This window comes from Pseudomonas sp. TH49, assembly GCF_016650625.1.
Classification (GTDB): Bacteria; Pseudomonadota; Gammaproteobacteria; order Pseudomonadales; family Pseudomonadaceae; genus Aquipseudomonas; species Aquipseudomonas fluorescens_H.
Genome location: NZ_JAEKFL010000002.1, coordinates 962,564 through 1,020,234, shown reverse-complemented (window position 1 = coordinate 1,020,234; position 57,671 = coordinate 962,564). Strand labels below are relative to the sequence as shown.

Genomic DNA, 57,671 nt, shown 5'->3' with positions numbered 1-57,671 from the left:
AACAGCTTGTCCTGAGCGGCTTTCATTTGCAGCGGCGCGTACTGCGTGGCGTCTGCCGAAACGGCACGATTGACAGCGTTTTTCGCCAGGACAATCTGGTCGTCCGGTGCCGGCGCGCTGGCGCAGGCACTCAGCGCAGCGACCAGTGCCAGCAACGCTGCCCACGTACCTACCCGTTGTGTATTCGTCATCTACTGCTCCAGCCTGAAAAAGTAATCCCGGGGCAACCTCCCCCCGCGGATTGATGCTTGTGGAACTGCCTGTGCACAGTCAGTGCCGACAAACTATCCGAAGGCTGCAAGCCGCTCTGTAGGACGTTTCCCAAGCAACGGTTTGAAAAACAAAAAATTTGCGCGCAGGACAGCCCCAAACCGGCCTCAGGCATAAGGCCGGTGTTTTGGGGGGAAAGTGCTGGGGAGTACAGAGCGTGGGAGACAGGCAATGGCCCGCCGCCCTTGGCGTTAGGATCAGGCGAGATAGTCTTCGAGGTGCTCGGCCAGGCGATCCATGTGTTGATGCAAGGCATCCACGGCCTCGGTCACCTGCACGGAGTCCGCGCCGTTGCAGGCCGTTTCCAGCGCCTCGCAACTGTGGATCAGCGCGTTGGCCTTGATGATGCGTGCCCCGCCCTTGACCCGATGGGCCAGGTCGGCCAGCCCCGGCAAATCATGTTTGCTGAACAACTGCATCAGTCGCGCCATGTCTTCGCTGTTGCTGCTGGCCAGGTCGCCCAACAGACTCTTGATCGACGCCACGTCGCCACGGGTCAGTTGCTCCAGGCTGGCAAGATCCATCACCTCGGTGGATTCGGGCATCGGCTCGGCACCGACCTCGACTGTTGTTTCGGCGCCCATCACCTGGCTCAGCCGCGCAGTGAGGTTCTTCAGGCTGATGGGTTTGAACAGGCAATCATCCATCCCCGCCTCGCGGCAGCGATCCTTTTCCTCCGGCTGTGCATTAGCCGTGAAACCGAGAATCAATTTTGGCTTTAACCCTCGCGCGGCTTCATCGTCACGGATGGCCCGGGCCAGGTCGTAGCCATTCATGATCGGCATGTTGCAGTCGGTGATGACCACATCGAAGTTGCCGTTGCGCCACGCCCGAAGACCGTGAGCACCGTCTTCGGCGTCAACCACCCGATGCCCCAGATAACTCAATTGCTGTGACAGCAACAGCCGGTTGGCCGGGTAATCGTCGATCACCAGAATATTCAGGCTTTGCCCGGATCCACGGTTTTCGGTTTCTGCCGGCGGCAGTTCCGCCAGCGGTTCGAGGGTGGTCAGATCCAGCGTGACTTCGATCTGCGTGCCCTTGTGCAACACACTGGTCAGGGTCAACTGGCCGCCCATCATTTCGCACAGCGTGCGGCTGATCATCAGCCCCAGGCCGGAACCGCTGCGTGCGGACTGGTTGTGGTTGGCGGCCTGGGTGAACGGACTGAACAGGCGTTTCTGATCCTCTTCACTGATCCCGTGCCCGGTATCTTCGACCCGGATGACCACACTCAGGTGCTGATCATCGGCTTGAGGCTCGACCCGCACGCTCAGGCGCACCTGCCCTTCGGCGGTGAACTTGATGGCGTTGCTCAACAGGTTGGAAATGATCTGCTTGAAGCGCAAGGGATCGACCAGCACATCACGATTGGCCCGCGCATCCAGATCCAGTTGCAGTTGCAGATGCTTCTGCCGCGCCAGCCCTTCGAAAATGCGCACCACCGATTCGAGCAACTCGCGCAAGTTGGCGCGCTCCGGCGCCAGCGACAGGCGCCCGGATTCGATGCGGGCAATGTCGAGGATATCGCCGATCAAATCGAGCAAGCCGCGGGCCGCGCCGGAGGCGACTTCGATGGCAAAGCGATCCATCACCCCCTGATCGGCCTTTTTCAACGCCAGTTCCAACATGCCGATCACCGCATTCATTGGTGTACGGATTTCATGGCTCATGGTCGCGAGGAACGTAGTCTTGGCGCGGTTGGCGTCATCGGCCCCCTCCTTGGCTTCGCGCAACTCGGCAAGCAGACGCTGGCGCTCGCTGACGTCGATCCAGCCGGCAATCATTCCGCTGACGTCGCCATTGCTGCTGCGATACGGCAGCATCCAGTGGTAAATGGTCAGCACCCGACCGTCGACCATGCTCAGGCTGCGATCCTGAATCTGCGGCAAGCCATCCTGCATGACCTGCTGGTAATCGCGGTGATAGGTCGCCGCCTCATCAGGATTGCCCAGCACGCCTTCAAGTACCGTCTTGCCGATCACCTGCTCGCGCTCGACACCGAACACCTGCAGATAACCGGTGTTGCAGATCAACAAGCGCCCGTCACGATCACGCACGTAGATCGGATGCGGCGTGCCGTCGATCAGTACCCGCATGAACTCGACCTGATCGTTCAACGCCTGCTCGGCCTGCTTGCGCTTGCGCATCAGCATGCGCAAGTAGGCGATCCAGCCCAGCGCAATCAACAACAATGCGGCAGCCGCGACAAAGCCCTGAATGATCGCCGTGCGATTACGCAGCCAATAGCTGTCGCCCACCACCACTTCACTGCGCCAGCGGTTGGTCAATTCGTCCATTTCTTCCGGGGCGATACTCAGCAAAGCCTTGTCCAGAATCGAATACAGCTCCAGCGAGCCACGGGCGGTGGCAAATGCGATCCGGGCATTCATCACCCCCACGGTGCTGGTAATGCGCAGGCGATCACGGTATTGGCGGGAGATCATGTAACGCGCGGTAATCAGCGAATTGACGGCCGCGTCGGCCTCGCCGTTGACCACCATGGCCATCGCGTCCTGAGCGTTATCGGCATCGACCAAGTGGATGTTCGGGTATTGCTCGGTGAGCATGTCGCGCGTGGCATTACCGGTGATCACCGCCAGACGTTTGCCTGCCATATCATCCAGCGTGCTCGGGCTGTCGGCGGTTGTGCGGCTGACCAGGACAAAGGGCGTGGCGAGGTACGGCCGGGTGAAGCGCAGGACATTTTCGCGCTCGGCGCTGGGCGTCAGGGTGATCAGCAGGTCAGCCTTGTTGCTGACGATCGATTCGATCATTTCCCCAACCGAGTTCACCCGCTGCACATCGAACTTCAACCCGGTGCGCAACGAAACCTTGGACAGCACGTCGGCGCTGATCCCGCGAAACTCGCCCTCATCGGTGTAAAAGGATAACGGCAGAAAACTGTCGTCGACGACCACGCGCAGCCGTGGATGCTTGTCGAGCCAGCGCTGTTCGCTGACGCTGAAATGCAACTGATGCTGGCCCGGCATGCTTGCGCCGCCGGCGCTCCAGCGGCGCAGGATGGTCATGCGTTCGGTGACCGGAATCTCCAGCAGCGCGGCGTTGATGATGCGCAGCAGACGCGGATTGTTGCGGCTCAGGGCGAACGAGAAGTTGCTCACTTCCATCCGCGAAAAGTCGGCCAGTTGCACGTTGTTCAGGTAGTTCTTGTTGATCAGGTAATTGGCACTGATCGCATCGCCGAGGTACACATCAGCCTGCCCGAATGCCACCGCGCCAAGAGCGCTGAGCGTTGACGGATACAGCTGCAGCTTCGCTTTTGGATAAAAGGCTTCGACGGTCTCTGGCGGCAAGTAGTGATAGAGCATGGCGACACGCTTGTCGGCCAGCTCCGGATCAAGGTTCTGGCTGTCGCCCACCCGGCTGACCAGCGTCGGCTGATCTTCGGCGTAGGCCTCGGACAGCACCAGTTCGGGGTCGGCGGCTTCAAACTCGTTGGCATTGCCCAGCAGGTCGATCTCACCGGCCTTGAGCGCCGCCAATACCTCGGCCCGCGATGAGTAGCGCTGCACTCTGACTTTGACGTGCAACAGCTCGCCGAGCAAATGGGCGTAGTCGGCCGTTACGCCTTCATAATCCCGACCATTGGTGGTGATACTGAACGGCAAGTAATCCGGTGCCGCAGACCCGAGCACCAACGTGCCTTTGCTGCGCAGCCAGCTCCAGTCGGCCTCATCCAGGCCGACGCTGTAATCGCCCACGCTGGAGCGCCCGAGCAGGTGCAGGCTCTGTGGCGGAGCCGCCCACGCCAAGCCGCTGGCCAGTGAGCAGAGCAAGACTGCGCCTGCCAGGCATCGTTGAAGAAGTCTGTTCATTCAGATGAGGTTGTTACGCTTGGCGAAGTCAGCCAGGTACACCACCGACTTGACGTTGAGCTTTTCGATCAGGCGGGTTTTGTAAGTGCTCACGGTCTTGTTGCTGATCAGCATCGCGTCACCGATTTCCTTGTTGGTCAGCCCCATGGAGAGTTGCTGCAGAATCACCAGCTCGCGGTCCGACAGACTCTGGATCAACTCCAGATCGGTCGCTTCGACATCGCTGCGGCGCACCGAGCTGTTGGCCAGATTGGGGAAGAAGGTGTAGCCGTCCATCACAGTCTTGATCGCCTTGACCAACTCATCCAGCTCATTGGTCTTGGAAATGAAACCGGCGGCGCCGGCCTTCATGCAGCGCATCGAATAGAACAGCGCTGACTGCGAGGTCAGCACCAGAATCTTGCTGGGCAGGCGCAATGCGGCGATACGGCTGAGCACTTCAAGCCCATCGAGCCTCGGGATGGCGATGTCGAGAATGATCAGATCCGGCAAGTGTTCGCGGGCCAGTTGCACGGCGTCGGCACCGTTGTCAGCCTCGGCGACCACTTCGAACTGTTCGTGCTGCAACAGCATCTTGACCGAAGAGCGAATGAACGGATGGTCATCCACAATCAAAGCTTTATACATGTAAACCCCTGTAAGACACGCCGGATGACTCCGGTGACAAGACGTCCATGGTGCAACGATGAACCCGTCGGCCAGTCGATAGCTCAACAAAAGTACACGAACCCGACTGAATTGTAGGAAATTTCTGGAAGGCATCCGCCTAATCTGAGGGCACGTTCTGCGCCTCGAATGCTGCCTGGTGCAACCATTGCAGCAGGTCGTGGCCGGACATCGGCCTGTCCAGGTAAAAACCCTGGCCAATCTGGCAGCCCATGGCGACCAGTGCATCACGAATTTGCCGGCTGCTGACACCTTCGATCACCAGGGTCATGTCCAGCGACCGGGCCAGTGCCAGTGTGCTGGCCACCATGGCGCGATTTCGCGGTTCACTCAAGTTATGCACGAACTGGCCATCGAGCTTGATCTGGTTGAATGGCAGTTGGCACAACAGCTTCAGTGACGAGAAACCCGAGCCGAAATCATCGATCGACAGACCACACCCCAGCATGCGCATGTGCAGCAGGTTTTCCTGAACCTGGGCATGCAGATCCAGCAGACCGTTCTCCGCCAGCTCGAACATCAGGGCCGACCCGCAAATGCCATGACGCTGCAAGGTGCGCTGAATGTGCTCGATCAGACTCGGGCTGGACAATTGCGAAGCGTGCAGGTTGAACGCCAGTTCCAGGGCAATTCCCTGTCGGCGCAAAATACCGAGAATGTTCAGCCCCTGCTCGAACAACTGCTTGAACATCTCGTCAATCAAGTCGTAGGCGAGCACCGCAGCGAGAAAGTCCTTGGGTAACAACAGTCCTTTTTCAGGATGTTCCCAGCGCACCAATGCCTCGGCACCGGCCAGCCGGCCGTCCCTCATCACACGCTTGGGCTGGAACCAGCCACGGAACTCGCCCATGGCCAGGCCCCGGCGCACCTCTTCCTCGCTGGGCAACTCGGTGACGGCCAACGCCTGCAATAGAGGTGGCGGCGGACAACGGTAACGCTTGAGCAGCCGGCTCAGCGCACCCAATTGCAACGGCACATCGAGAACACCGAGCAATTGCAGGCCCGACAGACTCGCCATCTGCCCCACCGCACGACGCAATTCCGGCTGGTGTTCGCTGAACAGGGCCACGGCTTTGACCAGTCCGATCGGACTGGCATAACGCAACAGCTCCAGGCAGTCGAGCCCCTTGCCCCCGAGGTCACACAGAACGATATCGACGCCGCCGCTGCGTTGCATGGCGATCATCGCCTGCTCGGCATCTTCGGCTTGCAGCACGTCATGTATGCCGAGTTGGCGCAACATCCTGCCCAGAATATTGCGCTCGAACCCATGTTTTTCCATCACCAGAACACGTGGGGTGGTCATCGTCACCTCCATTATTTTGCAAACCTGAAGGCACAATGATGGCGGTTAGGCGGGCCTTTCGAGGAAGGATTTATCCCTGCGTCATGTAGGAAATTTCCCAAGACTTGTTCCGGCGTCCTCTGTGCCCAAGCCGTCGCGATCAGTGATAAACGACCTGCACCACCACGATGGCATTGAACGGCCCGACCTGCGGGTCACCCAGCGACACCATGGACGCGCTCAATGGCACGTCGATATGGCTCACGTCCGCGGCAAAACTGGCCAGGTCGAACGGTTCGTTGATCGGCAGCAAGTTGTTTTTCGCATCACGAATCTGGATCGCGAACTGGCTGTCCGCCGCCGGCAGAATGTTGTATTCGCCCTGCTGGTTGGCCGTCACGAACGTCGCACCGATATTGACCGGCGTGCTGCAATGCTTGTCCAGCGCCAGGCTGAACGGCTTGGTCGGGTTGGGCGGGGAGAAACCGGTGCTGGTTTTCTGCACCACGCCGAAGTCGACGATGCCCGGCTCCGGCGTCACGGTGACATCAACCGTGCAGGCAGTGCCGACGATGTTCTGCAAACCGCTGAGCTGATAACGGAAGTTGCCGGACGGGTTGGACGGCCCGCCGTTCAGACCGTATAGACCGTCGAACTGGAACACGTCGTAGGTATCCTGCGTCGGACGCTGCAACGGTAGCAGTCCGCGTTTGCGGATCACCACCTGAAACGCGATGTTGGGGTAGACCATCGAACAGGCTTTAACCTCATCGGCGGTGCCCGCCGTCGGACATCCCGGAGAAACGAACCCGGTGTTGACGCCCATCGCCGGGTTGGAACTCCAGTCGCCATCCCACGCCGTGACGCCTCGGTACACCAGACCGAACTCGATGCCCCATGGCGTGGCGTCCAGGCGTGCCGGGTTGCCGTAGAAATAGATCGGATCATTTTCGGCAAAGTGTATATCGTACGGCTTCCAGCACTGGGCCGGCACCACCTGGGTTCTTGAACGCCAGATGATCGTACCGTCGGGCACACTGTCCGGCACCGATACTGGGCCGATGTATTCGCTCAGATAGTCGCCATTGGTCATCGACTTGCAGAACAGCGCCATCGACGCCTGGGAAAACCCCAACAGCAACGACGCGACGCACACTTGCAGCGCCTTGCGTCGATGCCGGCGCAACCAGCCCGTCATTTCTGCACGCCCTTGCACACGTTGGCGGCGCACTGGAACAGCGAATCAGTCTGACCACCGAAGTCGTTCATGTTCAGCACCCGCAAGGTGTTGAACCCGGTTTGGCTCAACGCAAAACGGGTATTGCTCATCGGTTTGAGCATCACCGTGTCGATCGGCATCGCGGTCTTCTCGGGGCCTGCCTGCAATCCGACGATGGTGATGTGAAACGGCGTCGGATTATCCACCAGCAACGCCTTGGCAGCCGGGTCGATCCTGATGTTCAGCCCCAACGCCAGATCGGCGCCCCGCTCTCTCTTCACCCCGCTGGGACGGTAGAACAGTTTGATTTTCGATTGCAGCGCAATCTGCATCGCGTTGACCGCCTGAGTCTTGGGCGGAATCTCGCGGATGTTCAGGTAGAACACCGATTCGCGATCCGTGGGCAACACGGTATCGGGCAGTTTGACGATGCGCAGAATGGTGCTTTCCTTGGCCTCGATCCGTTGCAGCGGCGGCAGCACCATGAATGGCGAGCTGATTTTCTTGCCGCTTTCATCCTCGATCCATGACTGAATGACGAAGGGCAGTTCCGGGCTGCGATTACCGACGGTGACACTCACCGACGGCGCGCCTTCTTCGAAAATCACCCGGGTCCGATCCGGCACCACGGCGGCGTTGGCCAGTAGCGGCAGACTCATGGACAGCGTCAGGAGCAGCGATTTACAGCGCTGCAAGTTGGGTTTGCAATTCATAGGAAATCTCCAGAAAAGTCAGGGCGCCGCCCTACAGGCAGCGCAAGGGATGCGAGACATTGGTCACGATGTCTTCGACGGGCAGTTCGGCCAGGGCGCAGCTTTTGCTGTCGTCCCAACGCGCCACAAGGCGAGCGTCGGTTTTCACGCCCAAGAGGTACGTCACTCCGTCCTCGCCGACGATGCCCACTTCCTTGTTGGTATTGCTGTCCTGAATAGAGGCCCCGAACGGCACCGCACTGCCATCTGCCAACAGCAGCGTGACGAACGCGTTGTGCCCCTGCCCCGCGGGGAAATTCACGTAGCCGATCGCGCCTTCGGTCAGCGCCAGACGTTGAATCGGGTTGCTGACTTCAGTGTTGAGCGGCAGCTTTTCCATGTTGACCCGTGCCTCGTAGGCCTGAAACGACGGCAGGCCATCCATGACGGCGTAACCGTCCTGGTTGGTTCGGGCACGACCGGCAAACGCCACGTCCGGCACGCCGTCGGTGGACACCAGCAATCGGGTGTCGCCGTTCGAGCCGTTGCCGTGGGCCGCCACGCCATAGCGGGTCACCACTAGCGAGCTATCAATTTCACCGGTGGCCGAGCTGTAGGTGCTGCCATCGGTCGTAACCGAGGCATTGGCGCGATACGTCGAGGTGCGTTTGCCGACGTAGGCATTGACGTAGCGGTTGTCGCCGACGCCGCCGTAAACCTGATAATTCACGCCCTCGCCAGTGTCGTGGCTGTAACCGACATTGCCGGCATAGCCGCCGGAACCGCTGTGCTGGATGTTGCTCGACATCGTCGAATTGCCGCCCAGCGGGATGGTCACTCCGAGGTAGATCTGCGAGTCGTTCTGCAAGGCATTGCGCGTCTGGTACGCCGACAGGTTGACGTTGATGTTCTTGACGTTGCCCAGGGAAAAACTGCGCGCCAGCGACACGCCGACCCGATCGGCATCCGGCGCATCCCAATAGGTGGAATGGTCGAAGGACAGGCTGGTGGACAGCCACGGGAAACTCTTGGCGAGGATCACCGAATAGCGCTGCTTGCCGGCGTTCATCGAGTAGGAGTCGGGGTCACCGATAAACTGCGAAAAGTTGGTGAAGGTCTTGTCGGAAAAGCGATAACCGAGGAAGCGCAGATCGGTGCCAATGCCATCGAAGTGCTTGGAATAGTTGATGCGGTAAGAGTTACCGGTGACTTGCTCACCGTTCCAGCGCAACTTGGCGCGGGAGGTGGTGACGTCGGCCGACAAGGCGCCGAACGCGCCCAGATCCTTGCCCAGCCCGACGGCATGAGCCAGATAACCCGAGGAAGCGAGGACGCCGCCATACGCGGTCCAGTCATGGGGCAAGCCGTACGCCAGTTCCGAGGCGACAAAACCCGGTTCGATCCCGCGCGCGCCGTCCAGCCGTGGCTGGCCGCCGGACAGCTTGTAGCGCAACTCGCCTTCACGGGCGAGGAACGGCACCGCTGCGGTGGATACGGTAAATTTCTGCTCGGTACCGTCTTCTTCGCGCACAGTGACATCCAGCGTGCCCTGGGCGCTGCTGTTCAAGTCCTGAATGCTGAACGCGCCCGGAGTCACGGTGGTGGAATACAGCACGCGCCCCTGCTGGGAAACCGTGACGGTGGCATTGGTGCGTGCCAGACCACTGATCAACGGCGCATAGCCGCGCAGATTGGGCGGCAACATACGGTCGTCACTGCTCAGGGTCGCGCCACGCAGGGCGAAGGTATCGAACACGTCCGAGTTCAGGTAATCCTCGCCCACCGACAGTTTCGAGCGAATCGAGGGCAGCGCGCGATAGGCGTACAAGCGGTTCAGCTGAAACGGTTTGTCGCCGATGTCATCACCCTGGCTGTCGTTGCGCACCTGAGCCTGATAGTCCGCACGCACGCGCCAGGTATCGAAGTTCAGACCGGCCGTGCCGTAGCTCTGCACCGAATTCGAACGAGTGGAATTGCCAGACGCCGATGACTGACGCGAGTTGGCGATCACCCGGTAATCGAGCAGCGCGCCATTCAAGCCATTGCTCCAGGCTGCCGGCGGAATGTAGTTGGGGTCGTCGTACTCGAACGACGCCTGGGGAATGCTGATTGCCAGGCGTGCCAGGTTCTTCAGGTATTTGATGCTCACGCCGGGCACGCTGGCCAGATCCACGCACTGCCCGTTCGCCGTACGCGGCAGGCTTTCCAGCAGTGGCGGCTTGAGGCCGAAGGTCTGCACCAGATCCAGCGTCAGACAGGCATAACTCTGCTGTGGGTCAGCGCCGGGTTTGAATTCAATCGAGCGCGTGCCGAAGTACCGTTGGTTGACAGCAATGTCGAGCAAGTAAGTGCCGGGCACGGTGTAGTCGGCATGCACAAACTGCCCGAGGCTGACATTCTTGTCGTTATCAATATTCAGAAAGTCCGAATTGAACTCGACAGCCTGTGCCTGGCTGATTGCCAACCAAAGAGAGGACAGAATGAAAGTGCGACGATACAAGGGAGAAACCCTATCGAATGATTCAAGCGCAATAAAAAAAGGGGTTTGCACCCCTTTCTCTTACCTCACTGATACGGGCGTATCAGTTGTAAGCCACGGTGAAGTTGGCAACGCTGTCGGCTTCACCGGTAGTGACGGTGGCCGCAGTGGCTTCGTACATGGCAGCAAACGAAACGGTGTTGTTACCGTTCTGCAGAACTACCGGAGCCACTTGTTCTTTACCGTTGTCGAGCATTTCGCCGGCGCTGGCCTGCAGACGGATGCCGACGTTCTGCGCCAGACCGGTGGTGGCGAACAGCTCTGGAACGGTTGGATCCTGTACACCGGTGAAGGTGAAACGGGCGTTTTTCTGGGTCGAGGTGTCGCACTCGGTGAGGACGATGTCGAACTTCTCAGGGCTCGAACGATCGCCGATTGCCTTGAAGGTGTTGGCAGGTACCTGACCCAGTGGAACGGTCTGGTCCAGGGAGTTGGCATCGATACCGCACGCGCCGGAAACGATCTCACCGGTGAAGCGAATAGTGCCCGGGTTGCCAGTAGGCGGTGTGGCGGCGTTCGCCAGGGAAGCCAGACCCATTACAACGGTAGCGGCAGTAACAACGACAATCTTTTTCATGACTGAATCTCGATGGGATAGTTATTTTTGAAACAACTACTCGCCCTTCTGAGTTCGCACCTGAAATACATTGAAAACACACCGTCGATTGTTTGACTTGTAACGGTCGATGCTGACAGCGGATCTTTCAGGGCGTAGAAAATGACGAGCACTTTGTTCCGCTGAAAATCATCGCTGACGGCCACTGGCGAACATGTAGGATTCGTCACTGTAAACTGTAGGAAATTTCCCGCTTAACCTGCCCGGGCCGGTGCACGTCCGGGTATGCGTCTATAGTCAAACCCGTGGCAACGCCTCTTCAGGCGTTTCTGAATCCTGTTGAAAAAAACATCATTCAAAACAGGTGTGGCAGTCCTTCTCCCTGAGAAAAAAATGAACAATAAAACGCCCATCGAGAAGCCTGCGGTTGTCAGCCACGGTTCATGGGTAAAAAAACTCGGGCCTGGCCTGATCACGGGCGCGGCGGATGATGATCCCAGCGGGATCGCCACCTACTCGCAAGCCGGCGCACAATTCGGCTTGAATACCCTCTGGACCCTGTTTTTGACGTTTCCGTTGATGGTCGGCATTCAGATCATCAGTGCCAGGATCGGTCGCGTCAGCGGGCATGGGCTGGCGACCAATATTCGAAGGCATTACCCTCGCCCGTTGTTGTTCGGGATCGTCACGCTGTTGATGTTTGCCAATACCATCAATATTGCAGCGGACATCGCCGCCATGGGGGCGGCACTGAAGCTGTTGATCGGCGGATCGCCGCACTTCTATGCCGTTGGCTTCGGCATCGTGTCCCTGCTGCTGCAGGTGTTCATTCCCTATAAGCGTTACGTGCGCGTACTCAAGTGGCTGACCCTGGTGCTGCTGGCCTATGTGGGGATCGTGTTTGCCGTGCACATTCCCTGGGGCCAGGTCGTTGAGCACACCGCCTGGCCTCAGCTGTCGTGGAAACCGGCGTACATCACCATCGTGGTGGCCATTTTTGGCACGACCATCAGCCCTTATCTGTTTTTCTGGCAGGCATCCCAGGAAGTCGAAGAACTGGAGGCTGATCCGCAGGCGCAGTCACTGATCGATGCGCCAAACCAGGCAAAAGCCAACTTCACCCGCATCAATACCGACACCCTGATCGGCATGGGGATCTCGAATATCGTCGCGTTTTTCATCATGCTGACCACCGCTGTCACCCTGCACCTGCATGGCCTCACGGACATCCAGACGTCCGAGCAGGCCGCGAGTGCCTTGCGACCGATTGCCGGCGAGTTCGCCTTCTGGTTGTTCAGCGCCGGCATCATTGGCACAGGACTACTGGCGGTTCCCGTCCTGGCAGGTTCTGCGGCGTACGCCGTCGCCGGAACATTTCACTGGCGCAACAGCCTGTCGGCCAAACCCCTGGCCAACAAAGCGTTTTACAGCATCATCGCGGCGTCGACCTTATTGGGTGTGTTGATCTGCTTTGCGCCGATTGACCCGATCAAGGCGTTGCTGTGGAGCGCTGTCGTCAACGGGGTGATTGCAGTGCCGATCATGTTCATCATGATGTTGATGGCATCGCACCCGAAGATCATGGGCTCCTTTGTCATTGCGCCCGGGCTTAAAGTTCTGGGCTGGAGTTGCACAGCGGCGATGGCGGTCGTGGTCATCGGCATGTTCTGGGGCCTGTTTGCAGCGTAGCGCCTGGGTATCCGCGTTATTCGCACTGGGGATGGCGAAGCTGATCGGCATTGATGCGCATCCATTCAGCCAGCGAGTCCAGCGTCCCTTGCAGAGTGCTCCCAAGAGCCGTGATCCGGTATTCCACCCGGGGCGGTACCTGCGCGAAAACCGTGCGCGTCACCAGCCCGCGTTGTTCAAACAGGCGCAACTGGCGCGTCAGTTCCTTCTGGGTGATGGGCGCCACCGCACGCTGCAGATCACTGAAGCGCACAGGGCAGTCCAGCACGATCAGCCGGTACAGGATCGGAATGGCCCACTTGCCGGAAATCAGATTGACGAAATCGACCATCGGGCAACCCGCGAGCGGTTTCAGCGGCAAATCCGTGGTGTCTGGCAGCGGTTGTTGAGTGTTCATGAGGATCAAGTCCGTCCCTTGGTATGCAAAAGGTGCCTACTGGTCAAAGGATACTAATGCTCTGAGAATGGCTATCCAACCCGTTGCAGAGGCGAAAGACATGTCGAGGCTGAAAAACAAATTCGCGTTGATCACTGGCGGGACCTCCGGCATCGGCCTGGAAACCGCACGCCAGTTTGTGCTGGAAGGCGCGACAGTCGCAGTCACTGGACGCAGCGAAAGTGCCTTGCAGGCTGTCAGGCACGAACTGGGCGGTGCTGTGCTGGCGATCCAGAGCGATGCTGGCGACAGCGTTGGCCAACAGGCGTTGGCACTCCAACTGGCCGGGGTCTGGCCGCGGCTGGACGTGCTGTTCGTCAACGCCGGTGACGTCACTCACCGCTCTATCGAAGATTGGGACGAAGCGGCATGGGATCAGCTCATGCAGACCAATCTCAAAGGCCCGTTCTTCCTGATCCAGGCGCTGATGCCGCTGCTGGCCAATCCGTCGTCGGTGATCCTCTGCGGTTCCGTCAGTGCCAGGATTGGTCTCGCGCAAAGCAGTGCGTATGCCGCCAGCAAGGCCGGGCTGCTGTCGCTGGCGCGCACGCTTTCCGGCGAACTGATCCAGCGAGGCATTCGCGTCAATGGCCTCAGCCCCGGCCCTACTGAAACGGCGGCGCTGGACAAACTCGGCTTGCCTGCCGCCGAGCAGCAGGCGTTGCGCGAGCGGATTCGCCAACTGGTGCCGATCGGCCGTATGGGAACCCCGTGGGAACTGGCAAAAGCTGCCGTTTACCTGGCCTCTGATGAATCGGCTTACGTGGTCGGAACCGAATTGCTGGTAGACGGCGGCGTCGGCAATTTGTGATTTAAACCAGCGCCAGCAGACGTCATTCAGAAATCATAACGCGCGGTCATCCCCAGGGTTCGCGGCGTACCCAGCACGCCGGTGTACGCACCGTTGGGTGAGTTCCACAGCGTCGTGTAGTACGTCTTGTCGAAGGCGTTTTTCAGCCACAGCGAAACGTCCCACTGCCCCCTGCCCCAGTCGCCACGCACACCGGTGGCGACGTTCACCAGGCCGTATCCCGGCAACTGACCTTGCGCTGAGTCATCCACTGTACCGACTGCATGGGAACGCCACGCGTAGCTACCGCTGACGTAGGGCTGCAAGCCGTCGTCCAGATTCCACTGGTACGCGGCGTTGCTGTTGAAGATCCATTTCGACGCGCCCACCACGGCATGCCCGCTCAGATCGCAGGCCGCCGGAGCCCCCGGACGCAAGGCGATCTCGGCCGGGCATGGGGCATCCTCGTAAGACAGATAACGCACATCGTTCCATGAACCATTGAGGTTGATCGTCAGGCCCCGCAGCGGGCGCCAACTGCTGTCGAGTTCCAACCCGCGACTGCGTACCGAGCCGGCATTGGTCAGATAGCTGGTCAGATTGACGTCGTCGTAGGCATTGGTCTGATAGCCATGCACCACCGTCCAGAACAGGTTGGCGTTGAGCAACAGGCGTTGATCGAGCAACGTGGTTTTGATGCCCAGCTCGGCGTCGTTGGCCCTTTCGCTGCCGATCAACAATGAGTCGGCACCGGCGACCGGGGCACTGGCGACGCTGAGGTTCACACCACCCGACTTTTCGCCGTGGGACAGCGACGCATAGCCCAGCACCTGATCGTTCACATGCCACGCGAGGCTTGCCAGTGCCGATGGGCTGAAACTGTACAGGCTCAAGTCACCGGAATCGTAAGCACCAACCCTTCCCGCCCGAGCGCCCGCTGCGGCGCCGCTGACCGGACTGCCGCCCAAAGGCGCGTTGCGGGTGACCTCTGCCAGCTTGCGCTCATAGGTGCCGCGCAGGCCCAAAGTGAAATCCAGGCGAGGGGTCAAATGCCAGGTGCCCTGAGCAAATGTGGCGAAGCTGTCGGTATCGACATAGCCATGCCCTACGCTGGTGACGTTGTTCAATGCACCTTGCGGGGTGCCGTTCCAGGTATCTGCCAGAGGGCCGTAGTCGGTGAAGACGCTGTTGTTCATTTCCTGGCGGAAGTAGTAAGCACCGAGCACATAGTCGAAATGTTCCCCCGCCGGGGAGGCCAGTCGCAGCTCCTGCGAGTACTGTTTATCGCGAGCGGACTGCCCGACGTTGTGCATCACATCAACGTTGAGTTCGTCATCATTGCGCGGGGTGAAATCCCACCACCGATAAGCGCTGATCGACGTCAGCGTGTAGCCATCAGGCAGATTCCAGTTCGCCTCCAGCGAAGTCCCGCCCTGAAACACCTTGACGCTCTGATCGGCGTCCAGATTGACCCGACGACCGCTGACCAGCGTGGCCCTGACCGCCGCTGCACGCCGTTCGTAGCGGTTGACGCCATTGATGGTCGGCCCGGTGCTGAACAACGAACGTGTGCCGGCGCTGGAATCCTCTTCGTGATAATCAGCCAGCCAGCGCAGATTGAAGTCCTCGTTGGGCTGGAACAGCAACTGCCCGCGCGAGCCCTGACGAACGCCGCCGCCCAGCGTGTGCCCGTCGTACTCGTTGTTCACGTAGCCGTTTTCATGAGTGCGATAAACCGCAAGGCGCCCCGCCAACGTGTCATTGAGCGGCCCGGAAAAACTCGCCTGATTTTGCGTGTAGCCATGCTCGCCCACCGAGGTGGAGAGGCTGCCTTGCGGCGTAAACGATGGGCGGCGCGTGGTGATGTTCAACACCCCCGCCGTGGTGTTCTTGCCAAACAAGGTGCCCTGCGGGCCACGCAGCAATTCGATCTGCTCGACATCCAGCAGATCGAACACCGCCATGCCGGGACGGCCGAGATAGACGTTGTCCAGGTAGATGCCGGCGCTGCCCTCCAGGCCGTCGCTGGCCGGGTTGTTGCCCAAGCCGCGAATCGACAGGCTCGATTGCCGCGCGTGCATGAACGCGACGTTGACGCTGGGCATCGCCTGCTGCAAATCCTGCAAGCGATACAAGCGCTGTTCCTCGAGGGTTTGTGCGCCGAGCACGCTCATCGCCGTGGGCACTTGCTGGGCATCTTCGCTGCGGCGTCGGGTCTCAACCGTGACCGTCTGCAGCACATCGGAATTGGCCGGCAGGTCATTGGCCGTTGCCGGCAAAAACGGCATCAGCGAGAACAGGCTCAGTGCGCCAGCGTTAAAGGTGCGCGAATAAAGAAGATTCATCGGTGGTTCCTGGAGCGGCCTCAAGCCGCTCTTCGAGAGGAGTCGATACTTCGCTGCGCGTGGCTTGCGTGAGCGTGATCGTTGCGGTGGGTTGAGTGGGTGTTCAGTCACGCAGCCATGGAAGGTCCTGGCGCTGATAACGGTGCGCACGGAATATCGCGTTGTTCTCGCCCGGCAAGTAGCGTCGCGATGGCGCGTCGGGGTAGCTGGCGAAGTGCGGATTGACGTATTCCCACACCACTTCGCCGGCCTGGGTGACTTCGAACAACCGACCGAAGTTGGCCTCGGTCACCAGCGTGTTGCCGTTGTGCAGACGTTGCGCGCCGCCCATGAACGGCGTGAAGAACGCGTAGCCCGGCGTGTCGGCGTATTGCCATTCGATGCGTTGGGTGGCCGGGTTGATTTCAACAATGCGCGAGTGCGGCATGCTGACGTGGGGGCGGAAGATGCCGTTGTCGAACACCAGAACATTGCCGTTTTCCAGTTCGCTCGGGCAATGCTGTTGCGCGACCAGATCGTGCCCCAGACGCCACAGCACTTCACCGCTGCCACGTTGCACGGCAATCACTGAGGAAACGCTGCGCAGGCTGAGAATCACCTTGCCGTCGCGCCCCGGCGTCACGGCGTTGGTCATCGGCCAGTGATGACGCTCGAAGCATTCGTGCAACGGGTAATCCTCGGGGCGCAGGTGCTCCCAACTGCGCCACTCCCAGACCACGTTGCCCTGGCGGTCGACCTCCTTGACCACATCGGCATAGATCACCCCGCCCGGCGCCTCGCTGCCAGGAATGCCGCCAAGCACACGCCGGGCCAGATCCGCACTCAAGGGCTCGGCAGTGGTGTACAGCAGGTGGCCGTTGTCCAGCCATTGCGCGTCGTGGTGATGCAGCAGATCGGTGTGCTCCCAGACCACCTCGCCTTCGGGGGTGACTTCGCTGAACGCACCGCCGTGCCACACCGACCAGCCCGGGAACAGGTCTGGCGAATCGGGATGGTTGCCGTTGTAGCCAAGGTTGCCGTTGCGCAGGATCACTGCGTCGCGCCCCGGGCGCTGAGGCAGTTTCCAGCGATGGACGATCTCGCCGTCAAGGTCGATCAAAAACACTTGGCCGTCCGCCGTTTGCGGGGCGAACAAGGTGTAGCCGCCGGCACTGCGGGCATGATCGACAGCGATCAGACCGGTCTTCTGGCGTTTCAGCGTAGTGGTTTGCACAGTAGGCATAGCTTTTCTCCAGACGTGTAAGCCCCGGCCGCCAGCGCAGCAGCACGGTGAACGGGGCATGAAAAAAGGGATTCAGGGCGTGGGCAGCACGGGGTTGAAGCGGTCGTCGAACATTTGCTCGACCTGCAGCGGATGGGGGATCAGGCGTTCGGTGGCAAACATGTCCGCCAGACGCTGCTGCGAGGCAATGACTGAAGGCTCAATTCGCACGTACCGCAAGTTCTGATGAGCGAGCATTTCACGCACCAGTTCGACGGGAAGCCGCGTGGTTTGCGCGAACACCCGGGCCCAGTCTTCGGGGTGGGCCGTGGCCCAGTTCTGAGCACGGGCCAGCCTGGCCAGCAGATCACTCACCTGCCCTGCGCGCTCGGGATCATCCAGTGCAGGCTGGCTGGCAACGGTGAAGTTCAGACCGGTTTCCGGCCAGGCGCTGCCATCGAGCAGAATTCGCGCTCCCCGCCAAGTCGCCTGACCGACGAAGGGATACCACACCGACCAGGCATCGAGTTTGCCGCCGGCAAAAGCGTTCTGCGCGTCCACGGGGCTGACATAGGCAATGCTCACCTCACGCGGTGTGAGGCCGGCCTGATGCAGCGCGGCCAACAACAGATAATGACCGCTGGTGCCTTTGGCGACTGCGATTCGCTTGCCTCTGAGGTCAGCCACGCTGCGCACCTCGGAGCCTTCGGGCACCAGCAGCGCGTTGTTGTTTTGCGCACCGCTGGCCACGCCGATGATCCTCACCGCGTAGCCGCCGGCCTGGGCAAACACTGGCGGCGCGTTGCCCACCACACCGACGTCGATCGCCCCGGCGCTCAGCGCTTCGAGCAGCGTGGTCCCGGCGAGAAACGGATGCCACGACAACCCGTAGGCCAGATCCTGATCCTCGCCCGCCGCGTGCAGCAATGCCTGTATCAAACCGCTCTGATCGCCCATCTTCAAAGGCCCGGCGATGGCAGAAACTGCCGGGGTCAGGAACAACGCGGCGCAGCACAGCAGCGCTTTCAGGCGCGCGGTAAGCGGATGCTTGGCAGCAGCAGTTTTTATCGGCATTGTCGCGCTCTCACTTGTGCATTGATTTCAGTATGTCGAGGCCCGCCGTGCCGCTCCATGCCAAACACCCCTCCTTTGCTGCCATGTCGGACATCCCGCGCACCGTCGTGGTATTGGCGTTCGATGATCTGCTGTTGCTCAATGCGGCGGGGCCGCTTGAGGTGTTTGCCGCGATACCGCGAGTGCTGGCCGGAGACTTCACGGCAAATCCGCCCTATCGGTTGCTGGTCGCTTCACCGCAGGGTGGCCAGGTCATGTCGATCTCGGGCATTACCGTGACGACCTGTTCACTTGAGCAGATCGACCAGATGGCTGCGTTGATCGACACGTTGATCGTCGCGGGCGGCCCGGGCATGGCCGCGCTGGAAGCCGACCAGCAAGCCTGCGACTGGTTGCGCCGTCGCGCTCCAGACATCCGCCGCCTCTGTTCGATCGGTACCGGCAGCTTTGCCCTCGCCGCCGCGGGACTGCTGGATGGCCGCAAGGTCGTGACCCACTGGAAGTTCGCTGACGAGTTGCAGGCGCGTTATCCGTCAGTGCAATGCCAGACCGATGCGCTTTACCTGCATGACGGCAACCTCTGGACCTGCGGCGGCGCCACGGCGGGTATCGACCTGGCGCTCGGCCTGGTCGAACAGGATCTGGGCGCCCACGCGGCGTTGGCGCTGGCGCGCTACTTCACGGTGTTTTTGTGGCGCAGCGCCGAGCAACCGCAACTCAGTGCTTCACTCAACGCCCAGTCCAAGGCGCTGCGCACCGATCCGGATGTACGTCTGGCACGTTTGCATGGCTGGATTGCGGCGAATCTGAATGGAGATTTGCGCGTGGAGCGGCTGGCCGAGCAGTTCGGCATGAGCCCGAGGCACTTTGCTCGCGCCTATGTCGCCGCGACCGGCGAGACACCGGCGCAAGCCGTGGAGAACCTGCGCTTGGAGGCGGCGACCTGGTTGCTCAAGACCACCCGCGAGCCAATCAAGCGAATCGCCGAAACCGTTGGCTTCGGCCGGGAAGAACGCATGCGCCGAGCCTTTCAGAAGCATTTGGGCTGCAGCCCTAACGCTTATCGCAGTCAGACCAATGCCCCACTGGCCGGGCCTCGGCAAACGAACACCGTGACAATCGCCCTGGAAGGGCTGGCCCGTTAGGTTTTCAGTGGGTCTGGTCAGTGCTGCAACGCATAACGCCGGCAATGCTCCAGATAGCCTTTTTCATGATTGCCGACCAACTGCACGACACTGGTCCACAACCACGACGGCGCATCCAGGGTCTTCGAGCGACACGCTTGCAGTTCACGCATCCACGAAGCCCGTGTGCTCATGTCCATCTGCCGGGCATGGGCCAGCCCCACAACTCGGGCGAGATACCCGGCGGCGAGCATCGCGTCGGTCTGGCTCAACTGGTCGAGTTCCAGTTTCATGTCCTGAGGCAGCAGTTCGCGGATGAAGAAGCCATGGTCGAGCACCCGGGTGGCGATCATCCGGTTGCCCAAGCCTGGCGAGAGAAAGCGCGCACCTTCGACCACGCGTTTGCCGTTGTCGCGAGGCATCGCGGCGCGGGCGACCCGAGGTGCGGCGGCGGCAACTGCCTCCTTGATATCCAGCAGGCAATATTCCTGATCGTCGCCCTCGCCCACACCCAGCAACACCGCATAACGCTTGAGCCCCAGCGAGCTGCAGCCTTTGACCCAATAGGCCGAATCGAGCATTTTCACGCTGTCATCCTTGGAGCGGCCCTTCAATGACGTCACCAGCGTGTGCAGGTCCGGGGTGGCGCTAAGGGTCTTCAGCGCGCTGCGCTCTTCGCGTGACAGCGACCAGAAATGCTTGCCCAGCGGAATGGTCGGATTGGTGTTCTCGATGCGTTCCTGCGCCAGATGCTTCCACGTGCGCTGCACGGCGCTGCGCATCCCGGCCTTCACTTGCGCGGGTCTTGGCGGCTCTTTGTCGACATCGTCTTCGAACGCCTGCTCGTAGCCGCGCATCATCTCTTCCAGCATGCGCGCGGTGGCCACGCCGGGCAGATCCGAGCCACGGGCGGCAGTGGCGAGTGACAGCGCCAGGCGTACCAGATCATGCGCCGGGTTGCCGATAACCGTTTGATCAAGGTCGCGGATGTGGATGTCGATGCGTCCCTTCAAATCCCCCGTCGGCCCCAGATTTCCGGCGTGACAATCGCCGCAGATCCACACCGCCGGGCCCTGCGGCAGGCTGCGCCCAGGCTGGCTGTGCAGCCACTGGTAAAACTGCACCGTGCTGCCGCGAACGTAAGCGTGGGCGGAGCGGGCCATTTTCAAATTGCGCAGTTGCGACAGCGGTTCAAGACGTGCGGAGGGCCGTGGGGTTTTCATGGACGCTTCTTGCAGTGAATGTGTCCTGTTGACCGCTCGTCACGGCCAAATGTTTCAACATATTACAAAGGCAATTCAACTCGAGCCCGCAAGCCACCGCTGCTGCGATTGCTCAACGTCAGTTCGCCGCCCTGCTCGCGCACGATTGCCCGCGCCGCCGACAACCCGAGCCCGACACCACCGGTTTCACGGTTGCGCGAAGTTTCCAGGCGGAAAAACGGATCGAACACCCGCTGCAACGACGCTTCGGGAATCCCCGGCCCATCGTCGCTGACGTCGATGCAGACGCTGTAGCCGTCGCTGCTCAGAGCGATGGCGGGCTGCTGCGCATACTTCTCGGCGTTTTCCAGCAGATTGACGATCACCCGTTTGATCCCCAGCGGCCGGCCCTCGTAGACCAGATGCGCCGGGCCGTTGAAATCGATCGCGATGTTCTGGTCGCGGTAGTCGTCGATGATGGTCTGCAACAATTCCGAGAGGTCGAACGCGGTACTTTGCTCCGGCTGAGTGTCCTCTCGAAAGAACGCCAGTGCCGCGTTGATCATCGACTGCATTTCTTCGATATCGCGGATCAGTTTGCTCTGGTGATCAAGATCCTCCATGAACTCGCTGCGCAGGCGCATGCGGGTCAACGGTGCGCGCAAATCGTGGGAAATCGAGGCCAGCATGTGCGTGCGTTCGCTGATGTAGTGCTGAATCTGCGCCTGCATGGTGTTGAACGCGATGATCGCCTGGCGGATCTCGTCCGGGCCTTCGACGTTGATCGGCGGCGCGCGCAGATCACCGCCAAAGCGGCGGGCGGCGCTGGCGAAACGCTGCAGAGGTTTGGCCAGTTGCTGCGTGGCAAGCCAGGCCACCAGCACGGTGGCGATCAGGCCCAGAGCGATGATGATCGCGATGCGCGTGCCGATGTCCAGGCCCCAGGAGCGCTCGGGCGAGGAGAACAGCAGCCAGCTGGCATCCGGCAGTTGAATCAGCGCCGCGTACCGGGCCAGCGGACTGCCGCTCGGCCAGTCAGCGGGATTGAACACCCGAATGTCTCGCTCATCGCCCAACAGCTGATGCAACCCGGACGTCTTGTCGGCGATGAGCGGCGTACCACCTGTTGGCAAACCGAGGTCGGCGCGTTGCGCACTCCACCGCACACCCTGCGTCGGGCCGCTGGCCGCTTGCGCCAGTTGCGCGCGCAAAGGCGCCGGGGCTGCCTCGATCACCTTGACGGTTGCGGCAATCTGCTCCAGTAACCCGGTGCGTTCAATCGGTGGTCGCGCCCAGGTCCCGGCAACCTCCACGAACAGAAAATTGAGTGCCAGCGAAGCGAGCATGGCCGCGACGATGGTCAGCGCGATCCGCCGACTCAGCGGATCACGGCGCAAGAACCGGCGGATCATGCGCGAGTAACCTTGGCCGTGAACATATAACCGCCGTTGCGCACCGTGCGAATCAGATCCGGGCGCTTGCTGTCCGGTTCGATCTTGCGGCGCAGGCGGCTGACCTGCACGTCGATGCTGCGATCAAAGGCGTCGTGGCCCTGACCGCGAGACAAGTCGATCAGTTGCTCGCGGGTGAGGATGCGCTGCGGGTGTTCGAGAAACACCACCAGCAGATCGAACTCGCCACCGGACAGCGGAATCATCACGTTTTCCGGGGAGCGCAGCTCGCGACAGGTGATATCCAGATGCCAACCGGCGAAGGCGATCACCGGCCGTGACGGCTCGCTCGCGGGGCTGACCTGCTCACCGGCGCGACGCTGCACGGCGCGCAGGCGAGCCAGCAATTCACGCGGGGCGAACGGTTTGGTGACGTAGTCATCGGCGCCCAGTTCGAGGCCGACAATCCGGTCGCTCAACTCGCCCATGGCGGTCAGCATGATGATCGGAATGCCCATCTGCGCGCGCACTTTCTGGCACAGACTCAGGCCACCTTCGCCGGGCAGCATCAGGTCGAGAATGATCGTGTCCGGGCGCTGCTGCGCAATCGCCGCCCACATCGCTGCGCCGTCAGCGGCGACATCGACCTCGTAGGCGTGCTGGACGAAGAACTTCTTCAGCAGGGCGAGAATTTCCACGTCATCGTCGACGATCAGCAGTCTGCTCACGGGCACAGGATCCTCAGGCCAAAAAAGAACGCATCTAAAACTATTCTGGCGGGCGGGTCATATATTTCAATCGAGCAACATTCCGTCGCCCCGGACATCAAGCGGACATTCTGCGGCAAAACCCCTCAGGCACCCTGCACGCCATCGACAACCGGGGGCATTCAATGAGCGCATTGCACAACCGTTATACCGCCGAGGGCCACGACGCCCGCTATCCGTTGATTCTCAGCCAGCGCACCACCGCGCCTGAACACGATACGCCGCTGCTGTTTCAGGAGTTCTGCCTGGGGCTGGCGAACGACCAGAGCCGGGTTGTCCTGCGCCGCTATTTCGAACAGTACGGCCCGGCTGATTCGCAATGGGTGGAGTACGTGCATTCGATTCCGACCGCCGACCTGATCCACTGGATCATGAGCCACGGCAAACTGCACATCGAATGCTCGGACAATACCCCGTCGGCCGTGCAAGGATTGGCCCGATGAGAAGTCATTGCTTGATGACCTTGCTCTGCACCGCGTCCTTGAGCATGTCGGCCTGCAGCAATAAAAAGGTCGAACCCGAGAAGCCTCGCGGTTTTCTGCGTGACTACAGCGTGCTGAGCGAACGCCAGTCGCCTTCAGGGCAGCCTGTTCTGAGCTGGGTCAGCCCGGCATTGGCCCGGGGGCGTTACACTCAGGTGTACCTGGCGCCCAGCCAGATTTACCCCAAGACCGAGCCGACTCAACGGATTCCGCTCAGCACTCTTTCCGGTGTGACCGATTACTACGACGCGGCCCTGCGGCTCGAACTGGGCAAGGTGGCACAACTGGTATCCAGGCCAGGCCCGAATACGCTGACCGTCAGACCGGCGATCACCCGGGTGGCCGCCAGCACCCAGGGCCTGCGCTTTTATGAATGGCTACCGGTGACGCTGGTCGCTGCGGGTGTGAGCACCGCCACCGGCATTCGTGACCAGGACAGCGAAATCGCCACGGAAATCTCCTTCGAAGACGGCTCGACCGGCGAAGTGGTCGCCGAAGTCGTGGGCAAAGGCACCGGAATGCCACTGGAAAACGACAAGCAGGTGCTGACTGCCGATGACGTCAAGGCTGTTCTCGATGGTTGGGCCGGCGACCTGGGCCAGGCATACCTGGCGATCCGCCGCTAGACATTTTGTGGCGAGGGAGCTTGCTCCCGCTGGACTGCATAGCAGTCCTCCTCAACAGCGGGGCCGCTTCGCGCCCCAGCGGGAGCAAGCTCCCTCGCCACAGTTCATTCGTTGGGTCGGGAGTATTTTTCAGTCGTTTGCAATCGTTGAATCCACTCATGCTCGGGATGCAACCGAGCCAGATGTTGCACCAGCCATTGCCGGTCTTCGCGAGATAAATTCGGCAATGCCTGACTGAAATCGGTTTGATCCTTGGGACGCGTGTATTTGGCCTTGAACAGCAGAATCGCCGCAGGCCTGAGATAGGGAGTTCCCGTATCACTCATTGCCACCATCGCCGCGCGTGGATAGACAATCGACGGATCTCTTTTATAGACCCACGTATCGGTCGTGCCAGATTCAAGCATCAGATCTACTCGCCAGACATGGGCAACGGCATCAAATCCCCACACCTGAAAAATCTCCGCGCCTGGCGTCTGCTCCACCGGTAAAAACGCCAGCTCACCGTCCCGGACGGTATAGAAGTCCAGCTCGGCCAGCGCTTGCCGGAAGCGCTGAAAGTCGTCCCGCAGGAGGGTGAACTCCAGATCGCTGTGCGCACGGGTTGGCCGGCCCAGCCATAAATCCAGCGCCCATCCGCCCACCACGCACCACGGGCGCGAGACGTGTTTCAGGCGTTGCGCCAATTGCTCGGGCGTCCACGGCTGCCATGCTTGTTGATCCGGTACGCTCATGCACCCTGCTCCTTGTTCGCCGCCAGTCGGCCTCGGCATTTTAATCAGCTAGCCTTGGTTTCTGTGACTGAAGAAATTCAGCAAGGAGCTGCCATGTTCAAGTTCATCAAAACCACCGTGATTGGCGGGTTGCTGTTCATTCTGCCTCTGGTGCTGATTTTCGTCCTGCTGGAAAAAGCCATTCACCTGTTGCGTGGTCCCGTGGAAAAACTGCTGCCGATGTTTGCCGGGCACGACATTGCCGGCGTGACCCTGATCACGCTGGCTACGTTATTCGGCTTGATTGTGCTGTGTTTTCTCGCCGGGCTGCTGGCCCGGACTTCGACGGCGGCACGAGCGATTGAAGCCACCGGCGACAAGGTGTTGAGCAACCTGCCCGGCTACCAGTTGCTCAAGGACACCACTGCGCGGTTTGCGGGGATGGAGACTCCCGACGGTGCGAAGGTCGGCATGATTGCCGAAGAACAAGGCTGGCGCCTGTGTCTGGTGGTGGAGAGCGTCGGCGACTGGATGACGGTGTACATGCCGGATGGCGGAACGGCCGGTGGCACGGCTGGCGAAGTGCGCTTGCTGCACGCCTCTGAGGTGATCATGACCGAACTGTCGTGGCTGACCCTGGCGGCCGGACTGCGTCGTGGCGGACGCGGATTGCTGCAGCAGATGCAGCCGTGGTTGCCGAAAGGCTCGTAGAACCCTCCGTCCATTGCGCAACGTTGAGGGGAGCGCGGGATTAGCGTCTGTAGGCCTTTTCCCAAGATGCGCTCAATGCGCGAGCATGCCGTGACACAGCAGGCTGAGAACACCGCGCATGTGTTCGGCGTGTGCAGCCCGATCCGGCTCAGGCTCGGTCGCCAGACGAATGAACGCCAGGTTCGCGTACTGATTGAACAGCGTTGCCGCCACGTCGATATCGACCGACTCGCGCACTTTGCCGAGAGTCTGGAAGTGCACCAGCAGCGCCTTGGTTTCCTCGATCACCGCCGCATTCCACGGCTCCAGTGCCTGCGCCAGTTCGCCGGAAAACAGAAACGGCGCCAGTTCCCGCCAGAGTGATGCCGGCATGGCCTGCAACTGGTAACGGGTCATCAACCCTTCGAACTCGCACAACGCCTCCAGTGGATCGCTGTCGTCGTCCAGATTGGCCCGGGCATCGCGCATCGCCTGCTCGTCCGGTTGCTTGAGCAACGCCAGCAAAATCTCCTGTTTGCCGCCGAAATAGTTGACCACCGTCGGCGCGGAAACCCCGGCCTGATTGGCGATCTGCTCCAGCGTGGTGGCGCCGAAGCCGTTGCTGATGAACAGCTCCAGCGCTGCCTGCGCGATGACTTCCCTGCGCTGTTCCTTTTGCCGTTCTCTGAGCCCGCTCATGGTGCTGGTGTCCTGTGTTGCTGATGGGCGTCAGCCTACGGATTTCTTTTTTCATCGACAAATATTTTCTTTACAAAAATATTTTTAAGTGACAAATATTGGCCGTGCACCGCTGGAATGAACGCGCACCCACTTGCCCCGTTTCTCTGGAGAACCGCCATGTCCGCCGAATTCGATCCGACCCGCAGCACCCGCGATTACCAGGCCGCTGACGCCGCCCACCACATTCACGCGTTCGTCGACCAGAAGGCCCTCAACGAGGAAGGCCCGCGGGTGATGGTCAGCGGTGATCGCCTGGCGCTGTGGGACAACGACGGCAATCGCTATCTGGACGGCATGTCCGGCCTGTGGTGCACCAACCTCGGTTACGGGCGCAAGGATCTGGCCGCCGCTGCCACCGCGCAGCTGCAACAACTGCCCTACTACAACATGTTCTTCCACACCACTCACCCGCAGGTGATCGAGCTGTCGGAGCTTTTGTTCAGCCTGCTGCCCCAGCATTACAGCCACGCGATCTACACCAACTCCGGCTCCGAAGCCAACGAGGTGCTGATCCGCACCGTGCGCAAGTTCTGGCAGGTGATGGGCCAGCCCGAGAAGAAAATCATGATCGGCCGCTGGAACGGCTACCACGGCTCGACCCTGGCCGCGACGGCGCTGGGCGGCATGAAATTCATGCACGAAATGGGCGGCACCATCCCCGACGTCGCGCACATCGACGAACCGTACTGGTTCGCCCACGCAGGCAACCTCAGCCCGGAGGAGTTCGGCCTGCAAGCGGCGCGGCAACTGGAAGACAAGATCCTCGAACTGGGCGCCGACAAAGTCGCTGCGTTTGTTGCCGAACCGTTCCAGGGCGCTGGCGGCATGATTATTCCGCCCGCCACCTATTGGCCGGAAATTCAGCGCATCTGTCGTAAGTACGACGTGCTGCTGTGCGCCGACGAAGTCATCGGCGGTTTCGGCCGCACTGGCGAATGGTTCGCGCACCAGGCCTTCGGTTTTGAACCGGACACCCTGTCCATCGCCAAAGGCCTGACCTCCGGCTACATCCCCATGGGCGGGCTGATCCTGTCGCGGCGCATGGCTGAAGCACTGGTGGAAAAAGGCGGCGTGTTCGCCCACGGCCTGACCTACTCCGGCCACCCGGTGGCGGCTGCGGTGGCCATCGCCAACCTCAAGGCCTTGCGCGATGAAGGCGTGGTCACTCAGGTGAAAAACGACACCGGCCCGTACCTGCAGAACTGCCTGCGTGAGGTGTTCGGCAACCATCCGCTGGTGGGTGAGGTTCAGGGTGTCGGGCTGGTGGCGGCATTGCAGTTCGCCGAAGACAAAGCCACCCGCAAGCGCTTTGCCAACGAGAACGACATCGCCTGGCGCTGCCGCACCATTGGTTTTGAGGAAGGCTTGATCATTCGCTCAACGCTGGGGCGGATGATCATGGCTCCGGCGCTGATCGCCACGCGGGCGGAACTGGATGAACTGGTCGACAAGACGCGCATCGCGGTAGATCGCACAGCCCGCGAGTATGGCGTGCTGTAACCCGAAACCCGAAACCCATTGCCCATTGTGGGAGTCGTCGCACCGCCGCTCCCACAGGGGATTTGTGCTGCGCTAAACAGCCTTGTTTAAGCAACACTTGCAGACACTCTCGCAGCCTACACATCCTTGCGTCGTTGCCTACGGCTACGCCAGAATCCGCCGGCTTGTGCGCTTTGGAGCGGGTCTCTATCGTTTCCGGGTCGCTGACTCATTCAGCGATCGGGTTTAGCGACTCGGGTTCAAATAGGCGCACTCAGCATTTCAAGCTTCATTACAGATTCCGTGTCTGTGATTTCGCTATGGTGGCTGTATGCGGGAGACCTCCGGGTCTACCGGGTGCCTATTTCCGGTTCGCTAACCCGCGTACAGCCGCCACCCTTACCTGTTTAGCGACGGGTTATGGCGGCTCCATTGCTAATAGGAGCTTCACCATGTTCAAGGTAACGCCCAACCCGCCGATGTCAGACCCGATCTCGCCGTACGAATCCCTCGACTCGAAAAAACTCCACGAAGCCGCCGACCGCGCCCTCGACCATTACCTCAAACCGCCCACACCAGATATCACCCGCCAATCCAGCAACCTGTTCCACGTCAATCCCGCCGCCGACAACGAAACCCTGCTGGTACACGCCAGTGAATCGCTGGCCTCGGCCAGCGTCATGCTCAGTGATTTCGCCGGTTTGCTGGATGCCCCCTACCGCAACACCCTGCTGGGCATTCAGCAAGTCGTGATGCTCGGCGAACTGACCGTCAACCGCGCCCTCGACAACCTCGACCCGCCCGCCTGAAACCCCGATCCCCTGTGGGAGCGAGCCTGCTCGCGAAAGCGGCCGATCAGCCGACTTTGAGGTTAATGACACACCGGCCATCACCAGCAGGCTGGTTCCAACCAGGGGATCGAGTGACATTTTGAACATTGCGTGATGCGCGGACGGAAGCCGACCTGCGTTATTGGCTAGCCAAATGCCACTACATCACTTAGTCTGCGCGCCCCGCAAAAACGTTTGGCCAGGAAGGCTTTGATTGGCCTTCGCAACTGAACGTCATCAATCACGCAGATTCAGGGATGTTCATGTTTCATGTCTTCAAAATAGTGGCCGCCGGCCTGCTGGCCTCGCTGCTCAGTGGTTGTATCACCCAAAGCGCGTCGTGGGTCAGCGAACCATTGCAGGCCAAGGCCAACGAACCTGTGGCTTATTTGATCGGGTCCATCGGGCCGCGCTCGCTCAAACTGTCTCCGGCGGATAACCAACGCCTGTTTATTCGCAAACGTGGTTCCCAGTACGGCGCTGCCGGTATCTGGAAAATGGCCGGTGCCTATTCAACGCCGCAGGATATTCAGGACGGCAGCGGTGCCGCGAGTGTCTTCGTCCTTGCTTTGAAACCGGGCGACTACGAGTTCTACGATTTCCAGTTCTTCTCTGCGCGATACACGCCGGGGCTTGGCACCGTTTACAGTTCGATGGAAGCGCGCGAGAAATTCAACCTCCCGCTGCGTCTTGAAGCCGGAAAAGCCTATTACATGGGTGAATACCGCTCGCTCTGCCTTAACGGCATCGGCTGCACCTTCCTCTGGCGCGATCAGCGCACCCGCGACGCCGTGATCGCCCAGCGCCAGGTTCCCGGACTACCACCTCTGCAATCACTGAAGCTCGATCTGAAAAGCGCCGAACCCTATATTTTTGCCGATACCCCGCCGGGTGTTGCCGCGGACATCAAACCATGAAAAAAGTCACCACGCTTGCCACCGTCGCTCTGCTGGCCGGTTGTACCGCCACCAACACCTTGCCAGAGCGCACACTGGCCGACGGACAGGATTATCTGGCACCGATCCACGTCATGATCGACGACCCTCTGCAGTCTTCGTCGTTGCGCAATCATCTGCGCGAAACTGGCGTATTTCGTAACGTCGAAACCGGGTCCGGCGAAAACGATGCGTACAACGTCCAAGTCAAATTGAACATGCAACGCGAGTTCCCGCCGTTCCCGGTGGTGTTGTTGAGTTGTGCCACATTGTTCATGCTGCCGCTTTCGAAGGAATACGACACGCAGGCCGAGTTCTCGGTGTATCAAGGCGACAAGCGCCTCAAGCAGTACACCTATCGCAATAACACCCGGAAATACACCTGGTTGCTCGATCAGGGTGGCGAGTTGGAAGGACAGAACCTCAGCCGTATTGCCCGGGCCTTCGCCCAGGACGTTCAACATGACCGGTTGATCCCTGTCGTTGGGAGTGCCCAATGAAGCTGCCCTGGATCAAGACCGGCGCCCTGCTCAGTGCGCTAATGGCACTCGGCGGTTGCGCCAACACCCTGCCGCCCCTCGATTATCACGCCACGCAAGCCTATGTGCCGGTGACGTTGAGCCTGGGTCAGGCCAATACCCGGCACGAAGAATATCGCCAGGGCGAAACCATTTCTGCACTGAAAAACTCCGGCGCGTTTTCCATGCTCGACGGCGGTTACACCCGCAACGGCTACAGCCTGCTGATTACCCAGCCGTGGTCGGGCGAAACCCATTATCTGGCCATGTTCAATGTCCTGACCCTGTTCACCCTCCCTGTGCCTTATCACTACCAGAACAACTTGCGCGGCTCGGTCTTCAAGGACGGAAAACTGCTCAAGACCTATAACTATTCCCGCGAAGGCTGGAGCGTGTTGGCTTGGTACGTGCCGATCCCGGACAACAAGAACAAGCAGCAGATGCTGGATCAGTTTCTGGAAGAGTTGGAGAAGGACAAGCTGATTCCCTATCAGCCTTGACCGTTGGCTTTGCGCCGCCACAGCGAGCATCACGGCGGCGAGCACGAGAGTAATTGGCGGAAGGCAGCCGGAGTCGAACCTGCCCGGGAACGGATGCCGTCCCCAACCGGGTTTGAAGCCCGGCCGCGCCACCGGGCGCGATTGCCTTCCTTTGAACTCAGGGTGCGTCGGCACTGGCCAGCGCGTTGTCGTGGCGGATCACTCGCGATTCGCCGATGCGCCGGGTCAGGCCGAGGCGGTCGAAGTATTCCAGGTACTGAATACAGCGTTTGCGTCCCAAGCCTAGCGCATCGCGGAACGTTGTCACCTGAATCGACGGATTTTCCTGCTCCAGTTGCAACAGAATGTCGGCCATGCGCCGCCGTTGCCCGTCAGACAGAAACAGGTCGCGCACCACCTGGTGCATCACCCCCAACCGCGCCATTTTGCGCAGCAGCAGACGCACCACGGCATCCTCCGTACCGAGCGTTTTGGCAACGTCACGTACCCACGGCGGATCAAACCCGGTCTGCTCGAACAGCGGCTGCATGCGCTGCCACAGGGTTTCGTCTTCGGCGTTCAAGCGCACCTGATGATCGGGCAAATGCAACCACGACCCGCTGGCGTTGATCGATCCGGCGGCGCGCAGTTCTTCCAGCAGGCTGACAAAAGTCGAACGCTCCAGCGCCAGACCACTGAAGCGCCGCAAGCGGTCGCGGTCCGGGCCCATCTGGTCGGGCTCCAGCTCATGAAACTTCGCCAGTTGCTCCAGCACGGTGAATTTCAGTTGTCCCCAGCGCTGCAGATTGAACAACACCGGGCCTTGGCGGGTGTCGATCAGGCGTACGTTGGCCGGTAGCGACCAGCCCTCACGCGGGCGATTGAACTGACGCTCCAACCGTTGCGGATCGAGGCCGCCAGTACTGTGGTTGAGCAACACCGGCAGCGCCTGCTCAAGCGTGTCGCTTCGGGCCAGCGCTTGCAGTTGCGCCAGTCGTTCCGGGCTGCGGCGCTGGCGGGCCGGGGCGAACGGGTCGAGTACCTGACCTCCGCCGAGGGTGCGTTGCGCGCTCTGGTCGCGAAGGATTACGCGATCGCCCTTCACCGCGTGCACCGGAGTGTTGATCAGCAGCTGCGCGAACATGCGCTCGCCAGGTAGCAGGCGCGTGCCTTCGAGCAACGCGACGCGGGCGATGACGTCCTGGGTGCCGAGATGCACATGGACCGGGTGGAAATGTTCGAAGGTACGCTCGCCGGGCAACAGTTGAAATTCGATGTCCACGCGTTGCGTCGGTGCGAACAGCCAGTCCGCCAAAAGCCATTGGCCGCGATGGATCTGTTCCAATGTCAGTCGCTCGCCGCTGATATTCAACGCCACTCGTTGCCCGGCGAAGGCCTGTTCAGCGACTGTGTTTTGCGCATGCAAGCCACGCACTCGCAGCGCTTTACCGGATGGCCCGAGCGTCAGTTTGTCCCCGATGGAAACCGTCCCCGACAACGCCGTGCCAGTCACCACAATCCCGGCGCCCGCCACGCTGAAGGCGCGATCGATGGCCAGGCGAAAACCACCTTCGCGGCTGCGCTGATGCACATCACCCTGGGTCTGCAGCAAGGTCTGGCGCAGTTCATCGACGCCCTGCCCGGTCACGCTCGACACCGCCAGTATCGGCGCGTCGGAAAACGGCCCGGTTTCGAGCAGATCGAGAATCTGCCGCTGAACCTGCTTTACCCTGCCCGTCTCGACCCGATCGCATTTGGTAATCGCCACCAGCGCCCGGGGAATGCCCAGCAACTGAACAATTGCCAGATGCTCACGGGTCTGCGGCATCACCCCATCGTCCGCCGCCACCACCAGCAACACCAGATCGATGCCCTGCGCCCCGGCGAGCATGTTGTGGGTGAATTTCTCGTGGCCCGGCACATCGATGAACCCGGTCAGTCCGGCTCCGGGCTCCAGCTCTGCGTAGAGATAACCGAGGTCGATGGTCATTCCGCGCTCGCGCTCCTGCGGCCGGCGGTCGCCGGTTTGTCCGGTCAGGGCTTGCAGCAACGAGGTTTTGCCGTGGTCGATGTGCCCGGCGGTGCCGACGATCACGACTCGACCTGCAACTGCGGCAACTGCGCCAGCCACGCCGCTTCGTCGTCGAGTTGGCGTAGATCGAGCCACAGCGCGTCGTCGTCAATGCGCCCGAGCACAGGGATTGGCAACGCACGCAATGCCGCTTCCAGATTTAGCAGACAACGCCCGCGCATGCGTTTCGACACCTGCGGGCGCAAACACAGCGCCGCACTCGGCAACCGCGCCACCGGTTGGCTGCCGCTGCCGATCATGCCCAGCGCTTTCACTGCACTGACATTCCACGGTTCGCCGATGACCTGTACCAGTGCCGGTAGCAGGCGCTCCGCTTGTGCGAGGATCTCGGCTTGCGGGCGAGTCAACAGCCGCAGACTCGGCAGACGTTCAGCGAGGCGATCCGGATCGCGATACAAACCCAGCACCGCCTCCAGTGCGGCCAGGGTCAACTTGTCGACCCGCAAAGCACGCTTCAACGGATTTTTCTTGATCTTCGCGATCAAGTCTTTGCGCCCGACGATCAAGCCAGCCTGTGGCCCGCCGAGCAGTTTGTCGCCGCTGAAAGTGACGATGTCCGCACCCTCCAGCAACGCCTGGCGCACCGTGGGTTCCGCTGGCAGGCCCCAACGGGTCAGGTCCAACAGACTGCCGCTGCCGAGATCCTCAAGCAGCGGCAAGCCATGCCGATGAGCCAGCTCGGCCAGTTCGGCGGTGGCTACGCGAGCGGTAAAGCCTTCGATGCTGTAGTTGCTCGCATGCACCCGCATGATCAAGCCGCTGCGCGGGCTGATGGCGGCTTCATAATCGCGGGCGTGGGTGCGGTTGGTGGTGCCGACTTCGTGCAGACGCACCCCGGCGCGGGCCATGATGTCGGGGATGCGGAATGCGCCGCCGATTTCGATCAGTTCGCCGCGCGAGATGATGCCTTCCTTGCGCGCGCCCAGGCTGTTGAGCGTCAGCAGCACCGCAGCGGCATTGTTGTTGACCACAGTGACGGATTCGGCGCCAGTCAGTTCGCGGATCAGGCCTTCAATCAGATCATCGCGATCACCGCGCTTGCCGGTCGCCAGATCGAATTCCAGATTGAGCGGATAACGTGCGGCCATCTGCACCGCGTCGATGGCTTCTTCGGGCAACAAGGCGCGGCCGAGGTTGGTGTGCAGCACCGTGCCGGTCAGGTTGAACACCCGCCGCACGTTGCTGCGCTGTTGCTGGGTCAGGCGCTCGCCGACGCGGCCGGCGAGCACTTCGGGGCTGATTTCAATGGCAGACAGTTGACCTTGCAACACGCTGAGCCGCAGCTCATCAAGCAACTGCCGCAAGCCGCTCAGCAACGCCTCACGACCATAACGCTCGGCCAGCGGCAGACAGGCCGGGTGACGCAACAAACCATCAATGGAAGGCAACCGCAGGGCAACACTCGAAGACATCAGCCACTCCCGAAAACAAGACTCTCCGGCATGACCTGACGCAACGCGTCTAAATACAGCACACCGGCCCCCAATTGTGGGAGCGGGCTTGCTCGCGAATGCGGTGAGTCAGCCACAAATGATCTGACTGACACGGCCCCTTCGGGAGCAAACCCCTCTCACAAGTTTTTCAGGAGTGTAGACGCTCTGTTCATTCGTCTCCCGGCGCCAGCATCAGATTCGGTGCCAGACGCTGAAAACCGTCCTGCGCCAGACGCATGTCGAGCAGCAGGCTGCCGAGATCCGCCGACAACGCTTCGCCTTCGGCATCGTTCTCCAGATAGACCAGTTTCAGGTAGCTGTTGCAGCCCGGGCAGACCTCCGCGCGAATCGGCGCCTGATTGGCGGCGTGGCGATCGTCCTCCAGGCTCAGGTAATCGAGGCCTTTGCTCGACTCGCAATACACGCACTTGACCCGCACCACGTGCCATTCGCAGGCGCACAGCGAGCACACCAGATAGCGCAGACCGTTGTGTTTGCCGCGATGGCGGATCACCCCGGCCATCGCCGGCGAACCGCAGCCCGGGCACTGGCTGAGGCTGTCGCCGGGTTTCAGTTGCAAGTTCGCTGCGCTGAGCAGCCAGTGGCTCCACGCCGCTTGCAGGCCGGCGCCGAGAAACGGCACCAGCGCCGCCGGCACCATTGAATACTGGCCGCTGACCAGCGCCACCGCCCACGCACGCAACTGGCCGGCACTGGCCTCCCGCAGCGTGGCCAACGCGTCGAGCACCGCCGGCTGTTCCGATGGCACATAGCGTTGCAGCAAAGCATCCAGATACGCCTGCCAGCCGTCCTCGCGCACCAGCGTATCGGCGGCAAATGGCGGCAAGCCGTGGCGCTGACAGACTTCAAGGCGTTGCGCATCGATTGGTACCGTCAAGGGCGGCTCGTCCATCACCTGCTGCTGAGCCCGGCACAATCCGGCAATCAGCTGCAGATAATCGGCCAGCGGATGCCCTTCGGCCAATTGCTCCAGACGCTGGGCGCGCAAAGTAAACAGGTTGTGCGGTGGCAGGTACAGAAACGGCGGCGAGCTGGCCGCCGCTTCGATTTCCCCGGGTTCAAGAATGGTTGCCAAAGGTCAGCCCTTTTTGGTGATCGGTCGCTCCGGCACGTCCGGATTGTGTTCATCGCGGGTGATGTCGCGATACCAGAGTTCGTGGTGCTTCTTCGCCCAAGCGCGGCTGACCCAACCATGCAGCATCGCGTCCACCGAGCCCTTGATCCACAACCCGGCGTAGATATGCACGATGATGCTGAGGATCAGCACAAACCCGGCCAGCGCATGCAGGAGCATGGCCCAGCGGATCACGGTGATGCCGAAGTACGCACTGAAATACGCACGCCAGATCACCAGCCCGGTGAACAGCAAACCGAGCATGCACAGCAGTAAAGTCCAGAACAGCATCTTCTGCCCGGCGTTGTACTTGCCCACCGGCGGTACGCTTTCTTCATCGTTGACCAACACCCGATCGATGCGGCGCATCCACTTCCAGTCGTTGTCGATGAAGAAGTTCGCGCGCCAGAAGCGGAACACCAGACCGAGGAACAACACGAACATCAGCACGCCCATGAACGGGTGCAGAATCCGCGTCCACGGCCCGCCGCCGAACAGGTGGGTGAGCCAGAACATCGACGGATGAAACAACGCCAGCCCGGACAGCCCGGCCATGAAGAACAGAATCGCCACCAGCCAGTGATTGGTGCGCTGGTTGGCGGTGTAGCGCAGGATCGTCTTGTTGCTCATGGCCGGTCCTCCCCGCGTGGATCGAAGGTGTGCACCGCCGGATCGACAACATGCACCGAGGTATCGGGCGGCGTCGGATGGTCATCCTCTTCGGTACGGTTCGGCCCGATGCGCACGTAGTGGAAGAACCCGGCTAGCACCGCTGCGCCCATCGCCAGCAGGCCGAGCGGTTTGCTGATGCCTTTCCACAGGCCCACCAGCGGACTGATGGCCGGCGCATCCGGCAACCCGGCGTAGATCTTCGGCGTGTCGGCGTGGTGCAACACGTACATCACATGAGTGCCGCCGACGCCTTCCGGGTCGTACAGACCGGCGTTGACGAAGCCACGGCTTTTCAGGTCGACGATGCGTTCGGCGGCGTGTTCCTTCATGTCTTCCTTGCTGCCGAAGACGATGGCCCCGGTCGGACAGGTTTTCACACACGCCGGCTCCAGCCCTACCGCGACGCGGTCGGAACACAAGGTGCACTTATAAGCCTTGTGATCCTTCTGCGAAATCCGCGGAATATTGAACGGGCAACCGGTGATGCAGTAACCGCAACCGATGCAGTGGTCCTGATCGAAATCGACGATGCCGTTGGCGTGCTTGATGATCGCCCCGGGACTTGGGCATGCCGCGAGGCACCCCGGTTCGGCGCAATGCATGCAGCCGTCCTTGCGGATCAGCCACTCCAGGTTGCCGGCGTCGGTTTCGTGTTCGGTGAAGCGCATCAGGGTCCAGGTTTCTGCGCTCAGGTCTTGCGGGTTGTCGTAGGTGCCGTGGTTGTGGCCGACCTCGTCGCGCAGCTCGTTCCATTCCGAGCAGGCGACCTGGCAGGCCTTGCAGCCGATGCATTTGGTGGTGTCGATCAGCTTGGCGACTTCCTGCTGATTTCTCACCGAGGGCGGCACCGTGGTGGTGGCCGAGCGGGCAATGATGTCTTGGCTGGCCATTTACAGTTTCTCCACATTGACCAGGAATGACTTGGATTCCGGGGTCTGGGTGTTGCCATCGCCGAGGAACGGCACCAGGGTGTTGGTCAGGTAACCGTGGCGCGTCTGACCGGTAAATCCCCAGTGCAGCGGGATGCCGATCTGATGCACCACCTGGCCGTTGACCTGCAGCGGCCGGATGCGTTTGGTGACCACCGCCACCGCCTCGATGAACCCGCGCTTGCAGCTGACCCGCACCCGATCTCCGGCGGCGATGCCCTTCTCCTTCGCCAGCACTTCGCCGATTTCGACGAACTGCTCGGGCTGGGCAATCGCATTCAACTTGCAATGCTTGCTCCAGAAGTGGAAGTGCTCGGTCAGCCGGTAGCTGGTGCCGGCGTACGGGAAGTCCTTGGCTTCGCCGAGGCTTTCCCAGACCGAATCGAAGATCCGCGCCGCCGGGTTGCTGGTGGCTTTCTTGTTTTGCGGGTGCAGCGGGTTGATGCCGATCGGCGTTTCGAACGGCTCGTAATGCTCAGGGAATGGCCCCTCGTTCATCTTGTCGACGGCGAAGAACCGCGCGACGCCCTCGGGGTTCATGATGAACGGGTTCATCCCGGCTTCCGGCGGCACATCGGCCTTGTAGTCCGGCACATCGGTGCCACCCCAGGCCTTGCCGTTCCACCATACCAGGCGCTTTTTCGGATCCCACGGTTTGCCCGAGACATCCGCCGAAGCGCGGTTATAGAGAATCCTCCGGTTGGCCGGCCACGCCCAAGCCCAGCCCAGATGCTGGTGCATGCCATACGGGTCGGCGTTGTCGCGCCGGGCCATCTGGTTACCGGCCTCGGTCCAGCTGCCGGCGAAGATCCAGCAACCGGACGCGGTGCTGCCGTCATCCTTGAGCTGAGCGAACGCGGCCAGTTGCGAGCCGGCCTTGACCGTCGCACCGCTGGCGTCGGTGAAGTCGGCCATGGCGCTGCCGTTGATCTCCTTGGCCAGTTCCTCCGGCGAAGGCTCGTCCGGGATCTTGTACGGCCACGACAGTTTCAGCAGCGGATCGGCGAACTTGCCGCCCTCGGCCTGATAACGCTTGCGCAGGCGCAGGAACAATTCGCTCATGATGCGGATGTCGGTCTGCGCTTCGCCGGGGCCATCGGCGCCCTTCCAGTGCCATTGCAGCCAGCGGCTGCTGTTGACCAGCGAGCCGTCCTCCTCGGCAAAACAAGTGGTCGGCAGGCGAATAACTTCGGTCTGGATCTCGGCGCTTTTCACGTCGTTGTAGGGCCCGACGTTGTGCCAGAACTCCGAGGTTTCGGTGGCCAGCGGATCCATCACCACCAGCCACTTGAGCTTGGCCAGCGCGCCCATCACCCGGTTCTTGTCGGGCAACGCGGCAATCGGGTTGAAGCCTTGGCACATGTAGCCGTTGACCTTGCCCTGACTCATCAGGTCGAACATCTTCAGAACGTCGTAGTTGGGGATGTCGAGTTTCGGCAGATAGTCGTAATTCCAGTTGTTCTCCAGCGTGGCGTTGGCGCCGTACCACGACTTCATCAGGCTGACGTGGAATTTGCTGTAGTTCTGCCAATAGGACAGCTGCCCCGGACGCAGCGGCATTTGCGTGCGTTTTTTGATGAAAGCGTTGTAGTCCTGCTCGCCATCGCTGCCCAGGGTCAGATAGCCCGGCAACGAGTTGGACAGCAACCCGAGGTCGGTCAGGCCCTGAATGTTCGAGTGCCCGCGCAACGCGTTAACGCCACCGCCCGGCATGCCGACGTTGCCCAGCAGCAATTGCACCATCGCCGCGCTGCGGATGATCTGGGCGCCGATCGAATGCTGCGTCCAGCCGAGCGCATAGAGAATGGTCATGGTCTTGCCGGGCGTGGAGCACGTGGCAATCTCATCCCAGATTTTCTGCATCGCATCGACCGGCATGCCGCAGATCTGGCTCGCCAGATCAATGTTGTAGCGGCTGTAATGCTGCTTCATCAATTGATAGACGCACTGCGGATCCTGCAGGGTCGGATCGACCTTGACGAAGCCATCCTCACCCAGCTCGTAACCCCAGCCGGATTTGTCGGTGTAGCTGCGTTTGGCTGCGTCGTAGCCGCTGAAGATGCCGTCCTCAAAGCCATAGCCGGCTTTGACGATGAACGACACGTCGGTGTAGTTGCGCACGTATTCGTGCTGGATCTTGTCCTGGGTCAGCAGGTAATTGATCAACCCGCCCATGAAGGCGATGTCGGTACCGGTGCGGATCGGCGCGTAATAGTCGGCCACCGAAGCGGTCCGGGTAAAACGCGGGTCGACCACGATCAGCCGGGCAGCGTTATGCGCCTTGGCCTCGGTCACCCATTTGAAGCCGCACGGATGCGCTTCTGCTGCGTTGCCGCCCATCACCAGGATCAGATTCGCGTTGGCGATATCGGTCCAGGTATTGGTCATGGCACCACGGCCGTACGTCGGGGCAAGACTTGCCACCGTCGGGCCGTGTCAGACACGCGCCTGGTTATCGAACCCCAGCATGCCGAGACTGCGAATCACCTTCTGGGTGATGTAGCCCGCTTCGTTGGACGCTGCGGACGCGGCGAGGAATCCGGTGGTCAGCCAGCGATTGACCGTTTGCCCGCTGTCGTTCTTCTCGATGAAGTTGGCGTCGCGGTCGGCCTTCATCAGGTCGGCGATGCGATCCAGCGCTTCATCCCAGCTGATCCGGATCCATTCGCTGCTGCCGGGCTTGCGCGTTTGCGGATACAGCAAGCGGCCCGGGCTGTGAATGAAGTCCAGCAGGCCTGCGCCTTTTGGACACAGGGTGCCGCGGTTGACCGGGTGGTCGGCGTCGCCCTCGATGTGGATGATGTTTTGCGCGACGTTCTTCGCGGCATCGCCCTGGCTGTACATGATCAACCCGCAACCGACCGAGCAATACGGGCAGGTGTTGCGGGTTTCATGGGTGTGGGCAAGCTTGAAGTGACGCACCTGCTCGGCGAAGGCCAGCGTCGGGGCCATGCCCAACGCGCCCAGGCTAGAGCCTGCAAGGCCGATACCGGCGACCTTGAAGAATTGACGACGGCTGAGATCCATCGTGCACTCCTGATCAGGTGGAACCCGGTACTTGAGCCGGGCTTTTTCTGGACAAACACGGTTACGGCAGAATGCCTGCCGGTTTTTTCACTGTAGACAATGACCACACGTTCTGTGTGAAAACCGACCGTCGGCGACAATCGGTCATGCCCTGAAAAACCTGTGGGAGCGAGCCTGCTCGCGAAGAGGCCCTGTCAGTTGAGACAAATATTGACTGACACACCGCCTTCGCGAGCAGGCTCGCTCCCACAGGTTTTGTGTATCCCCCAAGTGTCATGGGTTTATCATGGCGCCCAGGACCCATCCCGCCTTCACGAGACCGCGCATGACTTTCGATTTTGATCAGGTATTCGACCGCCACAACACCGGCAGCACCAAGTGGAGCCGCTACCCGGCCGATGTGTTGCCGATGTGGGTCGCTGATATGGATTTCGCCGCGCCTCCGGTGATCATCGAGGCGTTGCAGCAGCGTCTGTTGCACCCGTTGGTGGGCTACAGCGTGGCGCAGGACAATCTGCGTGAAGCTATCGTCGCCGACCTGTGGAACAAGTTCGCCTGGCGGGTCAAACCGCAGGAGCTGATCTTCCTGCCCGGGGTTGAATCCGGTTTCAACATGGCTTTGAAAGCCCTGGTGCAGCCGCAGCAGAACGTCGTGGTGCAAGTGCCGAACTACCCGCCGCTGCGGCATGCACCGGGGCATTGGGGGCTGAACAAGGTCGAGCTGGAATTCGTCGCCCAGGCCGATGGCACTTACGCCACGCCGCTGGAGACCCTGCGCGAATCGCTGAACGGTGGCGGTGCCCTGCTCCTGAGCAACCCGCACAATCCGATCGGCAAAGTGTTTGCTCGTGAAGAGCTGCAAGCCGTGGCCGACATCTGTACGGCACAGGACGCCTGGATCATCTCCGACGAGATCCACGCCGAGCTGTGCTTCGACGGCCGCGTACATGTTCCGACCGCCTCCCTCAGTCCGGAAATCGCCAAGCGCACCATCACCCTGATGTCAGCGAGCAAGGCCTACAACATCGCCGGCCTCAAAACCTCGTTCATGATCATCCAGGACGCCGCTCTGCGCGAGCGCGTCAACCATGCACGTTGTGGCATGGTCGATAGCGTCAACCCGTTGGGCATGGAAGCCACCCGCGTCGCCTACAGCGAAGGCGCGCCGTGGCTGGCCGAACTGAAAACCTATCTGCAGGCCAACCGCGACTGGCTGGTGGACGCGGTGCGCAGCCGCTTGCCGGGCGTGACCATCAATGTGCCGCAAGGCACGTATCTGGCGTGGCTCGATTGCTCGGCGCTGGACCTGGACCTGGACAATCCTCAGCAGTTCTTCCTCGAACAGGCCAAGGTCGGCCTCAGCGCTGGTGTGGATTTCGGCGATCAGCACCAACAGTTCGTGCGCCTGAACTTCGGCTGCCCACGGTCGTTGCTTGAAGAAGGCATCGCTCGCATGGAGCGCGCCCTGAACAACCGCAATACCTGAAAACACCCTAAACCCTGTGGGAGCGAGCCTGCTCGCGAATGCGGTCTTTCATCCAATAAAGAGGGTGACTGATACACCGCATTCGCGAGCAGGCTCGCTCCCACATTGGTTTTGCATTTCCAAGTCTGAAAGACCAGCGCAAATCCGATCGAACTCACGGCAAACCGTCCGGGTCAACCACCCATACCTGCCCTGAGACCTCGGAGATTTGTGATGACCGACTACCCAAAACCGCCCTTCCCCGCACAAGCCCAAGCCGTCCCCGGTGCGCAAAGCAAAATGCAGCCCTACCCCGATTGTGGCGAACAAAGCTACGTCGGTTCCGGGCGACTGTCCGGCAAGATCGCGCTGATCACCGGTGCCGACAGCGGCATCGGTCGCGCGGTGGCGATTGCCTTCGCCCGTGAAGGCGCCGATGTGGTCGTGGCTTATCTGAATGAACATGAAGACGCCAAAGAGACCGCACGCTGGGTCGAACAGGCGGGTCGCCAATGCCTGCTGCTGTCCGGCGACCTCGCGCACAAGGCCCATTGCCAGGAACTGGTGGACAAGACGGTCGAACGCTTCGGGCGCATCGACATTCTGGTCAACAACGCTGCGTTCCAGATGACCCACGAAAGCTTCGAAGAAATCCCCGATGACGAATGGGTGATGACTTTCGACGTCAACATCACCGCGATTTTCCGCCTGTGCCAAGCGGCGATCAAACACATGCGCCCCGGCGCCTCGATCATCAACACCAGCTCGATCAACTCGGACATGCCCAAACCGACCCTGCTCGCCTATGCCACCACCAAAGGCGCGATTGCCAACTTCACCGGCGGGCTGGCGCAGATACTCGGGCCGAAAGAAATCCGCGTGAACTGCGTGGCCCCCGGACCGATCTGGACGCCGCTGATCGTCTCGACCATGCCCGAGGAAGAAGTGCAGAATTTCGGCAGCGAAACCCCGCTCGGCCGCCCCGGACAACCGGTGGAGGTGGCGCCGATCTATGTGCTGCTGGCCTCCGATGAAGCCAGTTACATCACCGGTCAGCGCTACGGCGTCACCGGCGGCAAGCCGATGTTGTAAGCCTCATGAGCTTTGTCATCTGGGTCGCGGTGCTGGGCGCCGTCTTGCTGACCCTTGCGCTGACCTCGTCCTACCTGCGCTGGATGCCGGTCACCACCTCGGCCGTGTGCCTGTTGCTGGGGATTGGCATCGGCCCGAGCGGGCTGGATCTGCTGAAACTGTCACTGGAAAACGCGTCCGTATGGATGGAACACCTTACGGAAGTGGCGGTGCTGTTTTCGCTGTTTGTCTGCGGGCTCAAGTTGCGTTTGCCACTGCGCGACAAGCGCTGGCGGATTGCTTTCGGGCTGGCCGGCCCGGTGATGGTGTTGACCATCGCCGGAGTCAGCGTATTGCTGCATTGGGGCCTGCAACTGCCTTGGGGGCCGTCACTGCTGATCGGCGCGATTCTCGCACCGACCGACCCGGTGCTGGCCGCGCTGGTGCAGGTCAACGACGCACGGGATGTCGACAGCGTGCGCTTTGGTCTTTCCGGAGAAGCCGGACTGAACGACGGGATCGCGTTCCCGTTCGTGATTCTCGGCCTGCTGCTGGTACAGGCCGATGCTCATCCCGGCGCGCTGACCGATTGGGTGCTGCACGGTTTGCTCTGGGCGGTGCCGGTCGGCTTGCTCACCGGTTACTGGATGGGCCGCGGCATCGGTCGGTTGACCCTGTCACTGCGCATCCGTAACGACGACAGCACCCTGAGCCCGAATGATTATCTGGCGCTGTCGCTGATTGCCCTGGCCTACGTCGGCGCAGATGCCATCGGCGGTTACGGCTTCCTGTCAGTGTTCGCTGCCGGCCTTGGCTTGCGCCAGGAAGAAGTCAAATCCACCGGCGCCAGCCAACCGCCCGCCGAACATCTGGTGCAACCAGTGGTGGGCCATCAGAACGTCGAGCCGCAGCACGCGGTACACGGTGATACCGAACGCCTGGAAAGCAGTCAGGTCGCTGCCGGGATCATGATGGGCGACATGCTCTCGTTCGGCAGCCTGGTGGAGCGGGCCATGGAAGTGTTTCTGGTGACCCTGCTCGGCGTGGTGCTGGTGCCGCATTGGGACTGGCGGGCGTTGATCATTGGCGCGGTGCTGTTCTGCGTGGTGCGTCCGGCCTGCGTGGTGTTGATGCCATGGGGCACCTTGCTCGACGGTGGTCAGCGCCTGTTGATCGGCTGGTTCGGCATTCGCGGGATCGGTAGCCTGTTCTATCTGTTTTATGCCTTGAACCACGGCCTGAGTCCTTCGGTCGCGACGCTGTGTACCAACATCACCCTGTCCGTGGTGGCGTTGAGCATTTTGCTGCATGGCATCAGCACTCAGCCGCTGCTGGCGCGCTATGAGCAACGGCAAAAACGAAAAAACTGATTTTTCAGGCGGCAATATCTTGGGCAATCCATCGAAGTTTTTTCTGTAAATAAATGGATCCCTCTGCAGATTCCGGCAGTCACAACCATAACCCCTCGCTGTAAGCACTCGGCGGGGTCCGGCAGGTTCGGTTCCCCTGCGGCTTGCAGCCCATGAATAGGAATCTTTGGATAACAAGGTCACGGTCATGAAAGAATGCTCGACTCCGGCACAAATCAAGGCTTGCAGGGCTTTGGCCCTGGAACGCAATCGTCAACTGTTCGAAGACGCCCACGCCCTCAACCGCGCCGCTTACGAGTTGCTGGAGGCGGACAATCTGGATCTCGAACAGTTTGAGCACTATCGAGCCATGCGCCGCAAAGCCGATGCGAAGTTCGCCGAAGCCATCGATCACTTGTGCGTCCTCAACGAGGACTTCCCGCCGATTCCGATGTCGCCGCATCACTCGCAGGAGTTGCGCCGGCAGCTTGAAACCGTCGAATAAAGCGCACAAGAAAAAGCCCGGCTGCGAGGTCCGGGCTTTTTCTTTGGGCGTGTCGCGTCCTGAATAAGGTTTACACCTTCTGACCAATCTTCAGGAGGATTCAATGGATACCGGAAAAAGGCGGAGCCAGCGCGATTACACGCTAGCTTTTAAATTGTCAGTCGTAGATCAAGTCGAAAAAGGCGAGTTGAGTTATAAAGAGGCTCAACGGCGCTTTGGCATTCAAGGCCGGTCCACGGTACTGGTTTGGTTACGCAAGCATGGCCGACAGGACTGGAGCCAAGGCGCCTCAATCCGAGCGCCGCGGAGCAGGCCGATGACCGACCCCAACCTACCGCTGACACCCGAACAGCGGATCAAAGAGCTTGAAGAACAGTTGGCGCTGAGCAATCAGAAGGCCCAGTTCTTTGAAGCTGTCGTGAACGTCTTGAAAAATGATTACGGTGTGTCCATCGTAAAAAAGCGACCCGGCAAGTCCTCTCGCAAGGGCAAATCCAAGACCTGAGCATTACCAGGGCTTGCCTGTTTATGGGCATTTCGCGCCAAGCGTATTACAAGCGCAACCGAGCCTTTGACGCGAGAGTTTGCCAAGACCAGCAGGTAGTGGAATTCGTTCTGGAAAAGCGTCGGCGCCAGCCGAGGCTTGGGACGCGCAAACTGCACCACCTGATGCTAATTGAAGCTGCAGCGACGCTACGTGTCGGTCGAGACCGCCTGTTTTCTATCTTGCGAGAGGCGCGAGAGCTGGTTCCTCGCAAACGTGCTTATCATAAAACCACGCATAGCCATCATCGCTTCCGCCGTCACCCCAACCTACTCAAAGCTGGCCCGGAACAAGTTGTAGCCAGCAGACCTGAGCAGGTTTGGGTCGCAGACATTACCTATCTCCCAACGCGGGAAAGTGTCGCTTACGTTAGCCTGATAACAGACGCGTACTCACGCAAAATCGTGGGTCATCATGTGCACAGCAGCCTGCATACGGAGTCGGTGGTCAGGGCGCTGCAGAAGGCTGTTAGTCAGCGAAAATCCGATCAACCGCTCATTCATCATTCAGATCGCGGAGCCCAGTATTGCTCCGACTTATACCAACGGATGCATACCCGGCATGGAATCAGGTGCTCAATGACTGACGGTTATGATTGCTATCAGAACGCTATGGCGGAGAGGGTAAATGGGATTTTGAAGACTGAGTTTTTGCTGCATCGCCCCAAAGACCTGGCGGATGCAGTGAAAATGGTGGATGAATCGGTGCAAATCTACAACCGGGAGCGGCCGCACTTAGCCCTGAAATACAAAACGCCCGATGCGGTGCATCGGGCGTTTGAGACTGAAACAGGTGTAAACCTATTTCAGGACTAGACAGCGGCGTTCAGCCTCCGGGATTGGTCACCTGAATAAACACCGCGTAAGCCCCGAGCAGGATCCAGAACGTGGCGAAGATCCATGGCGTGCGCACCGAAAACAACAGCGACTTGCGATAGCCCTTATGGCTGGATTCCATTTCACTGAACAGCGGCGACTCGTCGTAAGCCATGCCCATGATCGGCTCGCTGCGCAACAACTCGCTCTGCTTGTAGTGCCAGTGATCGATGATGTCGTACGCGGCACGAATTCCCGGCCACGCATTGAGCGAACTGAGCAGCCCGAGCAGTGCCAGAAACGGCGGCACCACCAGCGTAAACAGCTTGCCCCACTCGGGGTTGAGGTTGGCCATGCACGAGGCAAAGGCAATCACCAGAAATGACTGAGCCGCCAGATAGGCGTCAGTGCGGTTGGCCAGGATGCTGGTTTCGTACTGGATTTCCTTGCGATAGAAATCCAGCCGTTCCTTGGGTGAGCCGAACATCTTGGCGTCGTGTTCGGTCAGGTGCTCTTCTTCGGTGGGCTGGGTCAGTATGCGAGGCAAGGGACGCGCACTCCATGGCGGGGAAACCTTTTAGAAGGCCCTCGCCACGGACAAGTTCAGGCGGATTCATTTCATCGACTGCGCGATGATTTCCACCAGGTTCAACTGAGTAAAAGGCTTGGGCAGACGTGGCAGTTGCGCGGCGAAGCCTTCAAGACGTTCGGCGTAGCCGGTGGCCAGAATGATCGGCAGATCCGGCTTGAGCAGACGCACTGCATGCGCCAGTTGTGCGCCGCTCATCTGCGGCATGGCCATGTCAGTGATCATCAGATCGATGACTTCACCCTGCTCGAACAACTTCAGCGCCTTGGCCCCGGATGTCGCGTTGACCACACGATGGCCGAGGTCTTCGAGCAGCAGTGTGGTGCTGGTCAATACCAGCGAGTCGTCGTCCACCACCAGCACGCTGAGGCGTGGCACCAGAACCGCTTCGACCGCCGGATAAAAGGTTTTTGCCGTCACGCTGGCTACCGCCACCGGTATCCATAGTTCAGCGGTGGTGCCACGGCCCTTTTCACTCTTGAGGATGAAGCGTCCGCCGAGTTGTTCGATAAAGCCATGCACCATCGACAAGCCCAATCCGGTGCCCTTGCCCACGCCCTTGGTGGTGAAAAACGGATCTCTGGCCGAACCCAGCGTGGTTTCGTCCATGCCTTCACCCGTGTCGATCACGCTCAGGCACACATAGCGCCCAGCGGCCATTGAAGAGTGGCTTTGCTCAAGCACCACTTCCGGCTGCGCGGTAATGGTCAGGCTGCCCCCGTCCACCATCGCGTCGCGAGCGTTGGTCGCCAGATTGAGTAGCGCCAGCTCCAGTTGGTTGCTGTCCGCCAGCACCGGTTGCAGATCCTCGGGAAACCGCGTTTCGATACGAATCCCCGGTCCAATCGAACTGCGCAACAGCCCGGTGATGCCTTGCACCAGTTGCGGAATATCGACCGGTTCGGTCTTGAGTTCCTGCCGTCGGGCAAAGGCCAGCATGCGCTGGGTCAGCGACACGCCACGCAATGCACCCTGCGTGGCGTTTTCCAGCAGCCGACTGTTTTTCGGGTCTTCACCGATGCGCTTCTGAAGAATCTCCAGATTGCCGAGAATCACCGTCAGCAAATTGTTGAAGTCATGGGCGATGCCGCCACTGAGCTGACCGATGGCCTGCATCTTCTGTGCCTGGAACAGCGCTTCACGGGTTTTCTCCAGAGCCAGTTGCGACTCATGGGCTTCGGTGACATCGCGGGTGATCTTGGCAAACCCGAGCAGCGTGCCGGTTTCGCCGCGAATGGCATCGACCACCACGTGTGCCAGAAACCGCGTGCCATCCTTGCGCATGCGCCAGCTCTTGTTTTCGAAACGACCCTCGCGGGTGGCAATCTCCAGCGCTCGTTGCGGTTCGCCGGCGATGCGGTCTTCAGGGGTGTAGAAAATCGAAAAATGCTGGCCGATGATTTCTTCCGGCTTGTACCCCTTGATCCGCTGGGCGCCCTGATTCCAGTTGCTCACGCGACCTTCGGGGCTGAGCATGTAGATCGCATAATCGGTGACACCCTGCACCAACAGGCGGAACTGCTGCTCGCTTTGCCTGAGGGTTTCCTCGGCCATCTTGCGATCAGTCAGGTCGCGGGTGATCTTGGCGTAGCCGAGCAGTTTGCCGTTGGGATCGATGATCGGATCGATGACCACGTGACACCAGAAGTTGGTGCCATCCTTGCGCACCCGCCAGCCCTCGCCTTCGAATCGCCCTTCGTGCAGCGCGGTGTCGAGCGCGCGCTGCGGCAGGCCCGCCGCACGATCAACGGCGGTATAGAAGCGCGAGAAATGCTCGCCGAGAATCTCCGCCTCTTCGTAGCCCTTGAAGCGTTTGGCACCGGAGTTCCAGCTGGTGATGATGCCGTCCGGGTCGATCATGTAAATCGCATAATCGACCACCGCATCGATCAGCAGACGGAAACGCATCTCCTCGATCGCGGCAGTTTTGCTCGGGTTGTCACTCATCAGGTTCACCGCTGGTTTTCATTAGCGCAAGTATGCGGCAATCCAGCGCCATGGGAAGGTGCAAACGCGCTTCAATTCACGCTTTGATCTGAGGCCGGGTCTGTACCGAGCGCCCACCAGCGCGGCAACAGTTGCTGAATGCGCGGTTCGGCGAAGCGGTCATCGATCAGCATCACCACGCCGCGATCCTGCCGCGTGCGGATTACTCGCCCGGCGGCCTGCACCACTTTCTGCACACCCGGATACAGATAGGTGTAATCGTAACCGGCACCGAAAATCGCCGCCATACGCCGTTTCAACTGTTCGTTGACCGGGTTGAGCTGGGCCAGCCCCAGGGTCGCAATGAACGCGCCGATCAGCCGTGCGCCGGGCAGGTCGATGCCCTCGCCGAACGCACCGCCCAACACGGCGAAGCCGATGCCCTGGCTGTCGGCGGTGAACTGATCGAGAAATACCTGACGCTGCCCTTCAGCCATGCCCCGGGATTGCTGCCACAGATTGATCTGCGGATGGCGTTCGGCAAGCAGGGTCAGCACCTGTTGCAGGTAATCGAAGCTGCTGAAGAACGCCAGGTAATTGCCCGGGCGCTCGCTGAACTGGCGGGCGATCAGCTCGACGATCGGTTCCAGCGACGCCTGCCGATGATTGAAGCGCGTGGAAATGCGGCTGACGATCTGCACCTGCAACTGATCGGCGCTGAACGGCGATTCGACGTCGATGCATACCGTGTCGGCGGGCGTACCGAGCAGGTCGGCGTAATAGCGCCGCGGGCTCAGCGTTGCGGAAAACAGCACGCTGCTGCGCGCCGCTTTCAGGCGCGGGCCGATGAACGCTGCCGGCACCACATTGCGCAGGCACAGCTGCGACAGCGGCCGTTTGCGCTCGAGGTCACGTTTGCTGATGTCAAACAGGTAATGCTCGTCGAACAGCTCCGCTACCCGGCCGAACTGCAGCATGTCGAAGTAGAAGGTTTGCAGCGCGCTGTCGAGTCCCTGCGGATGGTCGTTGAGGTAATCGCCAATGGCCGCGCTGCACAGGGACACCGCTTGCAGCAGTTTTTCCGGAGCCTTGTCGTAGGCCTGATACGGCGCCAGTTGCGGCTGATGCAGCGCGTTCCATTCGCGGTTGACCCGTTGCAGGGATTTTTTCAGCACCTCGGGGGCCGTCTTGCGCACACTGGCCAGCGCGGCCTGATCGAGACTGGCGCTGTACATCGAACGTCCGCGCTCGACCAGGTTGTGCGCTTCATCCACCAGCACCGCGACTTTCCACTGATTGAGCTGGGCCAGACCGAACAGTAACGCACTGAAATCGAAGTAATAGTTGTAGTCCGCCACCACCACGTCGGCCCAACGGGCCATTTCCTGGCTCAGGTAGTACGGGCAAACCGTGTGCTGGCGAGCCACTTCGCGCATCGCCGCCTGATCCAGCAGATTGATCCGGCTGGCCGCTTCACGGGCGGCGGGCAGGCGGTCATAGAAGCCCTGGGCCAACGGGCAGGACTCGCCGTGACAGGCTTTGTCCGGGTGTTCGCAGGCCTTGTCGCGGGCGACCATCTCCAGCACCCGCAACGGCAAGCGTTCAGACTGATCGAACAACACCTGACTGGCATCCAGCGCCAGTTTGCGCCCCGGGGTCTTGGCGGTCAGGAACAACACCTTGTCCAGTTGCTGCGGCGCCAAAGCCTTGAGCATCGGGAACAGCGTGCCGAGGGTTTTACCGATCCCGGTGGGCGCCTGCGCCATCAGGCAACGGCCGGTGCTGACCGCTTTGAACACCGATTCGGCCAGATGCCGCTGGCCGGGGCGAAAGTCGGCGTGGGGAAAGCTCAATTGCTGCGCGGCCCGATTGCGCGCCTCGCGATGGGCCATTTCCTGCTCGGCCCAGTTCAGGAACAACCGGCATTGTTGTTCGAAAAAGTCTTGCAAGACTGGCGCAGTGAAGGCCTCGACCAGACAGGTTTCCTTCTCGCTGACGATGTCGAAATACACCAGCGCCAGATTGATCTGCTCAAGCTCGAGCTTGCGGCACATCAGCCAGCCGTAGACTTTCGCCTGCGCCCAATGCAACTGGCGATGGTTTGGCGGTTGTTTGCTGAGGTCGCCGCGATAGGTTTTGACTTCTTCCAGACAGTTCTGCGCCGGATCGTAGCCGTCCGCCCTGCCCCTGACTTTCAATTGCAGAAACTCGCCTTCCAGCGCCACCTCGCTCTGGTACTTGTCGCTGCGCCGCGAGGCCACGGTGCGGTGCCCGAGCATGCCTTCGAGCGCAGTCGGCGAAGGGGTAAAACGCAGGTCGAGGTCGCCGGTCTTGGCGGTGAACTCGCACAACGCGCGGACGGCAATGCTATAGCTCAAGCGCTCTGCTCCGCCCATTGCACGTAGCACACGGCGACCGGCATCTGGTGTTGGTGGCAGAACTCCAGCCAGCGCAGTTGGTTGTCCTGCAGGCGGTCACCGGGGCCTTTGACTTCGATCATCCGGTAGGTCTTGTGCTGCGGCCAGAACTGGATCAGATCGGGCATGCCAGCGCGATTGGCCTTGATGTCGAGCAGCAGGCGATTGAACCAGTGCTTGAGATGTTCGGCCGGCAAGCACGCCAGCGCCTGCTCCAGCAGTTGCTCATTCAAGGCGCCCCAGAACACGAACGGCGACTGCACACCCCATTTGGCGACGAAGCGCTCACGAATGGTCGCCGTATAACGGCCATCGTCGAGCTGGTCGAGGCAGGCCTGGAACAGTTCGGCGCGGCGTTGCTGGAAGTCTTCGTTGAGCAGATCCACCGGCCCGCGCTGAAACGGATGAAAAAACGCCCCCGGCAGCGGCGCAAAAATCGCCGGCCAGCACAGCAGGCCGAACAGCGAGTTGATCAGGCTGTTCTCGACGTAATGCACCGGGCCGCTGTCTTCGTGCAGATGCGCCTGCACATAAAACTCCACCGACAGCGACGGATCGGTGCGCGGCAATTGCAGATCGAGGCGCTCGACCGGGCGCGGCGTTGCGCGCTTGAGCGGTGGCCCGCCGAGTTTGCGTCGCAGCCGGGGCAGCATCCGCTGCAGACTCTGCTGTTCGGCGGCGCTTTCCGGCGCCTGTTCGGCGAGAGTGGCAAGCTCCAGCGCCAGTGCGTATTCGCCGCAGCGCTCCAGCACCCGAATCATTCGCTGGCGGGCGCCGGGGTAGGCGCAATCGCGGTAAATGCTCAGCGCCAGGGCGAACTCCGTGATGCGCTCGCAATATTGGCCGATCTGGAACAGCACCTTGCCGCGTCGCCGTTGCAGCCACGGGTTGGCGAACTGCAATGCGCTGACCTGCTCGACAATGGTTTGCAACGGTTCACCGGCCTCGAAGCGTTGCTGGCACTGATGCAGGAACAGGCAGGCGTCAACGTCTTCACGGCTGCGCAGGCCACGGGAATCGGCGCAGAACTCGACTTTTTCGTAGGTAAAGATGCCGAGGTCGGCGAGGACGAATTCCGACCAGTCCTGGTACAGGTTGCCGAAGAACATCAGGCGCAGGCGGTCGCACAGGTCCATGATGGTCAGGCTGAGCAAGCTGTCGCCGAGCGTCGGCGCCCAGTCGGACAGGCTGCGCGATGCGCTGAACTGCTCGGCCAGCGCCGGCAGCCAGTCGTCCTTGCGGCCCTTGGGTTGTTCGATAAAAGCACCGAACGCTTGCAGGAGTTCGGCCTTCAGCAACACGTCGAACACTTCGGCCACGCTCAACAACGCCTGATCGTCGAGCCAGCCGTGACTCAGCAACGGCTGCGCGGCGTCGCTGATGTCCCCGATTTCCGGGTAGTTGAGTTTGCCGAGGCGGAAATGCACGCCCTTGCGCATTACCATGCGCACCAGCAAACCCTGTGAGGCGCGTGGCAAAGCCTTGAAGTCGCGGATAAAGCCGTGCTCGGATTCGCTCATCACATCGGCATAGCGCAGCTCAAGCCAATCAAGCACTTGCCGGAAGTTGTTGAGGTAATAGAACGGATCGTCGAGCGGGTTGGCAGTCACGGGAATTCAGGGCCATGGCGAGCGAATACTGGTTATGCGTACAGATACCAGCTCTGCCCCGTCGCGTGCAAACGGAAAAAGATCAGTGGCAGCGGCAATCGGGATTTTTTCAGGGTGCCATCGAACTTTTCCCGGCTGGATGGCACCAACCGCGTTAGAGACCGAAGTCGGTCAATTGATATGGAATGAGGTATTTGAGGTGGGTATGAAGATCAAGACTCTGGGTATTCCCCTGGCGGTAGCGGCCCTGTTGGCATTGAGCGGCTGCTCGACGCCGACGGTGGTCACCTTGCAGAACGGCACCCAGTATTTGACCAAGGACATGCCGAAAACCAAGAACAAGGATGGCTTCTATGAATTCGAGGATATTTCCGGGACCAAGGTGAGAGTCCGCGGCGACGAGGTCGCGACGGTGCGCAAGGAAGACTGACACCCTGCTGTACGTGTAGGAGTTGCCGAAGGCTGCGATCTTTTGATTTTGATCTTGAAAAACAAAATCAAAAGATCGCAGCCTGCGGCAGCTCCTACAGGAAGAGCGTTATCCGTGTGTTACTCGAAAGCAGGCAGGCCCACAATGCTGTGATCGCAACTGAAATGCTGCTCACCACGACGCGCCAGTTCGGCTTGCAGACGCCGGCAGCGCTCCAGATCCAGCTGGGTCATGCGGTCAATGCTCAGGTTGCCAGTGGCTTGCGCTTGTTTGCCGTCACCCGGCCGAAACGTCACGAACGGCTGTTCGGGCTGAATCTGAAACAGGCTTTTCTCTTCCACCGGCTCGACCACTTCGGTCTTTTCCGGTTTCGGCAGTTGATCGGTGCTGATCCCGTAGCGGCTCAGAATCGAGGTTGGCGGCAGATCGGCCCAGGCATTGGCCGATAACAGCGCCAGTCCGACAATCCCGACATACCCCTTGAACCTTCTCACGTGTGAATCTCCTGTACTCGATGGCGGCTAGCTATAGAACGTGTGGGCACGTGCTGGCTTTAGGCCGCTTCTGCTGTTTGCAGAGCTTTTGAGTCAGGGTGTGGCTGCTGAGTCACTTTTGATGCTGGGTTGTGGCGAGGGAGCTTGCTCCCTCGCCACAGGTTACGGGTGCATCAGGCGATCACTATTCCATCGGCACTGAGGCTATTCAGCGCCACTCCAACCAGCGTCACCGAGTCAGCGCCAAACTTCAGCACCGTGTCCTGCCCCACCATCGAGGCATGCGCGCGGAAGTCGTCATTGGGCAACACGCCCTGCACGCCAAGGAACACCAGTTTGTCGTTGGACGTAAAACCCACCACCCGATCCTGACCAAACGCGCCGTTGAACAGGAACGTATCCGTCCCGCCGCCCGACTCCATCAGGTCATTGCCAGCGCCACCGACAAACACGTCGTTGCCGGCACCGCCGATCAAGTGGTCGTTGCCGTCCAGACCGAACAACCAATCACCACTGGCTTGGGCCTTGAGCGTATCGGCGCCGCTGGTGCCTTTGACGCTGGACGCGTACTGCGTGACATTGTTGCCGACCTTCAGGCCGCTGGCCGTCACACTGTGGGTCACGTCGTCCTTGAACAGGCCCCAGAGGAAGCCCGGCTCCTTGGTGACGATGCTGCCGATGTCGCGGGTGATGCTGATCCCGCCCTTGGCATCGCGGATGTACAGGTTGCCGGCGCCGTCGTTGGCGAAGTCGAATTTGCTCACCGACTGCTGCAAGTCGAGGGTGTTGTTGCCGGCGCCGCCGAGAATGACGTTGTAGCCGCCACTGTCACGGAAGGTGTCGTTGCCGGCGCGACCTTCGAGATAATCGTTGCCGCTGCCGCCCTGGATCAGGTCGTTACTGTCGCTGCCGATGATGAACGTGCTGCCCTTGTGGGTTTCAGCGTTGCGGTTGAGGTCCTGCACCCAGGTGTTGGCCCGCGCCGGGTCCGACAGGTTGGCGACGATGATCGTCGAGTCCTTGCTGGTCAGATCGTAGAACTTCGACTCGATGATCCGGTTCATGCCGTCACCGTAAGCGGTCGGCAGGTGCGAGATCCAGGTCGGGATGTTGAGGATGGAGAACGGCAGGAGATTCCACGCGGTCGAGGCGTAGTGATCGTTGAAGCTGACGATGTTGTCGGTAGCCGATTCCTTGGGCGCGTCGTGCACGCCGACCGAGGCGCCGGTGAAGGTCGAGCCGTCGAGGGCACGGAACACCGGATCGTTTTCGTAACCGACGTTGAGCACCTTGTCGGTGCCGCTCTGGGTCGGCGAGGCGTAGGCAATATAGTTGGAATCGGCGAAGAACCCGCCCCACTTGCCGCCGCTGAGGTCGGCCATGCTGTTGACCGCCAGCCCGCCAAGGCTGTGGCCGCTGACCAGCACGTCCTTGCCGCTGAGGCCGTTGGCCTTGGCGAACGCCACCACGTCATTGAGCAGATTGCCGAACGCTTCGCCGACGTAATTCTTGGCGTAGTCCTTGGGACCGAAGGCTGCCAGCAGATCGTTGATCACATCGCCGATGGAGTCGAGGATCAGGTTTTCCCGTGGGCCGCTGGTGCCGCGAAACGCGATGCCGATTTCCGTGAGATGGCCCTGGGCGTCGTACTTGCCGAGGATTTCCACCTGAGCGGTGGTGTAACCGGCCTTCTCGCCGAAGAAGGTTCCGCGCGCGTCGGTCTTGCCGTCGTAGCCCAGTTGCGAGGCGGTGATCGGTGTCCAGCCAGCCTTTTTCACCGCGTCGAGGGCGAGTTTTTCCGAGTCGGGATTCCACGGAATACCGGGAATCACCCCTTGCGAATCAGTACCGCCGAGCAGTGCGGTCACCAACGTGGCGGGCAGGCCGAGACCGAAGCCGTTGTGCTGATAACCGGCGGCAAAGCCGTTATCGAGGTTGTGGTAGGAATACAGCGTGATCGCCATGGCATCGCTGAACAGCGCCTTGGAATCGGCTGTGCCGAAGTTCTTGTAGTCATACACACCCATTGCTATTGCCTCTCTTTTGTTGGAATTGTCAGAGATAGCTCACAGCCAGGGCGCCCCTCGCGGGCACGCCCCGGAGCATTTCAGTACTACTTGTTGCAGATCTTCCCTTGTGGGAGCGGGCTTGCTCGCGAAAGCGGCGTATCAGTTACAGCAATGTTGACTGATACGGCCCCTTCGCGAGCAAGCCCGCTCCCACTTTGGAGCTAGGCAAACACGAAAGACGAGTCCGACAGGTTAGCCACCCCAACCCCGACCAGGGTCACGGCATACTCGCCAATCTTCAGCACCGTATCAGCCCCCGACTGTGCCGCATGCTGCTTGTAGTCGTAGCCCTGCCCCGCGCCTTCGACGCCCATGAACACCAGTTTGTCGCTGCCCTGGTAACCATTGATCGCGTCGAAACCGAACGCGCCGCTGAACAGGAAGGTGTTGTTGCCACCCACCGCCGTCATCACGTCATTGCCGGCGCCGCCGACGAAGGTCACGTGGCCCTTGTCGCTGATCAGCTTGTCATCGCCGCCCAGCCCGAACAGCCAGTCACCCTCGGCACTGGCGTGCAGCGCATTACCGTACGCATCGCCGTTGAGCGAATGGGTGTACTGGGTCAGGTCGTTGCCATTGGTCAAACCCTTGGCCGTGACGCCCCAGGTGATCTCCTTGCTGCCCCACCACGAACCCGATTCCTTGCTCACCAGCGCGCCGATGTCGCGGGTCATGCTGATACCGCCGTAGGCGTCGCGCACGTACAGCGTGCCGTCTCCGTCGTTGGCAAAGCTGAAGTTCTGCAGCGGTTTCTGCAGCTCGAAGGTGTTGTGGCCCTGACCGCCGAGCAGGATGTTGAAACCCCCGTCATCACGGAAACGGTCATCGCCGCCCAGGCCTTCGAGGAAGTCGTTACCCGCCCCGCCCTTTAGCCAGTCGTTGCTCTGCGTGCCAATGATGAAAGTGCTGCCGGTGTGTGGCTCGCCACTGCGCCCCAGATCCTCGACCCAGGTCTTGCCCCGGGACGCTTCCTCAAGGTTGGAGACGATGATGGTCGAGTCCTTGTGCGTCAGGTTGTAGAACTTCGAGTCGATCACCCGATTCAAGCCATCGGCATAGCCCAACGAGCCATGGGCCGACCAGCTCAGCGGATTGGCAATGCTGAACGGCACCAGGTTCTGCGCGGTGGACGCGTAATGGTCATTGAAGTTGACGATGTTGTCGGTGGTCGACTCATGCGGCTTGTCGTGCTTGCCCATTGAGCTGCTGCTGAAGGTGGTGCCATCGAGCACACGGAACACCGGATCGTTTTCGTAACCGATGTTCAGCACGTTGTTGCCGGTGCTGCTCTGGGTCGGCGACGCGAACGCAATGTAGTTGGCGTCCTTGAAGAACCCGCCCCAGTTGCTGGCGCTCAACTCGGCCACGCTGTTGACCCCGAGCCCGCCAAGGCTGTGACCGCTGATCAGTACATCTTTGGCGGCAATGCCGTGTGATACCGCGAACGCGGCGACAGCCTTGAGCAGATTATCGAAGGCATTTTTCGCGTAGTTGCTCGCGTAATCCGATGGCCCGATGGCGGCCAGCAGGTTGTTTTTCAAGTCGCCGAAAGTGTCGCTGAAGCCGAGCCCGCCTGTACCACGAAAGGCCACACCGATACCGGTCAGCTTGCCTGTTGCATCGTATTTGCCAAGCACTTCGGCTTCGGCGCTGGTGAAGCCATCCTTCTCGCCAAAGAATGTACCCTGCGCCCCGACCTTGCCCTGATAGCCCAGCGCTGTCGCACTGAGCGGTTTCCAGGCCGTGCCCGGCAATGCTTGCCCGGTCGGGGTGTAGGCATACAGCGTCAGCGCGATAGCGTCGCTGTACAACGCTTTGCCATCGGCATTCTTGTAATCGAACAGTCCCATGTTGTGCTCTCTCTTCCTTCAAAACCGGCAGCCCCCAAGGAACTGCCGGCATTGCCTTTAGAACTGCCAGTCGAGCGTCAGACCCACTCCGTGATCCTTCTCGTTGTTACCGATCAGTCCGTTATAGTCCAGGTTAACCCGGACATCGCGATTGAGCGCCAGCCCGGCGCGTACACCGACCACGGCAGCATCACGATCCATCGACACACTCTGCACGGTGAACGCGCTGTTGCCATTGGCAAACGCCAGGTGGCTGTCAGCATCGACACTGCTCAGGTTGTGCTGCCAGCCCAGGGTCGCGCCCAGTTCCAGCTGATGTTTGTCCGACAGCGCGAAGGTGCGCTTGGCGCGCACGCCAAGGGTCGACAGCACCACATCGCGATTGTCTTCACTACCCTTGAGCGCCGCCGCATCACCCTTCTCGGTGAAGCTATCAGTGTTCAAGTGCACGTACGACAGATTGGCGAACGGCTCCAGATTCATCGGTTGCAGGCGCAGATCATAAGCCGCTTCGGTGAACACTTGGGTAGTCGCCGCATCGTGCCTGGTTTTCTGTTTACCGCTGACGTCACCGAATTGCAGGTCACGTTTCACATCCACGCGATGCCAGCTGTAGGCCGCACCGGCGGTCAGACGCAGCGCATCGATCTGATGCCCCAGGTACGCACCCA

General features: G+C 60.7%; 48 protein-coding genes and 1 tRNA gene (2 of these 49 running past the window's edge). 17 read left to right on the top strand and 32 right to left on the bottom strand.

The window, feature by feature from the left end:
* From JFU48_RS22095 to JFU48_RS22060, 8 genes are all read right to left on the bottom strand, one after another.
* Positions 1 to 191, bottom strand: partial view of a DUF4398 domain-containing protein gene (locus tag JFU48_RS22095; RefSeq protein WP_103483449.1) — the 5' portion only. 217 nt of this gene lie to the left of the window's left edge; only the first 191 of its 408 coding nucleotides appear in the window; the start codon lies at positions 189 to 191; its stop codon lies beyond the left edge, outside the window.
* A 276-nt stretch (positions 192 to 467) separates the two neighbouring features.
* Positions 468 to 4,109 carry a transporter substrate-binding domain-containing protein gene (locus JFU48_RS22090; RefSeq protein WP_201137655.1) on the bottom strand — a complete coding sequence of 1,214 codons (3,642 nt, stop codon included), beginning with the start codon at positions 4,107 to 4,109 and terminating at the stop codon, positions 468 to 470.
* Complete coding sequence (locus JFU48_RS22085) at positions 4,110 to 4,736, bottom strand: response regulator transcription factor (protein WP_103483451.1); 627 nt, start codon at positions 4,734 to 4,736, stop codon at positions 4,110 to 4,112.
* 139 nt (positions 4,737 to 4,875) lie between these two features.
* A complete protein-coding gene (locus JFU48_RS22080; RefSeq protein ID WP_242486696.1) occupies positions 4,876 to 6,081 on the bottom strand; it encodes an EAL domain-containing response regulator in 1,206 nt (401 codons plus the stop codon).
* 139 nt (positions 6,082 to 6,220) lie between these two features.
* Positions 6,221 to 7,258, bottom strand: a complete 1,038-nt coding sequence (locus tag JFU48_RS22075; protein ID WP_201137654.1) for a fimbrial protein — start codon at positions 7,256 to 7,258, stop codon at positions 6,221 to 6,223.
* The gene (locus JFU48_RS22070; RefSeq protein WP_103520413.1) at positions 7,255 to 7,992 is read right to left on the bottom strand and encodes a fimbrial biogenesis chaperone; all 738 of its coding nucleotides are present in this window, start codon (positions 7,990 to 7,992) and stop codon (positions 7,255 to 7,257) included. The genes JFU48_RS22075 and JFU48_RS22070 overlap by 4 nt, the downstream gene beginning before the upstream one ends.
* 31 nt (positions 7,993 to 8,023) lie before the next feature.
* A complete protein-coding gene (locus JFU48_RS22065; protein WP_226499325.1) occupies positions 8,024 to 10,471 on the bottom strand; it encodes a fimbria/pilus outer membrane usher protein in 2,448 nt (815 codons plus the stop codon).
* A gap of 82 nt (positions 10,472 to 10,553) precedes the next feature.
* Positions 10,554 to 11,087 carry a fimbrial protein gene (locus JFU48_RS22060; RefSeq protein ID WP_103483453.1) on the bottom strand — a complete coding sequence of 178 codons (534 nt, stop codon included), beginning with the start codon at positions 11,085 to 11,087 and terminating at the stop codon, positions 10,554 to 10,556.
* A gap of 318 nt (positions 11,088 to 11,405) precedes the next feature.
* Between JFU48_RS22060 and JFU48_RS22055 the strand changes: the two genes are divergently transcribed.
* Complete coding sequence (locus JFU48_RS22055) at positions 11,406 to 12,755, top strand: NRAMP family divalent metal transporter (protein WP_242486695.1); 1,350 nt, start codon at positions 11,406 to 11,408, stop codon at positions 12,753 to 12,755.
* 16 nt (positions 12,756 to 12,771) lie between these two features.
* Here JFU48_RS22055 and JFU48_RS22050 read toward each other — a convergent pair whose 3' ends face one another.
* A complete protein-coding gene (locus JFU48_RS22050) occupies positions 12,772 to 13,152 on the bottom strand; it encodes a winged helix-turn-helix transcriptional regulator (RefSeq protein WP_201138509.1) in 381 nt (126 codons plus the stop codon).
* 100 nt (positions 13,153 to 13,252) lie between these two features.
* On the opposite strand from JFU48_RS22050, the gene JFU48_RS22045 reads away from it, so the two are divergent.
* On the top strand, positions 13,253 to 14,002 hold the full coding sequence (locus JFU48_RS22045; RefSeq protein WP_201137653.1) for an SDR family oxidoreductase: 750 nt from the start codon (positions 13,253 to 13,255) through the stop codon (positions 14,000 to 14,002).
* A gap of 26 nt (positions 14,003 to 14,028) precedes the next feature.
* Here JFU48_RS22045 and JFU48_RS22040 read toward each other — a convergent pair whose 3' ends face one another.
* From JFU48_RS22040 to JFU48_RS22030, 3 genes are all read right to left on the bottom strand, one after another.
* Positions 14,029 to 16,269 (bottom strand): TonB-dependent receptor, encoded by a 2,241-nt coding sequence (locus JFU48_RS22040; RefSeq protein ID WP_242486738.1) that lies wholly within the window; start codon positions 16,267 to 16,269, stop codon positions 14,029 to 14,031.
* Positions 16,270 to 16,429: 160 nt separating this feature from the next.
* Positions 16,430 to 17,548: an aryl-sulfate sulfotransferase gene (locus tag JFU48_RS22035; RefSeq protein WP_201137651.1), complete on the bottom strand. Its 1,119-nt coding sequence runs from the start codon at positions 17,546 to 17,548 to the stop codon at positions 16,430 to 16,432.
* Between the two features lie 72 nt (positions 17,549 to 17,620).
* On the bottom strand, positions 17,621 to 18,601 hold the full coding sequence (locus tag JFU48_RS22030) for an ABC transporter substrate-binding protein (RefSeq protein WP_201137650.1): 981 nt from the start codon (positions 18,599 to 18,601) through the stop codon (positions 17,621 to 17,623).
* A 47-nt stretch (positions 18,602 to 18,648) separates the two neighbouring features.
* On the opposite strand from JFU48_RS22030, the gene JFU48_RS22025 reads away from it, so the two are divergent.
* Positions 18,649 to 19,746, top strand: a complete 1,098-nt coding sequence (locus JFU48_RS22025) for a GlxA family transcriptional regulator (protein ID WP_003224945.1) — start codon at positions 18,649 to 18,651, stop codon at positions 19,744 to 19,746.
* Between the two features lie 17 nt (positions 19,747 to 19,763).
* Here the strand turns inward: JFU48_RS22025 and JFU48_RS22020 are convergent, their stop codons facing one another.
* From JFU48_RS22020 to JFU48_RS22010, 3 genes are all read right to left on the bottom strand, one after another.
* Positions 19,764 to 20,948, bottom strand: a complete 1,185-nt coding sequence (locus JFU48_RS22020; RefSeq protein ID WP_201137649.1) for a DUF2252 family protein — start codon at positions 20,946 to 20,948, stop codon at positions 19,764 to 19,766.
* 62 nt (positions 20,949 to 21,010) lie between these two features.
* Positions 21,011 to 22,339, bottom strand: coding sequence for an ATP-binding protein (locus JFU48_RS22015; protein WP_201137648.1), 1,329 nt, complete (start codon positions 22,337 to 22,339; stop codon positions 21,011 to 21,013).
* On the bottom strand, positions 22,336 to 23,046 hold the full coding sequence (locus JFU48_RS22010) for a response regulator (protein ID WP_047597252.1): 711 nt from the start codon (positions 23,044 to 23,046) through the stop codon (positions 22,336 to 22,338). Before JFU48_RS22010 ends, JFU48_RS22015 begins: the two co-directional genes overlap by 4 nt.
* 164 nt (positions 23,047 to 23,210) lie before the next feature.
* On the opposite strand from JFU48_RS22010, the gene JFU48_RS22005 reads away from it, so the two are divergent.
* Both JFU48_RS22005 and JFU48_RS22000 read left to right on the top strand, forming a co-directional pair.
* The gene (locus tag JFU48_RS22005; protein WP_201137647.1) at positions 23,211 to 23,528 is read left to right on the top strand and encodes a hypothetical protein; all 318 of its coding nucleotides are present in this window, start codon (positions 23,211 to 23,213) and stop codon (positions 23,526 to 23,528) included.
* On the top strand, positions 23,525 to 24,193 hold the full coding sequence (locus JFU48_RS22000) for a DUF3313 domain-containing protein (protein ID WP_201137646.1): 669 nt from the start codon (positions 23,525 to 23,527) through the stop codon (positions 24,191 to 24,193). The genes JFU48_RS22005 and JFU48_RS22000 overlap by 4 nt, the downstream gene beginning before the upstream one ends.
* 104 nt (positions 24,194 to 24,297) lie before the next feature.
* Here JFU48_RS22000 and JFU48_RS21995 read toward each other — a convergent pair whose 3' ends face one another.
* A complete protein-coding gene (locus tag JFU48_RS21995) occupies positions 24,298 to 24,927 on the bottom strand; it encodes a nucleotidyltransferase domain-containing protein (RefSeq protein WP_201137645.1) in 630 nt (209 codons plus the stop codon).
* A gap of 93 nt (positions 24,928 to 25,020) precedes the next feature.
* On the opposite strand from JFU48_RS21995, the gene JFU48_RS21990 reads away from it, so the two are divergent.
* Positions 25,021 to 25,617, top strand: coding sequence for a hypothetical protein (locus JFU48_RS21990; RefSeq protein ID WP_201137644.1), 597 nt, complete (start codon positions 25,021 to 25,023; stop codon positions 25,615 to 25,617).
* Between the two features lie 72 nt (positions 25,618 to 25,689).
* On the opposite strand, the gene JFU48_RS21985 is transcribed toward JFU48_RS21990, so the two are convergent.
* Positions 25,690 to 26,295, bottom strand: a complete 606-nt coding sequence (locus tag JFU48_RS21985; RefSeq protein ID WP_045122457.1) for a TetR/AcrR family transcriptional regulator — start codon at positions 26,293 to 26,295, stop codon at positions 25,690 to 25,692.
* 159 nt (positions 26,296 to 26,454) lie between these two features.
* Between JFU48_RS21985 and JFU48_RS21980 the strand changes: the two genes are divergently transcribed.
* From JFU48_RS21980 to JFU48_RS21960, 5 genes are all read left to right on the top strand, one after another.
* Positions 26,455 to 27,837, top strand: coding sequence for an aspartate aminotransferase family protein (locus tag JFU48_RS21980; protein ID WP_103483464.1), 1,383 nt, complete (start codon positions 26,455 to 26,457; stop codon positions 27,835 to 27,837).
* Between the two features lie 431 nt (positions 27,838 to 28,268).
* On the top strand, positions 28,269 to 28,625 hold the full coding sequence (locus JFU48_RS21975; RefSeq protein ID WP_201137643.1) for a DUF6124 family protein: 357 nt from the start codon (positions 28,269 to 28,271) through the stop codon (positions 28,623 to 28,625).
* A gap of 284 nt (positions 28,626 to 28,909) precedes the next feature.
* The gene (locus tag JFU48_RS21970) at positions 28,910 to 29,563 is read left to right on the top strand and encodes a hypothetical protein (protein WP_201137642.1); all 654 of its coding nucleotides are present in this window, start codon (positions 28,910 to 28,912) and stop codon (positions 29,561 to 29,563) included.
* Positions 29,560 to 30,081, top strand: a complete 522-nt coding sequence (locus JFU48_RS21965; RefSeq protein WP_201137641.1) for a hypothetical protein — start codon at positions 29,560 to 29,562, stop codon at positions 30,079 to 30,081. The genes JFU48_RS21970 and JFU48_RS21965 overlap by 4 nt, the downstream gene beginning before the upstream one ends.
* Positions 30,078 to 30,599 carry a hypothetical protein gene (locus JFU48_RS21960; RefSeq protein ID WP_103483467.1) on the top strand — a complete coding sequence of 174 codons (522 nt, stop codon included), beginning with the start codon at positions 30,078 to 30,080 and terminating at the stop codon, positions 30,597 to 30,599. Before JFU48_RS21965 ends, JFU48_RS21960 begins: the two co-directional genes overlap by 4 nt.
* 54 nt (positions 30,600 to 30,653) lie before the next feature.
* Here JFU48_RS21960 and JFU48_RS21955 read toward each other — a convergent pair.
* From JFU48_RS21955 to fdnG, 7 genes are all read right to left on the bottom strand, one after another.
* Positions 30,654 to 30,749, bottom strand: a tRNA-Sec gene (locus JFU48_RS21955).
* A 7-nt stretch (positions 30,750 to 30,756) separates the two neighbouring features.
* Positions 30,757 to 32,673 (bottom strand): selenocysteine-specific translation elongation factor, encoded by a 1,917-nt coding sequence (gene selB, locus JFU48_RS21950; RefSeq protein ID WP_201138508.1) that lies wholly within the window; start codon positions 32,671 to 32,673, stop codon positions 30,757 to 30,759.
* A complete protein-coding gene (gene selA, locus JFU48_RS21945) occupies positions 32,670 to 34,082 on the bottom strand; it encodes an L-seryl-tRNA(Sec) selenium transferase (protein WP_201137640.1) in 1,413 nt (470 codons plus the stop codon). Before selA ends, selB begins: the two co-directional genes overlap by 4 nt.
* Positions 34,083 to 34,272: 190 nt before the next feature.
* Complete coding sequence (fdhE, locus tag JFU48_RS21940; protein WP_201137639.1) at positions 34,273 to 35,199, bottom strand: formate dehydrogenase accessory protein FdhE; 927 nt, start codon at positions 35,197 to 35,199, stop codon at positions 34,273 to 34,275.
* A gap of 3 nt (positions 35,200 to 35,202) precedes the next feature.
* Positions 35,203 to 35,868 carry a formate dehydrogenase subunit gamma gene (locus JFU48_RS21935; protein ID WP_201137638.1) on the bottom strand — a complete coding sequence of 222 codons (666 nt, stop codon included), beginning with the start codon at positions 35,866 to 35,868 and terminating at the stop codon, positions 35,203 to 35,205.
* Positions 35,865 to 36,800, bottom strand: coding sequence for a formate dehydrogenase subunit beta (gene fdxH, locus JFU48_RS21930; protein WP_201137637.1), 936 nt, complete (start codon positions 36,798 to 36,800; stop codon positions 35,865 to 35,867). Before fdxH ends, JFU48_RS21935 begins: the two co-directional genes overlap by 4 nt.
* Entirely contained in the window at positions 36,801 to 39,866 is a 3,066-nt protein-coding gene (gene fdnG / locus JFU48_RS21925; RefSeq protein ID WP_201137636.1) for a formate dehydrogenase-N subunit alpha, read from the bottom strand.
* A gap of 325 nt (positions 39,867 to 40,191) precedes the next feature.
* Between fdnG and JFU48_RS21920 the strand changes: the two genes are divergently transcribed.
* From JFU48_RS21920 to JFU48_RS21900, 5 genes are all read left to right on the top strand, one after another.
* A complete protein-coding gene (locus JFU48_RS21920; protein WP_201137635.1) occupies positions 40,192 to 41,352 on the top strand; it encodes a MalY/PatB family protein in 1,161 nt (386 codons plus the stop codon).
* Between the two features lie 213 nt (positions 41,353 to 41,565).
* Positions 41,566 to 42,423 carry a glucose 1-dehydrogenase gene (locus JFU48_RS21915; protein WP_201137634.1) on the top strand — a complete coding sequence of 286 codons (858 nt, stop codon included), beginning with the start codon at positions 41,566 to 41,568 and terminating at the stop codon, positions 42,421 to 42,423.
* A 5-nt stretch (positions 42,424 to 42,428) separates the two neighbouring features.
* Positions 42,429 to 43,772 (top strand): cation:proton antiporter, encoded by a 1,344-nt coding sequence (locus JFU48_RS21910; RefSeq protein ID WP_003224986.1) that lies wholly within the window; start codon positions 42,429 to 42,431, stop codon positions 43,770 to 43,772.
* A gap of 187 nt (positions 43,773 to 43,959) precedes the next feature.
* Entirely contained in the window at positions 43,960 to 44,256 is a 297-nt protein-coding gene (locus JFU48_RS21905) for a hypothetical protein (RefSeq protein WP_003224988.1), read from the top strand.
* A 103-nt stretch (positions 44,257 to 44,359) separates the two neighbouring features.
* Positions 44,360 to 45,615, top strand: a protein-coding gene (locus JFU48_RS21900) for an IS3 family transposase (protein WP_201135842.1) whose coding sequence is annotated in 2 segments (ribosomal slippage) — positions 44,360 to 44,711 and positions 44,711 to 45,615 — 1,257 coding nt in all. Because the reading frame shifts where the segments join, the coding sequence is not laid out codon by codon here.
* 10 nt (positions 45,616 to 45,625) lie between these two features.
* On the opposite strand, the gene JFU48_RS21895 is transcribed toward JFU48_RS21900, so the two are convergent.
* From JFU48_RS21895 to JFU48_RS21880, 4 genes are all read right to left on the bottom strand, one after another.
* Positions 45,626 to 46,162: a hypothetical protein gene (locus JFU48_RS21895; RefSeq protein WP_201137633.1), complete on the bottom strand. Its 537-nt coding sequence runs from the start codon at positions 46,160 to 46,162 to the stop codon at positions 45,626 to 45,628.
* A 66-nt stretch (positions 46,163 to 46,228) separates the two neighbouring features.
* The gene (locus JFU48_RS21890) at positions 46,229 to 48,151 is read right to left on the bottom strand and encodes a hybrid sensor histidine kinase/response regulator (protein ID WP_201137632.1); all 1,923 of its coding nucleotides are present in this window, start codon (positions 48,149 to 48,151) and stop codon (positions 46,229 to 46,231) included.
* A gap of 71 nt (positions 48,152 to 48,222) precedes the next feature.
* On the bottom strand, positions 48,223 to 50,508 hold the full coding sequence (locus tag JFU48_RS21885) for an ATP-dependent DNA helicase (protein ID WP_201137631.1): 2,286 nt from the start codon (positions 50,506 to 50,508) through the stop codon (positions 48,223 to 48,225).
* Positions 50,505 to 52,157, bottom strand: a complete 1,653-nt coding sequence (locus tag JFU48_RS21880) for a VRR-NUC domain-containing protein (RefSeq protein ID WP_201137630.1) — start codon at positions 52,155 to 52,157, stop codon at positions 50,505 to 50,507. The genes JFU48_RS21885 and JFU48_RS21880 overlap by 4 nt, the downstream gene beginning before the upstream one ends.
* Before the next feature lie 205 nt (positions 52,158 to 52,362).
* Here JFU48_RS21880 and JFU48_RS21875 point away from each other — a divergent pair, with 205 nt between their 5' ends.
* A complete protein-coding gene (locus JFU48_RS21875) occupies positions 52,363 to 52,587 on the top strand; it encodes a YgdI/YgdR family lipoprotein (protein ID WP_103483478.1) in 225 nt (74 codons plus the stop codon).
* Between the two features lie 119 nt (positions 52,588 to 52,706).
* Here the strand turns inward: JFU48_RS21875 and JFU48_RS21870 are convergent, their stop codons facing one another.
* The 4 genes from JFU48_RS21870 to JFU48_RS21855 all read right to left on the bottom strand — a co-directional run.
* The gene (locus JFU48_RS21870; RefSeq protein ID WP_003224993.1) at positions 52,707 to 53,081 is read right to left on the bottom strand and encodes a hypothetical protein; all 375 of its coding nucleotides are present in this window, start codon (positions 53,079 to 53,081) and stop codon (positions 52,707 to 52,709) included.
* 173 nt (positions 53,082 to 53,254) lie between these two features.
* The gene (locus tag JFU48_RS21865; protein WP_201137629.1) at positions 53,255 to 55,108 is read right to left on the bottom strand and encodes a polyurethane esterase; all 1,854 of its coding nucleotides are present in this window, start codon (positions 55,106 to 55,108) and stop codon (positions 53,255 to 53,257) included.
* Positions 55,109 to 55,311: 203 nt separating this feature from the next.
* Entirely contained in the window at positions 55,312 to 57,000 is a 1,689-nt protein-coding gene (locus JFU48_RS21860) for a polyurethane esterase (RefSeq protein ID WP_003224997.1), read from the bottom strand.
* Positions 57,001 to 57,057: 57 nt separating this feature from the next.
* A protein-coding gene (locus JFU48_RS21855; protein WP_201137628.1) for an autotransporter serine protease crosses the window boundary here: on the bottom strand, positions 57,058 to 57,671 show its final stretch. Its footprint extends 2,473 nt past the window's final position; 614 of the gene's 3,087 nt are visible here — the last part of the coding sequence; the start codon falls outside the window, past its right edge; the stop codon is at positions 57,058 to 57,060.

Bases quoted from the DNA above. Each gene is read 5' to 3' on its own strand.
- JFU48_RS22090 (WP_201137655.1), bottom strand. From the start codon at position 4,109: ATGAACAGACTTCTTCAACGATGCCTGGCAGGCGCAGTCTTGCTCTGC.
- JFU48_RS22085 (WP_103483451.1), bottom strand. From the start codon at position 4,736: ATGTATAAAGCTTTGATTGTGGATGACCATCCGTTCATTCGCTCTTCG.
- JFU48_RS22080 (WP_242486696.1), bottom strand. From the start codon at position 6,081: ATGACCACCCCACGTGTTCTGGTGATGGAAAAACATGGGTTCGAGCGC.
- JFU48_RS22075 (WP_201137654.1), bottom strand. From the start codon at position 7,258: ATGACGGGCTGGTTGCGCCGGCATCGACGCAAGGCGCTGCAAGTGTGC.
- JFU48_RS22070 (WP_103520413.1), bottom strand. From the start codon at position 7,992: ATGAATTGCAAACCCAACTTGCAGCGCTGTAAATCGCTGCTCCTGACG.
- JFU48_RS22060 (WP_103483453.1), bottom strand. From the start codon at position 11,087: ATGAAAAAGATTGTCGTTGTTACTGCCGCTACCGTTGTAATGGGTCTG.
- JFU48_RS22050 (WP_201138509.1), bottom strand. From the start codon at position 13,152: ATGAACACTCAACAACCGCTGCCAGACACCACGGATTTGCCGCTGAAA.
- JFU48_RS22045 (WP_201137653.1), top strand. From the start codon at position 13,253: ATGTCGAGGCTGAAAAACAAATTCGCGTTGATCACTGGCGGGACCTCC.
- JFU48_RS22040 (WP_242486738.1), bottom strand. From the start codon at position 16,269: ATGCCGTTTTTGCCGGCAACGGCCAATGACCTGCCGGCCAATTCCGAT.
- JFU48_RS22035 (WP_201137651.1), bottom strand. From the start codon at position 17,548: ATGCCTACTGTGCAAACCACTACGCTGAAACGCCAGAAGACCGGTCTG.
- JFU48_RS22030 (WP_201137650.1), bottom strand. From the start codon at position 18,601: ATGCCGATAAAAACTGCTGCTGCCAAGCATCCGCTTACCGCGCGCCTG.
- JFU48_RS22020 (WP_201137649.1), bottom strand. From the start codon at position 20,948: ATGAAAACCCCACGGCCCTCCGCACGTCTTGAACCGCTGTCGCAACTG.
- JFU48_RS22015 (WP_201137648.1), bottom strand. From the start codon at position 22,339: ATGATCCGCCGGTTCTTGCGCCGTGATCCGCTGAGTCGGCGGATCGCG.
- JFU48_RS22005 (WP_201137647.1), top strand. From the start codon at position 23,211: ATGAGCGCATTGCACAACCGTTATACCGCCGAGGGCCACGACGCCCGC.
- JFU48_RS22000 (WP_201137646.1), top strand. From the start codon at position 23,525: ATGAGAAGTCATTGCTTGATGACCTTGCTCTGCACCGCGTCCTTGAGC.
- JFU48_RS21995 (WP_201137645.1), bottom strand. From the start codon at position 24,927: ATGAGCGTACCGGATCAACAAGCATGGCAGCCGTGGACGCCCGAGCAA.
- JFU48_RS21990 (WP_201137644.1), top strand. From the start codon at position 25,021: ATGTTCAAGTTCATCAAAACCACCGTGATTGGCGGGTTGCTGTTCATT.
- JFU48_RS21985 (WP_045122457.1), bottom strand. From the start codon at position 26,295: ATGAGCGGGCTCAGAGAACGGCAAAAGGAACAGCGCAGGGAAGTCATC.
- JFU48_RS21980 (WP_103483464.1), top strand. From the start codon at position 26,455: ATGTCCGCCGAATTCGATCCGACCCGCAGCACCCGCGATTACCAGGCC.
- JFU48_RS21975 (WP_201137643.1), top strand. From the start codon at position 28,269: ATGTTCAAGGTAACGCCCAACCCGCCGATGTCAGACCCGATCTCGCCG.
- JFU48_RS21970 (WP_201137642.1), top strand. From the start codon at position 28,910: ATGTTTCATGTCTTCAAAATAGTGGCCGCCGGCCTGCTGGCCTCGCTG.
- JFU48_RS21965 (WP_201137641.1), top strand. From the start codon at position 29,560: ATGAAAAAAGTCACCACGCTTGCCACCGTCGCTCTGCTGGCCGGTTGT.
- JFU48_RS21960 (WP_103483467.1), top strand. From the start codon at position 30,078: ATGAAGCTGCCCTGGATCAAGACCGGCGCCCTGCTCAGTGCGCTAATG.
- selA (WP_201137640.1), bottom strand. From the start codon at position 34,082: ATGTCTTCGAGTGTTGCCCTGCGGTTGCCTTCCATTGATGGTTTGTTG.
- JFU48_RS21935 (WP_201137638.1), bottom strand. From the start codon at position 35,868: ATGAGCAACAAGACGATCCTGCGCTACACCGCCAACCAGCGCACCAAT.
- fdxH (WP_201137637.1), bottom strand. From the start codon at position 36,800: ATGGCCAGCCAAGACATCATTGCCCGCTCGGCCACCACCACGGTGCCG.
- JFU48_RS21920 (WP_201137635.1), top strand. From the start codon at position 40,192: ATGACTTTCGATTTTGATCAGGTATTCGACCGCCACAACACCGGCAGC.
- JFU48_RS21915 (WP_201137634.1), top strand. From the start codon at position 41,566: ATGACCGACTACCCAAAACCGCCCTTCCCCGCACAAGCCCAAGCCGTC.
- JFU48_RS21910 (WP_003224986.1), top strand. From the start codon at position 42,429: ATGAGCTTTGTCATCTGGGTCGCGGTGCTGGGCGCCGTCTTGCTGACC.
- JFU48_RS21905 (WP_003224988.1), top strand. From the start codon at position 43,960: ATGAAAGAATGCTCGACTCCGGCACAAATCAAGGCTTGCAGGGCTTTG.
- JFU48_RS21890 (WP_201137632.1), bottom strand. From the start codon at position 48,151: ATGAGTGACAACCCGAGCAAAACTGCCGCGATCGAGGAGATGCGTTTC.
- JFU48_RS21875 (WP_103483478.1), top strand. From the start codon at position 52,363: ATGAAGATCAAGACTCTGGGTATTCCCCTGGCGGTAGCGGCCCTGTTG.
- JFU48_RS21865 (WP_201137629.1), bottom strand. From the start codon at position 55,108: ATGGGTGTGTATGACTACAAGAACTTCGGCACAGCCGATTCCAAGGCG.
- JFU48_RS21860 (WP_003224997.1), bottom strand. From the start codon at position 57,000: ATGGGACTGTTCGATTACAAGAATGCCGATGGCAAAGCGTTGTACAGC.